Source organism: Photobacterium sp. GB-1 (assembly GCF_003026165.1).
Classification (GTDB): domain Bacteria; phylum Pseudomonadota; class Gammaproteobacteria; order Enterobacterales; family Vibrionaceae; genus Photobacterium.
Genome location: NZ_PYOB01000001.1, coordinates 1 through 57671, shown reverse-complemented (window position 1 = coordinate 57671; position 57671 = coordinate 1). Strand labels below are relative to the sequence as shown.

Genomic DNA, 57671 nt, shown 5'->3' with positions numbered 1-57671 from the left:
AAATGTGCCGTAACAGAAAGTAATCATTGAGCAATCATTTTCGATATCGGCAACCTATTCCAAGTTGGAATAGGTTGTCGTCTTGTTTTTCTCTATTGTATTTTTATTCATAACGTTAATATCACGATATTAAAGAATAACTTACAATGTGAGTTGCAATGGAATTAACGTTAGAGATCTTCGTACTACTGTTTTTTGTCGCAGGATTAGCCGGCTTTATTGATGCTATTGCTGGTGGCGGTGGGTTATTAACCGTTCCTGCCTTATTGTCGGTGGGTATTCCGCCAGCACAAGTACTTGCTACCAATAAATTACAAAGCTCATTTGGTAGCTTTTCAGCCTCACTGTATTTTGTCCGTAATGGATTAGTGAAACTTAAAGACATGCGCCTAGCTATAGCCTGTACCTTTACAGGCTCAGCGATTGGCGCGTTGTTGGTTCAACATATTGATGCAGGTACATTAACCAGTCTTATTCCTCTTTTATTAATATTTGTATCACTGTATTTTCTTTTTAGCCCTAATATCGGTCAACCGCAGGGCGATCCAAAACTATCAGAAGCGATGTTTGCTTTTGCTGTGGGTACATCCATAGGTTTTTATGATGGTTTCTTTGGCCCAGGAACCGGCTCTTTATTTACCATTTGTTTCGTTGCGATTGCCAAGTTTGGCTTAGTTGAGGCAACTGCAAGAACCAAAATATTAAACTTCACTTCTAATATCGCTGCGCTTATCTTTTTTATTATCGCGGGGCTACCTCTTTGGAAACTGGGTTTAATTATGGCAGCTGGTGGTTTTATTGGTGCGCGATTAGGAGCGCACATTGTGATTAATAAAGGACAAAAGTTTATTCGTCCAATGGTTATTATCATGTCGATGATTATGGCGATTAAGTTGCTTTGGGATCAACACCCACAATGGTTTCAATTTATTGGTTTCTAAAATTAGTAAATAAAATGCATGCCACACTATACATATATTTAGCGTGGCATATGTGCTACATAAAAGAAGAGATAAGAAGAATGATAGGAATAACAAATAAAAAAAGGCTAAATCATAATAATTAAATATTTTACTCTTTAAGATTCTAAATAAATCCTAGCGTTGTAAGAAATTGTTTTGTTTTTTGCACATAAGATATTAATTTCATTCGAAATGAAGTATATTTGTGCAATTAAGCGATTGATATTTCAACTCTAATGCTGGCAGCGATTCATTATGGATAACAAATTTAAAGTGAGAATAACGCATTCTAGCTTTGCTATATTATTTTCTTTATTATTACTGTTAATTGTTATCGAGTTGTTCTTTTTTAATAACAAAAAGAAACATGATTTATTAATCAACAAAGATACTGCAAATATCAGTCAGACCATTACAACAAAAATTAATGAACAAATTAATAGTATGGTTGTTAGCCTTAAAGCATTAAGTTATTCATTAAATATTCAAAATAGTAAAAATACGAAAGCATTTGATGTAATAGCTAAAAAAGTAATGGCTGATAACGATGTTATTTCAGAACTTCAATATGCGCCTTTAGGTATTATTACCGATATTTATCCTAACCAGACAAAAAATACCGCGATAGGGCACGATCTTAACCATATTAAAGAGCGCAAAAAAGGCGTATTACTTTCCATTGAAAATCGAAGTGTGAGCCTAATTGGCCCCGTTAAGCTTATTCAAAACGGTAAACTGGCGTTTATTCTACGCTTACCCTTATTTAATGAAAAAAAAGAGTTTACAGGGTTTGTAAATGCGATCAGTTACCTTGATACATTTCGAGAAAAACTCGCGCTAAATAAGAGCTATTATAAAATCCTTGGCTTTAACCCAGATGGCCATCGATTAACTATTTTTAATAACATAGAAAAGAGTTGCGAAAAAACCGATAGCTCATTTACCGTCAAAGTGCCGAATGGTGAGTGGTTGTTCGTTATTCAAAACCAACAAAAAAACTACCAAGACAACAGTCTCTATTTAAGGTGCTTGCTTTACTTTCTCTCTTGCTTGATCTGCATTTATGTCTATAAGCGCGAGATGTACCTGAAACGGAGCCAGAACTCTATCCTTGATATGAATATGATGCTGCAAAAAGCGTCATATACCGATGAGTTAACACATCTACCCAACAGGCGCTTGTTAAATGAAAAACTAGACGCTATTGCAACATTAACCAACAACCAAACCTACAGTATTGCGATATTCGATATCGATAACTTTAAACAGGTTAATGATACTTATGGGCATGATGTTGGTGATGATGTACTGGTTGCGTTTGCCAACATTTGTTTATCGAACTTACGTTCCACCGATATCATTGCGCGTTGGGGCGGTGAAGAGTTTGTGTTGTTAATGGAAAATACCGACAGTCATCATGGCCAAGAAATTTGTACACGTATTCTTCACACCTTGTCACAGCATCGTATTACCTCTGGTGATACTCACTTTTCAGTGACATCGTCTGTCGGGTTATGTGAATTCACCTCCCCAGATTTCACAATAACCAGCGTGATGAAGTGTATTGATGAAGCGCTATATGCATCTAAAAAAACGGGTAAAAACAAAGTCACGCTAGGGCAGTTAAGCGCGAATAAATAGCGTTTTTACTCGCGAGATAGCGATCAGTTATATTGTTTTTGGGATCACAACATCAGTGATAGTCTTAACCAGTTTTTTGACCCTAGGTAGCTTGTAACTATTTTGACGATAAATCAGATTAATAGGGCGGGTTAAGCCAGATAACGCTTCAAAATCAAAACAGAACCTATCTTCAATCTGTAGTGTGTTAACAATCGACAGGGGCACAAGTGCTGGCGCCATACCTGCCAAGGCTAACTGTGCTGCGGCAGTGTAAGAATCCATCTCCATTAATGGTGCAATCCCGACTTTTTGCAATATTGCTGCTTGAGAATAATTGGCTGGGTTTTTTAAATCATTCACCACTAACGCTTTCGGTAATGCCGTTAAGGGTTGGTTAAATACCACCTTAAAAGGCTCATCGATTAAATGCTCGGCAATAAAACTATAGTTTGCAGGTAGATGTCCCGCACAAAAGCCAATTGAAGCCTTACCAGATTGCACGTTTTCGACAATCACAGGGGTATGGTGAGTGGTAATGGAAATGTATTTATCGTGCTGGAAATATTGCCCCATCGCCTGTGATAAATAACCCGCGACTAAGGTTTCAGAGCAATCAATCGTAATAATGCTTTGATCGTCTAAATTCTGATGTTCAAAAATCAGCCCTCGAATTTCATTAAAACTCGGCCCTACATTGTTAATCAGCGCATGGGCGTCAGGGGTTAGCTTAATTAATCGCCCCGCAGGAATGATCAGCTTAGTTCCTAATGTTGCCTCTAACTTGGCTATCCGTTTGCTCACTGCGGATTGGCTGATATACAAACGGCTACCCGTACGGCTCATGGTGCCTTCTTCCGCTAACACTAATAAGGTTTCAATACCTTCGAGTAACATAGTTCATTCCATTGATGAAAGAGAGGAATTAATCATACGTGATTATAGGAAAGGAGGCGAGGTGCTAACTTGTTGCTGCTAATTTACATCGCTAGCTCATAATTGCCCCATTATTTGGTAGTTCTTTTACTCATTCTCTACTATTAACAGGCTTTGCTCTATTAGCAGTAGTCCATTCATCTAATGATTTTCTGTTCGTTGTAAATCCACTTATTGCATCATTGAGGAAAGTTCCACTATGTCTCAATGGCTTGTTTAATTTTCAATTGATCCAAGTAAGCAATTAAACACTTATAAAGGTTGTTTATCTTATTGAAAATATGAAGCTTTTCTATTGAAATAAATGTAATGAAACGGCAGAATGCATAAAATAGCTTTTAATCTGCAAACTTTATCCTGAACATAGTTTGCAGCTTCAAATCAACGATAAGAATTAATAAGCTATTTAAAAACAAGCTTTACTTAATAGTTGGTATATCACAAAGGTATTAAAATGGATTCAAAAAATAATGAGCGTATATTTGAATATTTTAAAATATATGGCTTACATAATGAAAGAAATATCACTTTAGAGATGGATAGTAATGCCAAAATTCTTGTAAGCGATAATGGTTCTGGTAAGACTACACTTTTAAGCTGCATGTACTTCATCCTCGACAAATCTTTTGAGAAATTAGATGAAATTTGTTTCTCAAAAATTGAGATGAAGTTCTCTACAGGTGTGTTACTTACCATTAACAAATCTGAGTTGGTTGATCATATTGAATATTCTCCTAGCTTTTCTGACAGTATTTCGGAACGAATTTTATCAGCCTTCCCAAGAAAACGCTTGTTGCACCTAATAAAAATGGCATCAACGAGATCCTACTTTCAATTTATTGAGTATTTTCGCGATAGATTTTCCTCGTCTAGATTACAATGCTCGCCTCGTGAGTTATACGAAGCCTTAAACCGATTCGAAAGGGATGCCTTGTTTGAAAATACTGGCGTCTATAAAGAATGGTCAGATATTGTTGACCAAAACGTTAAGTTAAAGGTTCTTTACTTGCCAACGTATCGTAGGATTGAGCAAGATATTGAAGATTTTGATTATGTCTCAGAAAGTGGTCTTATCAACTTCGGTATGAGAGATGTTCAAAAGCGCTTCGATAAAATATCTTCTGATTTGAAAAATTCTGCTGTTCGCCTGTACAACAGCCTTAATGCTAAAGTACTAACTCATTTAACTTCTGATTATGAAGCGGATGAGAGTCAGTATCGATCTATTTTAAATATCGATGTCCTTCGAATTGTACTAGGTCGAGTTGGGGATAGTTTATCAAATGAGACCAAAGAAAGTATTATCCGCCTAGTTGATAATGGCTTAATTACTGAAGAGCGTTATCAACCTCTAGTTTTCGTATTAAGTAATCTTGTGGATGTTTATTATGCTCAAAAAGAACAAGATGATTCTATAAAAGAATTTGTAGAGACTGTAAATAAATATCTTGTTTCTAAAAGATTTGTTTATGACGAAAGTAAAGTTGAAATTAAAATCGTAAACTTAAAGAACGAAATTACATTAGACAAATTATCTTCGGGTGAAAAGCAATTAGTTTCAATTTTTTCTAAGCTTTACCTCGAAGATAATGAAACTATTTATGCCGTTTTGTTTGATGAACCAGAGCTGTCGTTGTCTATGGAATGGCAAATGACTCTCTTACCAGACATCATAAATTCAAATAGATGTGGTTTTCTACTAGCAGCGACACACTCGCCATTTATCTTCAATAATGAGTTGGACTCTATGACTGACAACCTTTGTGTAGATTACATCGAGGGTAATGATGAGCAGAGTTGAAGCCATGCGTAAAGCACGCGACTTTGAGGTTGTTAAAATACAAAACATTCTAAAAGAACATAGCTCTGATCCAGATGTTCTTATCTGCATATTTGAAGGTGAAGATGCTAAGTATTATGGCTCAAGGATTGATAGTGTTTTCAGAGGACGTAATAGGAAAAATATTAAGTGCAAAGGTCGTAATAATTTACTTAAATTGAAATCAAAAGTTGAAAGTAATAAATACCTTTCTAAGATAAAAATACTATATTTTGCTGATAGAGATTTTGATTTTAATTACACGACACATGGTAATATTTATTTTACTCCTTGCTATTCAATCGAAAACTTATACGTAGGTTCTGATGTTTTAGATAGAATATTGTGTGACGAGGTGGGTATTTGCTCCATTGAGGAAAAAGAAATATACGATTTACTTCATGCAAATTTCGAAATTTACTTAAAGCAAGCAGACTCAGAGTTATTGACATTGCACTCTTGGCTTATGTGTCAGGTTAAAATGTCAGAGACTAATACATCTATTGAGCTTAATTTAAAAAATACTAAGGTCGAGGAGTTCATTAATATTACGTGTCAGAAAATAGAAAGCAAATATGACATCCAAAGCCTTTATGACAAATTTTCACTTAGCCATATGATAGAGGAGAAGGAATTAGAATATTCCTCTGATCTCCTGTTAAAAAATGCTGGACATTTAAGCTATAGAGGCAAATATATGCTTGAATTCTTTGGTTCAATTGTAAATAAAATGCTTCAGGAATGTAATGTGAAAGGTGGTCAGGGGCATTTTGGTGTCACTAGAAAGTGCCAATTATCAATCTCTCAAGATAGTGTGTTGAGTACATTGTCGCAATATGCGCGAACACCGAGTTGCTTAACAGATTTTCTTAAACATCATGCAAAATAATAAAATAGCTCCTTATTAGGAGCTTTTTTAGATTATATTTTTCAAAACACTGGGACATTTAAGTATTTGGTGAGTAATATTTATATCACTCGATACCTCAACCCTAGTAACGCAACGCTAATCACCTCAGATGCTTTCATGCGCATTAAACTTCTACACTCCAGTAGAGTTGTTTTTCCCTTTTGAAAACTCGACACTCATCACGCTTTTTAAACAAAGTTCAGCTGCTTCTTCAACGATTAAATCATATTCAACTTCATTAAGTTACCCCTCAAAAGTGGGATATTTTATAAATAAGTAAAATGTAATTATGTTAAACATAAAAGCCCAAAGTTCGCATTATACGAAGCCGTATTCGTGAATATGCCTATAGAAAGTTATTCATGAATTGCTAATGTTCGATTTTCCGATACTGATAATTGTCCAAAAACAAGCTAACACTACCTTCAATAAAAAACCGATCATTCGATCGGTTTTTTTATTAATCAGAGTCGACTAAACAGCGTAGCAATAAGTTTATTAGCTTATTTACTGTATCTCTCGCAGGTGATTTTGATAATCTCTGTTACAACAGAGCTGGCTGCTTGCAGCGATTTAACCGGCAGATATTCATAAATAGAGTGAAAGTTATGTGCTCCTGTGAAAAGGTTAGGGCAAGGTAAGCCTTTTTGTGACAACACCGCGCCATCATAGCCGCCTCGCATTTGGATCGCGTTCATCGTTATGTTATTGCGTGTGTAGGCTTCTTTGGCAATATCGATAGGGAATCTCGCTTCACCTTCTAAGCTATTTGCGACATTCTCGTAGCGGTTATCTAATTGAATCGAGATAGTTGATTCCCCCACAATGTGGCACAGCTATCGGCGAGGTTTTGTAAAAATGCCATGCGATCGCGATAGCCCTGTTGGCTGAAATCACGAATATCAAGCTTCAGTACTGTTTTAGCACTGTTGCCTGTCATTTCTTTTACCCAGTAATAACCTTCGCGCCCTTCGGTATATTGTGGTGCTTCACCTGCTGGCAACATGCTGATGAATTGATGGGCCATTAATAATGAATTTAGATATTCATCGAATAACATTGTGTATCTCGTTTCATAGCAAGGCATTACGTTGCGAGTAAAAAAAGACTTATATAGTATTTTTATCATTATTTGATCGGACGAATAACTGACAACGTTAGGAGTATTACATGTCAGAGATGCAAGAAGAAGTGGTGGTTAATCCAACCATGACAGAAAAAGATAAAGCTGCAAAAACAAACGCATTAATTGCCTATGGCTTGATGCTAGTTGGTTTGTTTACAGGTTTTTTGACTATTATTGGTATAATTTGGGCGATGGTAAAAAAAGGTGATGCGCAAGGGACTATCTTTGCTGATCACTATAGCAATATCATTACAACATTTTGGTGGTTTTTTGGCTTATCCATTCTTGGTGTTTTGTTAATTGCTTTCTTTGTCGGTTATTTATTGCTTTTTGCTGTGTGGATTTGGTTTATCTTCCGCATGGTGAAAGGCTTAGCGAAACTGACTTCAAACAAAGGCTATAACGGCTAACGTTCATGCTTCGTTGCGTGATAAACACATAAAAACCGATCTGATGATCGGTTTTTTATGGTCTTTTTTTACCTTCATAGATAACAAATGTCTATTTACTCATATTTTAACTAGCGTTTTATTGCTCGGTATCAGATACAAAAATAGATAATGCCAAATGTAAAAATTTGCTATTAAGTTCATGTTAATTAAGCACTAGCTTGAGTAACATTTAATCAGTAACAAGGCTGTTTATTTATTTTTGTCATGGATTTGTTGGTGATAGGTTTTATGAAATATAAATTATTAGTTAGTGCGGCACTATTAGGTTTATCTGGCTGTGCATCTGTTCCGACTGTTGATACAGCGGTGTCTAATGAAGCGAAAAAGTTTACTGCGCCACAAGAAGGTAAAGCGGGTATCTATATTTATCGTGAGGACTCTATTGTCGGCGGAGCATTAAAAAAATATGTTTATGTAGATAAAGAATGTGTCGGTGAAACGGCACCTGGTGTCTTTTTCTACCATGAAGTAAAAGCGGGTGAAGAACACGTAGTCAGTACTGAATCTGAATTTTCTGAAAACCATATAACGTTATTTACTGAAGCGGGTAGAAACTATTTCATTAATCAATTTATTAAAATTGGCGCGTTTGTTGGCGGTGCTGGTATTGAATTAGTCGATGAAGAAGCGGGTAAAGCGGAAGTAATGAAAGTGAAAATGGCGAAAACTGCGGATTGTCCTGATCTCACTTAAAGTACGATCTAATATTTTAGATACAAAAAACCGATCTGATGATCGGTTTTTATCTTCAGTGCAAAAAAAATGCCCTGTACTTGAATAATCAAGAAACAGGGCATTGATATTGATTATGACTGTAGTTAGTTACTAATCACTTGTCGTGTTGTTACTAAGCAAAAGTTTGAGAATTGCTCGGTAAGAAACGCTTGTTTGCCTTTGATTTTTTTGCTCTTTAGCACATAGGTATGTTCATTCAGTTTCCCTTCGAAATCCCATTTGCTAAAAGCTTCATGGCGGGCATCAGCACAAGAAGTTTGCAAAATATAGCTTTCAGTAACTGAAGTATCACATCCACCTTCGATATTTTTCACACCATGAAAAGTCACATGGCTTTGACGATCACGATAGGTGGTTACCGCCAGTGCATTGAAAAGGTGCACATCATCAGACTTACTCACGTAAGGCAGCATTCGATGAGGATTATCTTTTAACGAGACTGTTGCCAAATCCCTTAGCTCAGAAGAGCAGGGGATAGCTTGGCTCTCAAGAATACTGTCCATTGATGTTTTCGCTTGAGCGATATTAAACAAGCTGGGTAACGCGAGTAGCGAACCTAGCACACAAGCAAATAACTTCATATTTATACTCCGAATCAATACTTGGTCATCGGCATAACAGTGAGTTGCACGTCAAACTTTTCACCGTTGTCAGCAACTAAAGTCACTTTGATTTCTTGGCCTGGCTTTAAAGCTTCTTTAACACCCATAAACATTAGGTGGTAACCTTTTGGCTTTAGCTCAACAGAACCATTTGCAGGGACCTCAAGAGCATCAACTTTACGCATCGCCATCTGACTATCACGCATAAACATACGATGGAACTCTGTGTGTTTTGCGATAGATGAGTTTGCCTCTACAAGGCGGATAGGCTCATCGGTATCGTTGGTGATCTTCATATAACCTGCGCTAACCTTTACCCCTGGAATAGTGGCTTTAGCACGAGCATTTTCAATCGTTAGGACGTCATTAACGGTTTGTACTTGATGGTATGTTTTCGTGTCAGCCACTGCAGTGTCATGAGCACTGTGGTCGTGTGCAGAAGCTTGGAATGCAACCAGTGCCAACGCGATCGATAATACGGTCTTTTTCATTATTTTCCCTATAAATTTTAGTTTTTAGCAAGCGCGTTGCTATGTGCACGGTCAATACCAGCAGCTAGTTCAATAGGTGTCGTTGTATGGCTCATTGCATCAACCAGCTTTCCTTCTGGGTTTATAATATAGAAACGAGAAGCGTGGTCTACGGTGTAGCTAAGTTCAGAAGACGCCATATCAACTAAATCAAAGTAAACACCATACTGTTCTGTTAAAGCGTCTATTTCTTCTTTTGTTCCTGTTAGCCCTTTAATGCGTTTATCAAAATACTTAGCAAACTTGTCAAGAGAATCAAGATCATCACGACCTGGATCGACACTGATAAAGATACCTTGTACGTTGGCATATTCTTCAGGTGGCAACATAGAAAAAGCTGTCGACATCACGCCCATAGAAGAAGGGCAGACTTCAGCACAGTTTAGGAATCCAAAGTAGAGAACGACAGTTTGTCCTTTAAATTGACCAAGGCTGACGGTGCCATCACGGCTATTTAGTTGAAATTCACCGCCAAGATCTTTCAGTGCTTTCTGTCTATCTCCAATCGGGGTTGTACTGTTAGTTATGTAAAGCGCGAAAATGCCAGCGAGGGCAAGTGCTCCAAGAAGGAGCACAATTTTTACAGGGTTTTTCGTCATTAACTTCGCTCCAGCAGAGTAGAAACTACTGTATTACTAGCTTGATAATTTTCTGATAGGTCTCCCGCTGAAAAGTCGAGAGAAATAAGTAAACAAAACACCATGATGTTAGCGATTGAGCAAAGTAACATCTGTTTGCCCCATTGCGCATCTGGCACTTTTTGGTAGCCCACTTTGGCAATATATAACCAGTGAAGACTGACTAAACCGACACCCAGTGCATACCAGCTACCCGCATAACCTAGGTAGTTAAGTGCTAAAGCAGCAACAGCAAAGGCAATAATGTAAGCGATGATGTGTAAACGAGCACGTGCGATACCCACTTCTACAGGTAGAACGGGAATAGATGCTGCTTTGTAATCATCAAATCGGTAAATGGCAATGGCATAAGAATGCGGAAGTTGCCAGATACAGAAAGTAATGAATAAGATTGCAGCGCCTGCATCAAAGTGACCTGTTACTGCGCAATAACCGATAACCGGAGGACATGCGCCTGAAAGTCCGCCTATCAATGTGCCGTAAACGGATTTACGCTTGTAATAAAGGCTATATAAACCGACATAAACAACGAACCCGAGCACACCAAATTGCAATGCAACCGTTGTTGTAAATTGACTTAGTATATAAAAGCCAGATAAACCTAATACCGTAGCCCAAATAAGCGCGTGAGATACAGGTATAACATTTTTAACGAGCTCTCTTTCACAGGTGCGTTTCATTAAGCGATCGATATCTTTATCGATCACGTTGTTGAAAACACAGCCAGACGCAACGATTAGGCTAGTACCCATACAAACAGCAAGCAGTAATAGCCAATCGATATTGCCTTGAGAAGCGAGAAGCACACCACCGATGGCGGCAACTAAGTTGCCGCCGATAATACCGGGTTTGGTGATTTTTAGATAAGGTCTATACATCCTGTAACCCTATTAGTGACCCATCAGCATGTTGTGATTTAGGTGTTCCATAATCCACAACGAACCGATGAGGATAATTGCGACAATTACCACAACAAAAACAGCGGAGGAGGTATTCCACATCTGCTTTGATGAGGTGTTCATATGTAAAAAGTAAACAAGTTGAACAAAAATTTGCGCGACGGCGAAAACCATGATTACGCCGATAATTAGCGGCTTAGAACCGATTCCAGCCATCACCATAACAAAAGGTACTACAGTTAGAATGATGGATAGAATCAAGCCATTTAAATACTCTTTTACACTACCGTGAGCCTGTCCACCTTGGCCGTGCTCAGATGAATTAGCCATTACAATACCCCCATCAAGTAAACAACGCTGAATACACAGATCCAAATAACATCTAGGAAGTGCCAGAATAAGCTCAGGCAAGCTAGACGCGTCTTATTATCTTCAGAAAAACCATCACGCTTGAAGTGGACGAATAGAACAATCATCCAAATCAGGCCAGCAAATACGTGAAGGCCGTGCGTTGCAACAAGTGCATAAAAAGATGACCAGTATGCACTGCTGTGGAAAGTGGCACCTTCATTACTGAAATGCCAGAACTCATAAAGTTCCATTACTAAGAAAGACAGACCAAGCGCAAAGGTAATGCCCAACCACTTGAGCATACCTTTCATGTCTTCTTTGTTCGCCTTAAGCATTGCCATGCCAAAAGTGAAACTACTTAGAAGAAGTAGGGCAGTTTCACCAGCAACGAAAGTTAAGTTGAACAGTTCAGTTGGCTCAATTTGTCCAGCAAAGCTGTTTGAGAAAACGGCAAACACTGCGAAAAGCGTACCGAATAATAAACAGTCACTAAGGATATAAATCCAGAAACCAAAGACTGTATCGCCTGCGTAATCATGATGGTCATGATCGTCGTGATCATGACCGCCATGTGACTGAGCAGCGACGTTTGGTTCAAATGTATGTTTAACTTCTGTAGTCATAATTGCTGTCAGTCCCTATGCCGTAACAGGTTTTAGGTCAGACGAATCATCTTCATCCTGATCTTCGTCTTTGTTTTCTTCGCTTGTCGAACCTTGTTCGCCATAAACACGTGCTAGATGTGCACGCTCAATTGCTTCAACTTCAGCAACTTCAACGTAGTAGTCTTTGTTGCGCTCAAAGCTATATGCAATCCATGACGCCAAAATACCAACACCGCTAGCGATTACCATCCACCAGATGTGCCATACAAAAGCAAAACCGAGTGTTAATGCGAATGCGCTGATCACAACACCTGCCCAAGTATTCTTTGGCATATGAATGCGCTTGTAACGTTCAGGCGCTTTGTACGCTAAACCGTTCTCTTTTGCATAGTGGTGCTCATCACGGTCGTGAATCTTAGGGAGAACTGCGAAGTTGTAGAACGCTGGTGGCGAAGAGGTTGCCCACTCAAGCGTACGTCCATCCCATGGGTCACCAGTAAGATCAAGGTTTTGCTTACGGTCACGAATACTTACGTAAACTTGGTAGAACTGAGTCGCAATAGCCGATGCAATGATGAATACACCAAATGCAGAGATCCAAAGTAGTGGTGCCCATTCAGGATTATCAGCAACATTTAGACGACGTGTCATACCGCTGAAACCTAGAACGTAAATTGGCATGAAGGTTACAAAGAAACCGATAGTCCAAAGAAGACAAGAAAGCTTGCCTAGTTTTTCGTCTAGCTTGAAACCCGTTGCTTTCGGGAACCAGTAAGTGAAACCTGCAAAGTAACCGAATAGCGCACCACCGATAATTACGTTATGGAAGTGAGCGATAACGAACAAGCTGTTGTGCAGTACGAAGTTCGCTGCTGGAACTGCAAGCATTACACCTGTCATACCACCAATTGTGAAGGTAATTAGGAATGCAATTGTCCACCACATGCTCGCTGAAAACTCAACGCGACCTTTGTACATAGTAAACAGCCAGTTGAATATCTTAACCCCGGTTGGAATAGAGATAATCATCGTAGCAATACCAAAGAAGGCGTTAACACTTGCCCCTGCACCCATGGTGAAGAAGTGGTGTAGCCATACCACGAATGACAGAATCATGATAACGGCTGTTGCCCACACAAGTGATACATAGCCAAATAGACGCTTACGTGAGAATGTCGCTGTGATTTCTGAGAAGATACCAAAAGCAGGTAAAATCAGAATGTATACTTCAGGGTGACCCCATGCCCAGATAAGGTTAACGTACATCATTACGTTACCGCCCATATCTGTAGTGAAGAAATGGGTGCCAATGTAACGGTCAAGTGTTAATAGCGTTAACGTTACTGTCAGAATTGGGAAAGCCAAAACAATCAGTGCGTTCGCACATAGCGATGTCCATGTAAACACAGGCATTTGCATCAGTTTCATACCTGGTGCACGCATGCGAATAATGGTTACAACGAAGTTAACACCGGTCAGTAGGGTACCGATACCAGAGATCTGTAGCGCCCAAAGCCAGTAGTCGACACCTACCCAAGGACTGTATTCCATACCAGATAATGGTGGGTAAGCAAGCCAACCTGTTGCAGCGAATTCACCGATAAACAGAGACATGTTAATCAGAATTGCACCAACAACAAATAGCCAGAAGCTCAAAGAGTTCAAGAATGGGAAGGCTACGTCACGTGCACCAATTTGAAGTGGAACGATGATGTTCATCAAGCCAACCACGAATGGCATGGCAACGAAGAAAATCATGATTACACCATGGGCACTAAAGACTTGGTCGTAGTGCTCTGGAGGTAAATAACCCGTTCCATTGATGGTTGCTGCTGCTTGCTGGGTTCGCATCATGAAGGCGTCAGCAAAACCACGGAAAAGCATCACTGCTGCAACAATGATGTACATGATACCGATTTTCTTATGGTCGACGGAAGTAAACCACTGTTCCCATAAATACTTCCACTTACCGTAGTAAGTGATTGCAGCCACAAGTGCTAGTCCACCCAAAAGAGCGCCTAGCATAACAGGTAATATGACTGGGTCTGTAAATGGAATTACATCCCAATTTAGTTTGCCGAAGATAGGATCCGGATCGGCGTAGACATCGCCTTTATAAGCCATTTTGGACTCCCGCGTGTTTTTCAATGATATCTTTGAATCGAAGAGGATCGACAGAAGCAAAATAAGTCACAGGGTGAGCTGTTTTAATTTGCTCTTTAGCATTGGCTGTCAGTACGTCGTAACTACTGTCGTTCAATACTTTGTCGGATGTTTTTACTTTTTGAACCCATTGGTCAAAGTCGGCATTGTCTACAGCGTGTGCTTTGAACTTCATGTTGGTAAAACCAAAGCCGCTATAGTTCGCAGAAATGCCACGATAAACGCCTTCTTCTTCTGCCATTAGGTGAAGTCTATTTTCCATCCCAGCCATCGCGTACACCTGGCTACCAAGTTGTGGGATGAAGAATGAATTCATCGTGGTATCAGATGTAACTAAGAATCTCACTGGGCGGTTTACAGGAAGCGCGATTTCATTAACCGTTGCTATTTGCTGTTCAGGGTAGATAAACAGCCATTTCCAGTTCATTGCAACAACTTGGATAGTCAACGGTTTTTCTTCAGACGCAATCTCTTTACGCGGGTCGAGAGAATATGAGGTTTGATAAGTGATCCAACCTAGCGCAAGAATGATTAAACAAGGAACGGCCCACACAATCACTTCGATTTTTGTGGAGTGCTCCCAATTTGGTTTGTATTCCGCATCTTTATTACTGTGACGGTATTTATAAGGGAAATACACGGACATCAGCAAAACAGGGACTATAATTATCGCCATCAAAAGTACTGATGTAATGATCAGTGTAGACTGGGCTTGGCCAATCGAACCTTTTGAATCGAATAGAACCATGTTACTGCTAGTAAATAGAAACGTTAAAAGTGCTACTGATAATATTGCAAGGATCGTTATCCCAACTTTCCTGCTACGTGTTATCTTCATTTTTCCTCCCTGACCTTGTACTACTTTCATTTAATCCAGTAATGAAAATCAGAAGACTGCTTTAAAAGAATTGTCAAATATTTATTATTGATTTGTAATTATTTAACGTGTAAACAAAATTTAGAAATTTGTTATGCGTTATAGATATTAACCGTGTCTGATTTCCTTCTTTTGTTCATAAGGTTTATGACTGCAATTTAATGGCAAAAGAAAGCAATGTAAAACACATGTTGTATTTTGTTGCAAAATGATGATGTTCGTTGCAAATTTTCACTGATTTCGTACAAAAAAACAATGGTGTTGTGTTCAAATTTTAATGAATGTGTACATACATAGCTTAATGATTCGAGTGACTAATATAGGGACTTTTATGTAACTTAAGAATTTTGCTTGCATTCTCTTTGGTTATGATTTTCTTAATATTTTATGTTTTAAAGTACGATATGGATCATTTTTGTGAGTCACTTTGTTCCTGATGTTTTTATGATTTTCTAACCCAAAATGCTTGGGTGATTAAGATCTCATTTTTTTGTTGCTAATTTAAGTTTTGTTACCAAATCGAAACATTAAAGATGGGGGTTAGTTTGTTTTAACTTTCTATGTTTTTTTCTTGATTATTGGCTGATTGCACTCTTTAGCTTTAGATAGGTTAGGACTGTCAATGACGATAGAATTGAGAACGAATGTTGAATCCAGCAAAATTTATCGATATTCAGAAATGAGTAAAAGGCGTGAATCATGGGTATCAGTTAAGACACACCAACATCGATTGAACCGCAATCAATGATTAGAATGAATCAAGAGACACTTTATATGGCGGGTGTTCTGATGTTGTTGCTGGAGTACAGATACCCTCCTAGAAATGAAGGATCGGTATGTTTCGCTAGTGGTGGTTTATGAGCTAAACAGAGAAAATTTAGCGAGTGATTATGCCGCTTTCATGGTTCGGATCTATCAAGCTAACCAGATAGTATAGATGGACGGTGGACGTTTCCAAACACTGTAAAAACATCCAAGTAAGAGAAAGTAAAAAACCGATCAGTTGATCGGTTTTTATATTTTAAATCAATATGATATCTGCGAGTTATTCTTCTAATTCGCTTTTGGTTTTTTCTTGCTGAGTAATGCTACCTACTTCAAGTAGAGGAGCGACATCAAGGTGCTCGGCATTCATCATGGTTGAAATACGCTGTACTGATGACAGTAACAGTGATTGTTCCCAATCGTCCAATTCTTGGTATTGAGAAATAAAGCTATCTTGTAACGGCAATGGCGCTTTTTCAAGTAGCGCTAAGCCATCTTCGGTAAGGTGAGCATGCACTTTTCGTTTGTCTAATTGGCTACGCTGACGTACCACTAAACCGCGTTTTTCTAGTCGATCAAGGATGGTCGTAGCCGTTGCTTGGCTCATATTAGTATTATTAGAAAGCTGACGAATAGTTACTTCTTCACCTGATGCTTTAATCGCTCGCATCAAAACTAATTGAGGCCCTGTCAATCCTGCGTTTTTGTTCAATTTTCTTGAATGCAGATCGATAGCGCGAATAATTTGTCGAAGAGCAATCAGTACTTCTTCGTGCTTGTCCATGTAAATCTCCAAATCTTACAGCGGCATATTACGTGTTGAGATTTATCACTGTGGTAATAAATCTCAATGTTGCAATATGTATGATTACGCTAGCTATAGCAAAGATTATACGTGAAAAACATCGAGATAATCGTTATATCTGTTCGAGTTATGGTTTTTTTAAAAAATTAAATGCAAATTATTATCATTAAATGCGGCTGATGTGTTTCAAAATGTTACCAATCTGATATTATTGTAAATAATAACAATTATCAATTAGATTTCTATTCTTGATTTTATTAAGAAACGCTCTAACAAGGAAGGCGCTTTAATGAACAAAACATTGACTCACACTCTGATTGCAGCAGCGATTTTTACGTTGCCTACCGTGACACTAGCGGCAACCAAGCAAGAGGTGGTGACGCATTATGCTGATCTTGCACACAGTGTTTATAGTGATGCATTAACGACCGCAAAAGATTTAGATAAAGCGATTGCTGCTCTTGTTGCTAATCCTTCTGAAAAAACACTTTCAGCAGCACGTACCGCATGGAAAGCTTCTCGCGTTCCTTACCAACAATCTGAAGTATTCCGTTTTGGCAACGGTATTGTTGATGATTGGGAAGGACAATTAAATGCATGGCCGTTAGATGAAGGTTTAATTGACTACGTAGCGAATGATTACCAACACGAGCTTGGTAATGAAGGTGCAAAAGCGAATATCGTAGCAAGCAAAACCCTGAATGTGGGTAATAAAGAGATTGATGTTACTAAGATCACGCCTGAATTGATTGCTGGGTTAAATGAATTAGGCGGTTCTGAAGCAAATGTGGCTTCTGGTTATCACGCGATTGAGTTCTTATTATGGGGACAAGATCTTAACGGTACTAAGAGTGGCGCTGGCGATCGTAAATTTACAGATTTTGTAAAAGGCGAAGCGTGTACTAACGGTAACTGTGATCGCCGTGCTGATTATTTAACGGCTTCTTCTCAACTGTTGATTAACGATCTGCAATGGATGGAAAAGCAGTGGTCAGCAACAGATGCGAAGAACTACCGTAGTGAACTACTAGCAGAATCAGCAGATAACGGTTTGCGTAAAATGCTATTTGGTATGGGCTCTCTTTCATTAGGTGAGCTTGCTGGTGAGCGTATGAAGGTGGCATTAGAAGCCAATTCAACGGAAGACGAGCACGATTGTTTTTCAGATAACACCCATAACTCGCATTACTACAATGAGCAAGGTATCTATAACGTTTACACGGGTACTTACACCCGTACTAATGGTGAAGTGTTAACAGGTCCAAGTATTAATGACCTAGTGGCAGCGAAAGATAAGAAAGCCGCGGCTGAAATTAAAGCTGAATTTGATAAAACTCGCGCTCAACTCCAAACACTGGTTGATTCAGCTGAAAAAGATAACCAACACTTTGATCAACTTATTGCTACAGATAATAAAGCCGGCCATGCGTTGGTGAATAAATCTATTATGGCGTTAGTGCAGCAAACGGCTGAAATTGAAAAAGCGGCAAGTATTATTGGGGTAAGTAACCTAAATCCTGATACAGCAGATCATCAGTTCTAAACGACTTACTGCTCAACAAAAATATAAAGAATAAGTCGCCAGCAGTTAGGGCGACTTTATTCGTATTTTAATAATAAGAATCTATGAGTGTGAGTATGAAGTTTTTAGCAACGATATTGATGTCGTTAGGGTTACTGCCTGTTATCGCGTCGGCAGAATCATCTCTTCCTGATACAAAACCAAAGTATACCCAAGAGCAACTGGCAAAAATTAAATCTGGCGGTGATACCACCACGCCAAAAACAGGTGCCAATGCCTTTTCTTTGCCTTCAAGTAATTTGCCAATGTCTAAGCGATTAGATTTCAGTGTTGGTAACAGTTTTTTTCGTAATCCTTGGGTACAAGCCCCTGCAACAACCGATGCCCGTGATGGTTTAGGGCCGTTATTTAATACCAACGGTTGTCAGAATTGCCACATTAAGGATGGGCGCGGTCATCCACCTGAAAAAGGCGATATTAATGCTGTCTCTATGCTGGTGCGTTTAAGTATTCCAGCACTAACAGATGCCCAGAAAAAACAGTTGATTAAAACTGGCACAATTCCAGAGCCGACTTATGGCGGCCAATTACAAGATTTTGCCTTGCCTGAAGCTAAACCAGAAGGGCAAATAGCATTAACCTACACTGATGTACCTGTGACGTTTGCTGACGGTGAGGTGATAACCCTACGTAAGCCTAATTTAACTATTACGGATCTCAATTATGGCCCAATGGCAGACGATGTAATGCTGTCTGCACGTATTGCGCCACCAATGATTGGATTAGGTTTGTTAGAGCATATTCCAGAACAAACGTTAAAAAGTTTTGTTGCAGAGCAAGTGGCAGAAAATACAGGCGTAAGTGGAAAGTTAAACCAAGTGTGGGATGTGCAAGAAAATAAAACGGTGATTGGACGTTTTGGTTGGAAAGCCGGACAACCCACTTTAATGCAACAAAATGCTGCCGCGTTTAATGGTGATTTAGGCTTAACCAGTGCGTTATTTGAACAAGAAAACTGTAGTGATGCGCAATCAATTTGCCAAGAGTTACCGAATGGCGGAAAACATGAAGTCACAGACAAAGTGCTCAAGTTTGTTGAATTTTATTCGCAGCATTTAGCGGTACCTGCGCGTCGAAATATTACTGATCCTCAAGTTATGAAAGGCGAAAAGTTGTTTTCTGATATTGGCTGTGAAAGTTGTCACCGCACGAATATTAAAACGGCTACTGTCCCTGATCTTCCAGCGTTATCTGAACAAACTATCAACCCTTACACCGATTTATTGCTACACGATATGGGTGAAGGGTTAGCAGATAATCGTCCGGAGTTTTTAGCGAATGGGCAAGAATGGCGAACACCGCCGTTATGGGGTTTAGGTTATACCGAGGAAGTGAACGGACACACTAACTTTTTACATGATGGGCGTGCTCGAACAGTTATGGAAGCGGTGTTATGGCATGGCGGTGAAGCGCAAATGAGCCGCGATAAAGTGTTGCAACTGCCGTTATCTGATCGCCAAGCATTAGTCGCGTTTTTAAATTCACTGTAAAAGGAGCGGTATTGTAATGAAGAAGTATGCAAGCCAATCTCAGATTATTCTTACCGTTTGTACAGTGGCGTTAAGTATTATGACCACAGGTTGTAGTGAAGATAGCACTGACGATAGTACTGACGTTTCACAATCAGAGCCCAAACCAACACCACTGATTGGAAATGTAAAACCTACGGAGACGTTAGGTTTTAATCTTACGGCTGTTTATGAACTGTCATTGGATGCCGCAACAAAGTATCAGCAATCGACCCGTTTACTGCATGATAGCGTGAATCATATTTGTACTCAGTACAGTGATGCATCTATAAAAGCAGCGCAAGAGGCATGGTTAACAACCATGCAAAGCTGGATGGCATTACAAGGCCGAGAAAAAGGCAGTGAAGAAGCTTTAGCGTTAAGCTGGCAAGTGCAATTTTGGCCTGACAAAAAGAACACCACAGGTAGAAAGCTTAAACAGTTATTACAGTCTGAGAAAACATTTAGTAGCCAAGACATTGCTGATCAAAGTGTGGTTGTGCAAGGTTTAGGTGCTGCTGAGTGGTTTTTATTTCAAGAGCAAAAGCAGTTATCTCAGGCTAATTATTGTCAGTTAGCCGATGCAATAACAGGGCATATGGTACAAACCGCTTCAGCTTTAGTCTCAGAGTGGAAACATAACCCATGGCAAACATTACCACCGCCATTAGCCTTGGGTGAATATTTAGGCGCACTCAATAACCAGCTTGATTACACCCTTAAAAAACTGACGCGTCCAATGGGTAAACCGGGTAAGCCAAAACCCTATCAAGCGGAAGCGTGGCGTTCACAAACATCAATGGTGAGTTTAAAAGCGAGTGTTGAAGCATTACACCAGTTATATTTAGCCAATGGTAAAGGTCTACATGCTTTATTGATTAATGAAGGACATGAGATCACCGCAAATCGTATTAATCAGCGCTTTGAACTGTTGTTAGCCGATTGGCCTCAAGAAAAGAGCATGGGAGCATTACTAAAAACAAAAGCTGGATACCGTGAATTAATTAATGTGTTTAATGGGCTGGAATATATTCAGTTAGCGTTACACGATGATGTTGCGGCAGAGCTAGGTATTGTGATGGGGTTTAATGCAACCGATGGCGACTAATTTATCGAGGCGTAAATTATTACGTTATGCGCTTTCATCTGCTAGTGCTTTACCGTTTATGTCGTTAACAGGCTGTGATGCCAGCGCGAGACATGGTGTTTCAGCACAATCACACAGTCAGCCCAAACTGATTGGTTGTAGTCGAACCGCAGCGGGGAAATTTGCTGCTGTTGTGGCTGATTTATCAGGAAATCCGCTGTTGAAAATTATGCTACCTGCACGAGGTCATGGTATTGCGTTGCAACGTAATGGCTCATTAACCGCAGTGTTTTCACGCCGTCCTGGGCAATATGTTCAAGTGTTTGATCATAAATCAGGTACAGAGTGGGGCTTACGAGCAGCAGATCCTAATCGTTACTTTTACGGCCACGGTGTTTTTTCTGATGATGGCCAGTATTTGTATACAACGGAAGGAGAATCCGCAACCAGTCGCGGTATTATTGGGGTCTATGAGGTTAGGCAAGGTTTACCTAAAGTGGCTGAGTTTAGCGATTTTGGTATTGGTCCTCATGAGGTGATTTGGGCTGATAATAATACCTTAGCGGTGGGGGTTGGTGGGGTGCATACCCAAGGAAGAACACCGTTAAACCTTGATTCAATGCAGCCTGCATTAGTGTATGTAGATAAGCGCCGAGGTGAGATTGTTGATCAAGCCGAACTTGCAGATAAGCGTCTTAGTATTCGCCACCTTAGCTTAATGGATAATGGTGGTATAGCTTGCGGTCAACAGTATCGTGGTGAGCCTGAACAGGCCGCACCGCTGGTGGCAACGCATCAACGGGGGCAAGCATTACACGCTTTATTGGCGGAGGATGAACAATGGTTGAGGTTTAATCATTACATTGCCAGTATTGGTTCGATTGATGGCTATTTATTAGCAACCTCACCAAGAGGGAATTGTTACGGTATTTGGGATCAATCAACGCGAGAGTTAGTTGAGGTGAAGCCTTTGGTTGATGCTTCTGGCGTTGCAATGCTAGATAACCATTGGGTTGTTGGCTCAGGCGCAGGGAAAATACTCAGTATTGATACCCATTTTAAAAAGACGTCAAAACAAAGTGTGATTATGTGGGATAACCATTGGGCACTGTCTGCTGTCTAATCACGGTATTTTCTACGGTTAAATTATAAATGCTGTTTCTTCTTATTATTAAGAAACAGCATTGTTTTTTGCAATATGCAAACATTATTGCTATTAATTCCCCGTTTCCTTTCTATTCTTGTAGATATATTTAACTTTAACTAAATTGCGTCTACATTTAATTCTCTAAATACTATTATTAGTAATAGCGAAGTAGTGCTTGGGGACTTCTATGACTATTTGTAAGTATTGGTATTTCACCTCTGTATTATGCTTATTTTCTATTAATCTTGCAGCTTCATCTGATTTATCATCTCACTCTACAACAGAAAATAAAACGATTGAAATAAAAGATAAGCAAATTATTACGTCTGAATTAATACATTCATCAGGTGAAGAAATATTTAGCAATAATCATACCGTTAGTCAGCAATATCAAATAGCGAAAGGCTGGGTAACAGATATTGCTAATAATGTACAAGGTATTCAGTATCTTGATAAATTGGCTGAGTTGTATTTTACGGTTGGATATAGTCAAGTGTGGCAAGATCAAATTGCTATGGCTGAATTTGAAGATCAACTTTATTTATTGTCATTAACAAAAGTTTCTCCTGATTTAACCCGTCGTTATCATAATTTAAAACGTTATCGAAAGAGTGATGATTGGCGCTATTACGATGTGTTGGCAACTGATACATTATTTGCATATATGGGTTTTATTGAAGCGGTACAGAAAAAAGGAAACTTATGGTTATTTGGTGATATACCTCCCACAATACTGCCATTACCTTCTGATGGGTTTATAGACAAATTATTAACAAGCCATGAACAACAACGTTTACGTAACTTTATTGCTAAGTTAAAACCATTCGATAATGAATATACAGAGCTTGTTACTGCGTTAAATAAACTTAACGAGATAAAAGATACTCGATGGCCTGTCTTTTTATTTAAAGGCAATATTCACCCAGGACAGTATGTTAACAATATTGAGGGTGTTGTCACTGTGCTGGAAACATTAGGCGATATGACGGCATTAGAAGCGAAGAAAGTACGTACTCAAAAAAGAAAATATTTAACAGGCCCTGTTTTGCTCGCAGTAAAGCGTTTTCAACAGCGACACGGTTTAAAGAGTGATGGCGTAATAGGCGCCCACACCCAGCAATGGTTAGCATTAAATATCAAAGAGCGTATTCGGCTATTGGCACTAAATGCACAACGTATGCGATTATGGTCGGTCAAGCCAGACACTGGCATTGTGGTGAATATTCCCAGTTATCATATGGACTTATGGCTTGGCGGTGAAAGGGTACTGGGAAGTAAAGTCATTGTTGGACGCCCATCAAGACAAACGCCTATGATTGATTCTGATATTCAATCGGTTGTCTTTAATCCCTATTGGAATGTCCCACATTCTATTATGAAAAAAGATATTATGCCGAAGGTGAGAATAAATCGAAATTACTTGTCTAGCAATAATTATGAAGTGCTAAAAGGATGGGAGAATGCACAAAAAATAGCTATTAATTCAATTCCATATTATTTGTTATCACCGAATCGTTTTCCCTATCGTTTAAGACAAAAGCCAGGAAAGAAAAACGCATTAGGAGTATTTAAATTTAATTTCCCGAATAGCCAAGCTATTTATTTACATGATACCGCTTCGCGATTTTTATTTGAAAAGCATGACCGTGCATTAAGTTCTGGTTGTATTCGAGTTGAACAGGCAAAAAATTTAGCAAAGATACTATTAGAATATTCAGGAAGTAGTGAAGAACGTTTTAATCATTTATCTGAAAGTAAAAAAACGCGCACGATAGTGTTAGGTAATAGTAAAAATGTACCTGTAGATTTAATTTATCAGACTGCGTGGGTCGATGAGTTAGGCTTAGTGAATTATCGTAGTGACATATATCAGTATGACCGCGATCAAGGAAATAATAGTTCGTTAATTTCTGCTTACAATTACTGAACTAGATAACCCCATGAAAATAAATAGTAGTTCTTTCGCCATTAAAAATATGTGACATGGCTCTTTGACTACTTTATTAATGATGGATATCGTGCTGGAAAAAGCGGGTGGTATACGCCTTGCATTATTCCAATAAATAGCACGTTTTTTATCATGAGTTGGTATGTCAGAAATTAATATTAATCGCCGTAAATTCCTTGCTCTCGGCGGAGCGGTTGTCGGTTCTTGTTTATTACCTAATATAGCAATTGCCAGCCCATTTAAAGCTTCCGATCCTCGTGATCTATTGATTCGTAATCTTCATACAGGTGAAGAGTTAGAAACAAAGTATTTTAATGGAAAAACGTATGTCGGCTCTGCGGTAAGACAAATTGATCATCTGTGTCGTGATTTTAGGCAAAATGAAGTGGCTCGCATTGATCGTCGTTTATATGATGCAATCTCACAAATTCAGACATATTTAGGCCATGAAGGCTATGCTCAACTTATTTCGGGCTATCGTTCGCCAAAAACCAACAAAATGTTGGCAAAACGCAGCGGTGGCGTGGCGAAAAAGAGTTATCACATGAAGGCACAAGCTATCGATTTTAACCTTGAAGGTGTTCCATTATCAAAAGTTCGCCAAGCGGCAATGGATCTGAAAATTGGTGGTGTGGGTTATTACCCTGGAAGCCAGTTTGTGCATATTGACACAGGTCCGGTACGTAACTGGCGCGGTTAATTAGATGCTATAAATCGTCGCTATATTTTTATAAATAATCGTGGCATTCTTTCGGCTTATGTTTATGGCTAGGATGTTAAGCGAGTATGAGTCTTAAGTATCAAATTGTTCCTGTTACACCGTTTCAGCAAAATTGCTCAATTATTTGGTGTGATGAAACAAACCAAGCGGCGATTGTTGATCCTGGTGGTGACATTGAACAATTAACCAAGGTGGTTGACGAACTAGGGTTAACGGTTACTCAACTTATTTTAACCCATGGTCACCTTGATCATGTTGGAGGTACAGCGCCTTTAGCTCAGTCTTTAAATGTGCCGGTTATTGGCCCACATAAAGATGATGAGTTTTGGCTACAAGGCCTACCGCGTCAAAGTGAAATGTTTGGCTTTCCGATGACGGAAGCATTTGAGCCAACGCAATGGTTAAACGATGGTGATGAAATTCATGTCGGTAATCAAACTTTGCAAGTTCTCCATACCCCAGGACATACACCTGGACATGTGATTTTATTTAGCAATGACGCTAATGTTGCATTTGTTGGCGATGTGCTATTTAAAGGGGGAATTGGTCGAACTGATTTTCCTCGTGGTGATCATCCAACATTGATCAACGCGATTAAAACTAAGCTGTGGCCATTAGGTGATGATGTGACTTTTGTACCGGGTCATGGTCCATTATCGACATTTGGTCATGAGCGAGCAACAAACCCATTTGTTGCTGATGAAATGCCATTATATTAATGCGATTTTCTATTCTATAAAGTGAGGCGATAGCCTCACTTTCTTCTATTTGCGACCTCTCTTCAGTTTGCGCTCCGTCACATTTTTACGTCAATTTCACCTGAATTAGGAATTATTCCTAGTTATTTTAGGTCGCCTTCTCATGCCTCAACGGTTAGGCATCGATAAAATCCTCGGCAATGATCATCTATCCATTTTTATTGGTATATCCCAATTTAATCACACGTTTTTGAATGATGGTGATCCCTGCACTGTGAATGTTAATGGTAATAACAGTACTCCGATTGGGCGTATTGATCATAAAAACATCCATAGCATCGATTTTTCAGTGACTATCTGAGGATTTCACATGTTAAAACTGCTTACACAGGTAAGAAAACCAACGCTTGATTTACCTTTAGCTGTTCGTAAGAAAATGTGGCTTGCGCCATTCTTACGTTCATACCTCGTAGTATTTGTTAGCTACATGGTAATGTATTTCATCCGTAAGAATTTCAATATTGCGCAAAACGACCTGATCTCTGATTACGGTATGAGTATGACGCAACTAGGTACCATTGGTCTTGGTTTCTCTATTACTTATGGCATCGGTAAAACAGCATTAAACTACTGGTGTGATGGTAAAAACTCGAAAAATATTTTGCCATTGGGCTTATTATTGTCTGGTTTATGTATGCTGGGCTTTGGTTTAGTCATGGGGCCATCAATGGGCTCGTTTTACATGATGATTGGCCTGTATGCATTATCGGGTTTATTCCAAAGTGTGGGTGGCTCTAACTCGTACTCCACTATTTCAAAATGGACCAGTAAAAAGAACCGCGGTACGTTCCTTGGTATGTGGAATATTTCGCACAACATCGGTGGTGCGGGTGCCGCAGGTGTTGCACTATTTGGTGCAAACTACTTCTTTAATGGTAATGTTGCGGGTATGTTTATCGTACCGTCAATTATTGCAATTGTTGTTGCGTTAATTGGTTTTAGCATGGGTAACGACAGCCCTGAATCTTATGGTTTAGGTACCGCTGAGGAGCTATTTGAAGAGCCAATTTCTGAAGAAGATAAAGCGGTTAACGAAAACCAGATGAGCAAGCTGGAAATCTTCAAAACCTATGTGCTGTACAACAAGGTTATTTGGCTACTATGTTTTGCTAATGTATTTCTTTACGTGGTACGCATTGGTATCGACCAGTGGTCAACGGTATACGGTTACGAAATACTAGGTTTTGATAAAGAAACCGCTATTTCTGGTTTCACCATGTTCGAAACGGGCGCATTGATCGGCACATGTTTATGGGGTTTCTTCTCTGACTTAATCAATGGTCGTCGTGGCTTAGTTGCGTGTATTGCTCTTATTGGTGTGATTGCAACATTAGGTTTCTACCAACATGCGGATACAATTTTTGCTTACAGAGCATCATTATTTGCACTTGGTTTCTTAGTCTTTGGTCCACAGCTTCTTATTGGTGTTGCGGCAGTTGGCTTTGTTCCTAAGCAAGGTATCGCGGTTGCCGATGGTATTAAAGGTACGTTTGCTTACCTAATCGGTGATAGCTTTGCGAAATTAGGTTTAGGTATGATCGCTGATGGTACGCCTATTTTCGGTCAAACAGGTTGGGCGGGTACATTCGTTGCGCTAGATACGGCTGCAGTCATTTGTTGTGTGATCATGGCAATTGTTGCTGTCCTTGAAGAGCGTAAGATTTACCGTGAAAAGAAAGAAAACCAGCAATTAGCAACTAACTAATTAGCAGCTAATGTTTTAGAAAAGCGCTTTGATCACCAAAGCGCTTTTTTGTATCCATGTATTTATGAATGCCAATAGGGAATAAATCTCAAGTAAAGCACTTGCTCACAGTAATATGAAAGGGTAGTTTATGGCGTTTTTCTCTATAGGTATTCAGGTAATGATCAAAATTGCTTTGGTTGATGACCACGTTATTGTGCGTTCTGGCTTTGCTCAGCTATTAGCTTTAGAGCCTGATATGGAGGTTGTTGGGCAGTTCAGCTCTGCTGCAGAAGCGCGAGTAGGTTTACCTGGTTTAGATGCTACGGTATGTATTTTAGATATTTCTATGCCTAACGAAAGTGGTTTAACGTTACTTGAAGATCTTCCATCAGGTATTGCCAGTATTATGCTGAGTGTTCATGACTCTGCAACGGTAGTAGAAAAAGCATTAAGTTTCGGCGCTAAAGGTTTTTTAAGTAAACGTTGTAGCCCTGATGAATTAGTTCAAGCAGTGAGAACAGCAGCGCAAGGCGGTTGTTATTTAACTCCTGATATCGCGATTAATTTAGTCTCACCTAATTGTAATAAACAAGCATTAGGAACATTGACGAAACGTGAGCATCAAATTAGTGAATTACTCGCAACAGGGCTTGATGTTAAAGCCGTCGCGGTAAAATTGGGTTTAAGCCATAAAACGGTACATGTTCACCGTGCGAATGCGATGGATAAATTGGACGTAAAAAATAACGTTGAGCTTGCTAAGTTCTTTAGCGGGGATGTTATCTAGTGCGTAGCTTTAGCCTAACATCACTTTGTGTTTGGTTATTTGTTTGCTGTAGTTGGTTCTGCTTATGGGGTATTTCATATTACTTCATTATGGATCCTATTCTCGCAACGGTGTTTTTTCCTTTTGCACTTAGGCTTGGTTTAACTCTTCATAGCTCTAAAAAGTATTGGCTTGCTATCTATAGTGCAGAATGGAGCGGATTACTATTACTGGCATTATCTTTGCCGCAATATAGTTGGCTGGCTTTATTTATTGCCAGTATGTTATCGATACCTGTCACCTTACTTGCGCGGCGTTACTATAAAGGTGTGCAGTGGCGTTTACTTACTGTTATGGCGATTGCGATAACAACGTTAGCACTGATCAATATGCTGGTATTGAATGGGGTGCACTTGTTTGACCTTTTCAATACTCGCCGACTCGGTTTTATTTTCCTTATTAGTATGACGAGCGGCTTAATGTTGGTACCGAGCTGTTATTTGATTTGGAATTATTTGTTTCAAAAGGAGTGGATACCATTAACAGTCGATGTGGTTTCTCGTCCGGTTGAATTTCGTAGCCAGCATCTGTTCTTTTTCTGCCTATTATTCATTGCCAACATCTTATTGCAGGTGCATTTACCTGAGCAATTGAGTTTGTTTGCGCCATTTTGTTTGGCAATTCCGATTATAGTATTAGCTTTTCGTTATGGTTGGGAAGGGGCATTACTGGGCACCTTACTTAATAGTATTGCTTTAATTGCCGTTCGTAGTGAAGTGAGTTCAATTGAAACCGTTGATTTGTTGTTGTCGTTATCAGCACAAAGTATCACCGGGATCTTGCTGGGGATTGGGATCCAACATCAGCGAGATTTAAATAAAAAACTGTCGAAACAATTAAAACGCAATTATTCCTTATCACGTCAGTTGGTTACGGCTGAAGAGTCTGTAAGACAAAATATCGCGCGAGAATTACATGACGAAATTGGACAAAATATTACCGCAATACGCACTCAAGCCAGTATTTTAAAACGTGTCGAAACATCACAGGCTGGTGAATCTTGTGCCTCTTCGATAGAGCAATTATCGCTAAATATTTATGACACAACAAAAGGCTTATTGTCGCAATTACGGCCAAAAACACTGGATGATTTAGGCTTAAAAGCAGCGATTGAACAAGTGATCAGAGATTTACACTTTGAAGCACAAGAGATTGATGTCGCAATGTCTTATCCAAAAGGTATTGATGATGTGATGTCAGATATGCTGCAAATCACGCTGTTTCGTGTCGCACAAGAAGCACTTAATAATATTGCAAAATATGCAAAGGCAACGGAAGTGCTGATCACATTGTCGGTTGATGACAATATCACGATGGAAATAGAAGATAACGGCGTGGGTTTTAAAACCAGTGATACATTGAAAGGCTTTGGTTTACGTGGGATGAAAGAGCGTATTGAAGCATTAGGCGGTCAGTGTGTTATTACCAGTCATACTCAGCCAAAAGCTGAATTACAGATGTACTATGACCATCCGCCTTTAGCTGGGACTAACATTCGTGTTGTACTGCCACAACTTAGCTCTCTCTCATAGGTTTAGAACCTTTAGACGATAATAGAATTATGAATATAGACGCGACTCAAGACACGGCTCAACGTTATCGTTATTGGCGTATTCACATTATGGTGAGTATGTATATTGGTTATGCTGCCTTTTATTTAACCCGTAAAAACTTCAGTTATGCCATGCCTGCAATTATTACTGATTTGGGGTGGGATAAAGCCGATATTGGCCTAATGGGCACATTATTTTATATCACTTACGGCTGCTCGAAATTCATCTCTGGGATTGTTAGTGATCGTTCTAATCCTCGTTACTTTATGGGTATTGGGCTGATTGCGACCGGTGTAATTAATATTCTATTTGGCTTATCTAGTTCGATTGTCGCGCTCAGCATATTATGGATATTAAATGCATGGTTTCAGGGCTGGGGATGGCCTGCCTGTTCCAAGTTATTAACAACGTGGTATTCACGCTCTGAGCGTGGCAGGTGGTGGTCTATCTGGAATACTGCACATAATATGGGGGGCGCAATGATCCCCATTATTGTTGGTTTCACTGTGCTCCATTTTGGCTGGCGTTACAGTTTCTATATTCCTGGCATCATTGCTGTGGTTATCGGTTTATTTCTTTGTTGGCGTTTACGCGATAAACCGACGTCAATGGGATTACCCAGTATTGGACACTGGCGCAAAGATCACTTAGAAATTGCCCATGAAAATACAGGCAAGGGGTTATCACAAAAGCAGATCCTGTTTCGTTATGTACTCAATAATAAATATATTTGGCTATTAAGCCTTAGCTATATTCTGGTCTATATCGTTCGGACAGCGATTAACGACTGGGGTAATTTATACCTTACCGAACAATATGGTTATAGCTTGATCACGGCTAATAGCGCGTTATCATTATTTGAAATTGGTGGTTTTTTAGGCTCGCTGGTGGCTGGGTGGGGATCGGATAAAATATTCTCAGGCAATCGCGGGCCGATGATCTTATTGTTTTCAATCGGTATCTTTTTGTCTGTCGCCGCGCTGTGGTTAATTCCAATATCGAGCTTTGTTTTACAGGCGGTGTGTTTATTTACGATTGGCTTTTTTGTATTTGGCCCTCAAATGCTTATTGGGATGGCGGCGGCTGAGTGTTCACATAAAGACTCTGTCGGTGCTGCAACCGGATTTGTAGGACTATTTGCCTATATGGGCGCAGCACTTGCGGGTTACCCATTAGCGATAATTATGCAGCATTACCATTGGATGGGATTCTTTGTCGTTATTTCTGTAGCGGCTGCTGCGATAGGGTTATTGTTATTACCATTTTTAAGAGCGCAACATGGCGACGCTATTGGCGTATAGCGGCCGCTTTATAACGCCTTAATAGGCCAATAAAATCATTAATTGGCCTATCTAATGTGTCTTCAGAGATGAAGAAATCAAAGCCTAAGAACTCACGATTATATTTCATACGGTGTGCTAGCATCGCTCTTAAGCCTTTAAAGACATGACCATTAGGCGTTTGGTAAGGTTCATCATCAAATAACACATCTTCTATTGTGTTATTCGCAACGTCACTATTTTTAATGGCCATAACTAATAAAATACGCTGCTCAATAATAATGCGTGCGGCCAATCGAGGACTGATGCTGTTAATAAAATCATCATAATCGTTGAGTTTAATACCGATCCAAGGAACAGGCTGTTGCCAGCCTTGGTGGTTTATTTCAGCTTTACCTAATTGAGATATATTATTCCAAGTGGTTGACCAACCACCGTAACGACTATGATATTGGCAATGCATGAATGTAAGTGTGAACAGATATTTTGAGTCACAGATGTAACGAATAACGATAACGGCACTAACCCCAATAATAATAGTGGTAAAAATGGTTGTTTGCAGTGTCATATTAGGAATAAAAAAGGTAAGGCAGCTAGCACTAATCGACGCTGTAAAACAAAAAACAAACAGCATTACATTAGGGGTAATAGGGGCTGACTTTACATGATAGGTTTCCATTGTTTTACTCCAAATCAAATCATCAATTTATCTTACGTTATGGAAATGCGTAGCGATCGTTTTGATTACTCAAAATATTGCACATCAACGGCATGTTCATGATAGATGCCTACATGTTTTGTACTTATTAAGTATATATGAAGAATATAGAAGGAATTTTTTGCTTAAAATCATATTTATCGGTTGATATGTCGTCGTTTGCTGGCATTTCTCTGACATACTTGATATAAAACGCGCTTACTTTTTCCCGCTGGCATAGTGGTGACTGAAAGTAGTGCAACGGAGTAGGAAATTTAATGAGAATCTCTCACAAACGTAAAGTACAGCTAAAACTTCAAAAACAGACGCCTGTTTTTGCTGAATTAGCGACCAAAGCAGCGCCTAAAAAAGCAGCTAAACAAGCACCAAGTGTTGAAACAGTGAAAGCTGCACCAGCGGCAAAAGCTGTAGAAGCAAAAAAAGAAGTTAAACCGACACCTGCTAAAGCAACAACGGCAGTATCATTAACTCCTAAGCAGCAACAAGTGTTAGATATTGTTGTGAAAAATGCTGAAGGTTTAAACCCTAAAGGCATTGGCTTAGAAGCTGGCCAGGAAGATGCGAAAGCGGCTTCTTGGGCTACAGGTGCGTTAAAAAAATTGACCGAAGAAGGGTTAGTTGAGCGCATCCAATTGGCTGGCAACAAAGTTTTATACAAAGCACTTTAATCAGCCAATCCCGCTTCTTTTTAAGAAGCGGGGGTTTTTATTCTTATTTATATCCCTTCTAAAATATTTTCTTCTGCTAATATTAAGTTCTACTTTATTATTTATGCATCGTTCCGATTATTTATAATAATAATTATTTTAATGCTATAAATATAATAATGAATTAATATCCATAATTTATTAGATTACGTTTAATATTTATTAGCTTACGTTTTATATAGCGTTTATTTGGATGTTAATTTCAAGGAGCTCGAAGCATTTGGAGTTAATGATCTATGACAATGATAAGTGCGAGAGAATTTTCAGATTGGTTGATTGATCGTTTTGCTGAAGATAATCAAGGCGTTTCTTTAACGCGGGAAGATATAAATATATTAACGGGTAGACAAAGTTTCTCGTTAGGGTTTGTTCATGATATTCACTATGAAGTGATGCGCCATAATATGGCTTTTGTAACTGATACTACACGTGAAATGTTCTATCTTGTTCCTATTGCAAAAAGGCCTTGGAAGGAACAACTAAATAGAAATTACGAGCGAGATTTATATTGTAATGTATTACCATTAAATAAATCTGGCTAATTTTATGTTGTTTAAATTAGTCAAACTTGCATAAAAAAGACATATAGCTGTTACGGTAGGAAATAAAAAAGAGGACATAATGTCCTCTTTTATTGCTCATCTTTTATATTATAAGACGGCAGCAATACCTTTACATAAAGGCATCATATTATCTTTTGTCATACCCGCAACACTAATACGGCCTGAACCAACAATATAAATAGCAAAATCATTTTTAAGTTGTGTAACTTGGTCTTTTGATAAACCAGAGAACGAGAACATACCGTTTTGGCGTTCAATGAAGCTAAAGTCGTTAGTGACACCTAACTCTTTTAATGTTGCTACAAATAGCGTACGCATTTCTTGGATACGATCACGCATATCAGCAACTTCTTGTTCCCATTCTGCACGCAGCTCAGCGTTGTTTAGGATGGTTGTTACAATCGCAGCACCGTGAGCTGGTGGGTTAGAATAAATAACACGTGCGATAGATTTCACTTGGCTAAATGCTGTGGCTGCTTGCTCTGCAGTTTTACCAACAAGTGTAAATGCACCTACACGTTCATTGTATAAACCAAAGTTCTTAGAGAATGAACTTGCTACCAGTAATTCTGGCAGTTGATCTGCAAAGATGCGTAAACCTTGCGCATCCTCTTCTACACCGCGTGCAAAGCCTTGATAAGCAAAATCAAACATTGGTAGTAGTTTTTTCTCAATGCAGAGTTTTGCTAACACTTGCCATTGTTCTGTTGTTGGATCAATACCCGTTGGGTTATGGCAGCAACCATGCAGAAGAACAATATCGCCTTCGCTAGCCTGGCTTAAATCAGCAATAGCCGCGTCAAAGTCAATATCACTTGTTTCAGCGTTATAGTAAGAGTATTGCTGTGTTTCAAGACCAGCAGCGCCAAAGACACCATGGTGGTTAGCCCAAGTAGGATTACTGATCCATACTTTTACATCACCCAATTGACGCTTAATAAATTCAGCGGCAACACGTAATGCACCAGTACCACCAGGTGCTTGAGCGGTTTGTGCGCGTTTTTCAGTGATGATTGTTGCATCGTTACCAAAAAGTAGCTCTTGAACCGCTAGGCCGTATTCAGGCGTACCAGGAATGCTTAGATATGACTTTGTTGTTTCTTTTTCAAGTAAAATAGCTTCTGCTTTTTTTACTGTGGCAAGGACAGGCGTATTACCTGTTTCATCTTTATAAATACCAACGCCTAGATTAATTTTTGTTGCGCGTGTATCTGCTTTGAATTCTTCTGTTAAACCTAAAATTGGGTCAGCAGGAGCTGCTGTAATTTTCTCAAACATATTTGGTCATCCGTGGCGTTAATAAATGGTAATGTCTATTTATACCCTTTGTCATAGAACCTTTACAAGAAAATGCAACAAATTAGTCATAATTTTTATTCATGAATTAAGTCTGACTTTTTTTTTCCTTAAATCGAGACAATGCACTGGTTGCTTCTGAGCGTTTAATCAGCTTAAAAATAAGGTCATTCTCTTTGTCAATACAATCAATTAGCTGTTGGCGTGAATGGTCAGATAGGAGTTTTTTAGTGTGCTGCAATGCTTCTTTAGGTAAAGCGATAAGTGCATTAGCACAGTGCACAGCGTGTTGTTCAGGTTGAATGGTTATTTGATTGATAAAACCAAGAGATAGCGCTTCTTCTACTGTCATTTCCTCGCCAAGCAGTAACATTGCTTTGGCTTTTCGTTCGCCGAGTAATTGCGGTAATAATAAGCTTGAACCAAATTCAGGGCATAATCCGAGCTTTACAAAGGGAAGAGTGAAGATTGTATTAGGAGTGGCAAAAATAAAGTCACAGTGTTGTAACAGTGTCATACCTATTCCAATAGCAGCACCAGAAACCGCGGCAATAATAGGCACAGGACAGTCAATCATAGCGAACATAAAGCGTTCAATAATCGCTCTATTTTTTTGTGTTTGAGTGCTATCTGCCTGTGCTAACTGAATAAAATCTTCAATATCATTACCACTGCAAAAAATATTAGCATTGCCTGTAATAATAACGACGGATATATCATCATTTTTTGCTCGTTCTAACTGTTGAGCAAGATCTTGATACATAGCAAGGCTAAGTGCATTTTTTGCGGAAGGGCGGTCAATAGAGAGCGTAAGAATATGATTTGATAAAGATGAAGTGATCATGTTGCCATCCTTGAACAATGAGTGATCTATCAAGGATGGCATATTACAGTCATTATTTGCTAATTTAGTATCAAAAGTAAGCAGTCGTCAGCAATAACGTCATTAAATAATCGTTGATTGATTACGGCCGTTATGTTTTGACTGATATAACGCATCATCACTGACTTTATATGCTTCAGTAAATGATAATGTGTCCGACACCGTACCCCCAATTGAAATTGTGACATCAATCCCATGGATTGGGTATACCTGAATAATATGTCGTATTTCTTCTGCCTTCAGCTCTAATTGCTCTTTTGTCATAACCGGGAAGCTTAAAATAAATTCTTCCCCGCCCCAACGTATAGCGATATCACTTTGGCGGATACATTGATTAACTCTTTCCGCGACAGTACGTATTACTTCATCGCCCATTTCATGACCATAGGTATCATTTATAGACTTAAAGTTATCAATATCAATAATTAACAAATAGAAGCTTTTTTGAGAAAGAAGCTTTTTCTCATAGTAATCACGTCGATAGAAATGCGTCATAAGATCGCGTTGTAACGAAAATTTTCTTCTTTTCAATCTTGAACGTAATAGCTGAATCATGAAGGTTAAAAATAATGCAGGCGTAAGCGATACTTTTAAAATAGCCAATAAGTTTACACCTACATAAAAGGGATCTTGGCTAGCACAAGGTAATAGTTCTTTTATGTTATAGCCATGCTTTGCTGGGTTTTCATAAAGCACCGTTTTGAATTCGTTATTGTAACTTTTAAGTGCTTCATGAAGTAAGTTACTTTTGATATCAATAGCCAGCAATGCATCTAACTTACGATTATTGTAGATAGGGTAATATAATGATCTGATATTTTGGTTAGATCCTTCTTCTACATACCTTTCAGTCAATTTTAAATTACAGCCATAAAAATAGCGGTAAGTTTCACCAAGACCCTCTCGTTTAATAATTCGCTTTATTATATCGTTGTCATGATTATTTTTATAAAGTTCTAAATAAAGAGGTCTAGCGGGATCAAAATGGACATAGTCAGCAGGATTTTCAAAAACAGCAATCGTCCAGATGTTATTATCTGTAAGCTCATCGAGTTGAGAGCGTAGACGGTTTATTCCTGTTGATAATAATTTCACATCTGAAGGTTTTTTTACCCAAACGTCAACGTCATTGTAATCGTGCAACCCTTTTGGGATAAAGGTGGTGCTTGTATTGTTGTAGTATGAACTAAAACGTCGACTTACAGAGTAAATAGAATTAATTTTTTCAAAATATTGCTCATGAAATTCGTCTAAATGATAGGCGTTGTAAGCGAAATATCCACCTGATATTCCTATGAATAAAAGAGAGAAAAGTTTAAGGCTACTGATTAAACTTTTGTTTTTATTTGTCAACTTACCGAACATTTGCAATATCAATACAAGAAATTAAGGATGGGATTTTATATCTTAAAAGTATAAATTCAATCATATTTGCCATCTCTTTGATGAGGATATTTTATTGTATCAAGAAGTAAAATCTATCGAATTTTTTTTATTCATATTAGATACAATTAAAGCACATTTATGGGTTTTGAGTAAGGTCATAGCGGTGTTTTTAATCCTATTGTAAAAATATCAAGACAGCTGACTGCTATTCTTATTTTCATGAGTTATGGATTCGAAAAGATAACTGCATCTTGGTTATCTTACCTTATTACCTATTCGACTATTGCTTCTGATATAAAAGATTATGGCAAAAAATTAGATACAGATTATGGGTTAGAAAGACAATAAATCGAAAAATATCAACGTGTAGTAAAGCCGCTCAAATACAATTAAGAGTGTTAGAATATGATAGTCATGATATCCGCTATATTGGTGTAAAAATAGGAGCTGATAAACTAAGCACTTCGAACGGACTCATTGACTTTCCAATCATTTTTGTAATAAGTGTTTATCTTTTCATTCTGAATATGATGATAGTTTTACACCCACAAGTTGGTTCATAATGTGTTCTGATTTAGGTCATTTGAATGGACTGGTTGTCGTTAATCGTTATTTAAAAGATAAATTAAACCAGAGAAATATTTATTATTACTGGTTAATATATTTCTTATTATTGTGCTTGATCGCAGCGGGTATTATTGACTATTTCATTCTCAGCTGGGATTAAAAAGTTATTAGGAGTAGGGTGAAAAAATAATGAATTTATTTCGTATTATCAACCTATTATATCTCTTGATAAGAAGATTTAAGAGTATTATTACTCAAAACCTGTGCCGTTTAACAACCTAGACTTTAATGATTAACGTCGTTTAATGTCATTGTTAATCAGATTTCTTCAAAATGGATGATAAAAGAAAGGCTGCCAATAGGGCAGCCTTTTTGCGTTTTGCAATTCTAAACTAAATACGATTAGAAGTTTGCAGAGCGTGGAGTACGTGGGAATGGGATCACGTCACGTACGTTACCCATACCAGTTACGTAAGAGACTAGACGCTCAAAGCCTAGACCGAAACCAGCGTGTGGAACACTACCGTAACGACGTAGATCGCGGTACCAACCCATGTGCTCAGGATCTAGACCCATCTCAATCATACGTGCATCTAGAATGTCTAGGCGCTCTTCACGTTGAGAACCACCGATGATTTCACCAATGCCAGGTGCCAATACGTCCATCGCTGCTACTGTCTTACCGTCGTCATTCAAACGCATGTAGAATGCTTTGATGTCTTTCGGGTAGTTCTTAACAATTACAGGTGCTTGGAAGTGTTCTTCTGCAAGGTAACGCTCGTGCTCAGAAGACATATCAATGCCCCACTCAACATCGAACTCGAACTTACGGCCAGAGTCTTGAAGGATCTTAATTGCATCAGTGTAATCAACTTGTGCAAAGTCAGATGTTACGAACTTCTCTAGGCGAGAAATTGCGTCTTTGTCGATACGTTGAGCAAAGAACTCAAGGTCGTCACGACGCTCTTCAAGTACCGCTTTGAATACGTACTTCAGCATGTCTTCAGCAAGTTTAGCTACATCGTCAAGTTCTGCGAATGCAACTTCAGGCTCAACCATCCAGAACTCAGCTAGGTGGCGGCTTGTGTTTGAGTTTTCAGCACGGAATGTTGGGCCGAAAGTGTAAACCTTGCTTAGTGCACACGCATATGCTTCAGCATTTAGCTGACCAGAGACTGTTAGGAAAGTTTCTTTACCAAAGAAATCTTTGTCAAAGTCTACTTCGCCTTTATCAGTCATTGGAATGTTAGCCATGTCTAGCGTAGATACACGGAACATTTCACCGGCACCTTCACAGTCAGATGCTGTGATAAGTGGTGCAGACATCCAGAAGAAGCCTTGCTCGTGGTAGAAACGGTGGATCGCTTGAGATAGACAGTTACGAACACGTGCAACAGCGCCGATCACGTTAGTACGTGGACGAAGATGTGCAACTTCACGTAAGTACTCAATTGAGTGACGAGTTTTAGCCATTGGGTAAGAATCTGCATCTTCAACCCAACCAACGACTTTCACGTTGGTTGCTGCTAGTTCAAAATCTTGACCTTTAGCAGGAGATGCTACGATTGTACCGGTAACCTCAACAGAGCAACCAGTTGTAAGCTTAAGTACTTCATCCTGGTAATTATTTAACTCATTAGGGACCACGGCCTGAATCGGGTCGAAACAAGAGCCGTCATAAATGGCAAGGAAAGAGATCCCAGCTTTGGAATCACGACGTGAGCGAACCCAACCGCGAACAGTAACTTCACTGTCTACCGCTAGTTTGCCGCTTAATACGTCTGTTACAGGCGCGTAAGTCATGTTTAAATCATTCTCCGTTTAGGCACTGACTTTGGAATTAAAGTATCTCGTGCTTAAAGATATTTATGTATTAGCAATATTACCTTTCTTACGACAAGCATCAAGTATTGATATCAATCAAATGATAAATTGATGAAAGAAATAGGCAATTTGAGGTGATAGTTGGTTAATTATCGGTCATTTGCAAGAAACCGCTTCGCTTTAGCGTTGTAAAACATTAAAGCGAAGCGGTTTTTTGATAAATGTTTTATAAATCAAGCAAAGTACAGAGCGATTAAGCGATGGCTAGATATTTGTGTGTTTGGATCGATAAACGCCAGTTACGTTGAATACATGTTTCAATACATAGTTCTGTTGCACGTGGCTTTTGACTGATAGGTTGAAGCGCAATCGTGACATCAGGTTTTAGCGTCACGCCATCAATGAGCGCATCAAGTTGTTCAATGTCTTTGCTAGTGCCGACAGGGTGCTTGATCTCGTTAGCACGCGCGAGGGAAGAAGCTAAGACGGGCAACTTTGCTTTCATGTTAATTTTTGGCGATACCGTTACCCAAGTATTATCACTGGTTTGAATTTCAGATGTGCCACTGGTTTCGATCTGACAATTAAAGCCAGCTTCTTCTAGTGCATGAGTTAAAGGACGAAGATCGTAAATACAAGGTTCACCGCCTGTAATAACAATATGTTTAGCCGTATATTTTTGATCTTGTAATAATTGCACTACACCATTAGCGTCAAGATTAGTCCAAAGTGGTGAGTCCCCAGTTTTAGCCATGATCTGCTCTAAGCTAACTAAATCTTGTGGCTCTGCTGTCCAAGTTTGTTTGGTGTCACACCATGAGCAGCCAACAGGGCAGACTTGTAATCGAACAAAAATTGCAGGCACGCCAGTAAATACACCTTCACCCTGAATTGTTTCGAATACTTCGTTAATTTTGTACACGTTGAACCTCTTATTTTCACGTCTATAACCATTCTAGTGTCAATGAAACATGATCATTATTAGAAAAGTTACTGCGTGAAATAAATCCGCTAATTAAAAAAAAGAGTAGGCAAAAAAGCCTTTTTTTCATTATCGCAGAAGCGAAACTCAATGTCTTTAGTCGTTGATAGTGATACTTGTCACGTACTGACGATAAGAGGCTTCACAATTACTTCGCAAAGTAAAAAAATTAGTTTCCGAAGGTTTTTAAGCTGATTTTTCTCAGGAGTATCGACATGTACGTCGCTCAGCCAGGCCATATCGATCATATAAAAAGAAATAATGCCGGCAGCGTATATAAACTAATTGATTTGTATGGGCCGATCTCGCGCATTGAATTGTCTAAACGCAGTCAACTTGCCCCCGCAAGTATTACTAAGATCACCCGTGAATTAATTGATGCGCATTTAATTAAAGAAACGCAATTTCAAGAACCGAGCAGCCGTGGACGACCTGCTATTGGGCTAGTTCCTGCCAATGAAGGGTGGCAATTTTTATCTATTCGTTTAGGTCGTGGTTATCTTACTATTGCTTTACATGCACTTGGCGGCGAAATTCTAGTAGAAGAACGTCAAGATATTGAGCAACTGCATCAAGAAGATGTGGTTAAAAAGTTATTAGATGAAATAAACATTTTCTTTGCCAATCATGTTAGCGAACTAGACAGAATGACAGCGATTGCAGTGTCATTACCAGGGTTAGTTAATTCCAGTGAAGGTATGGTATTACAGATGCCACATTATAATGTGTCTAATTTACCCTTGGGTGAAATTATTCACAATGAAACTGGACTGCCTGTTTTTATCGGTAATGACACACGTTCATGGGCTTTAGCAGAAAAATTGTTCGGTAATTCTCGTGGTATTGCAAACTCCATTTTGATTTCTATTCATCATGGTGTGGGGGCGGGGATTGTCCTTGATGATAATGTGCTGCAAGGGAAAACCGGTAACGTGGGTGAGCTTGGGCATATTCAAATTAAGCCGTTTGGCAAACGTTGTTTTTGTGGTAATCATGGCTGCTTAGAAACCGTTGCGAGTTTACAGGCCATTTTAGAACAAGTGAAAACGCAGCTTAAAGCAGGGCATGAATCGATGCTGAATCATATGCCTTTAACGATTGAATCAGTATGTGATGCGGCAGTAGAAGGTGACAGTTTAGCGCGACAAATTATTGTGGAGTTAGGTCATAATTTAGGGCAAGCCATTGCGATAATGGTTAACCTATTTAACCCTCAGCGCATTTTGATTGGTGGGGAGTTTAATCGTGCTAAATCGGTACTTTATCCTGCGATTATGGATCGTATTAGCTCGCAAACCTTACCTGTTTATTTCGATGGCTTAGAAATAGAAGAAAGCTGTTTTTACACTCAAGCGACGATGCCGGGAGCGGCTTTGGTTAAACAAGCGTTGTACGATGGACATTTATTGATGAAACTCGTCGACGGTTAATTATATTTGATTTAAGTGATTGCTATAACTAATTGATACTACATGGAGATTAGAATTTTTCTTTAATTTCCATGTAGCTTTCTCGAATATGTTCAATCAGTGCTTGAATCCGTTTAGCAGGTTTTCTGGTATACGGATAGACAGCATAAATCCCCACCACTTTCCCCGCATGTGCCGAGAGCAATTCAACTAACTCACCGCGCTCTAATTCATCATGAACTAAGCAATTGGGTAGATAAGCGATACCATTACCTGCGAGGACATTTTTTTTCAACGCTATCGCATTGTCGGATGAAAAGTTTCCGCTGACTTTTTGAGTGTAAATTTTATTTTGTTTAATAAATTGCCAGTCAAAAGGGCCAGTACTTTGAGGGTTATAACCTAGACAATTATGGCTATTGAGATCTTTAGGTTTTTCTGGCTTGCCATAATGTTCAATGTAAGCGGGTGAGGCACATATTACCCAGCGAGAATTAAAAATATGACGAGCGATTAAGCTTGAATCTTCGAGATAACCGGTACGGATCACCAAATCGTAGTTATCAGCAACGAGATCGACAAAGTGATTGCTTAGCGACATATCAACCGAAAGACCGGGGTGTTTCTGACAAAAATCAGACACGGCTTTTGCTAATACTAATTCGCCTGAAATTGTCGGTACTGACATCCGAATTTTACCAGAAAGTGCTTCGCTGTAGCCCTTCACAGAGTCAAAAGCAGCTTGAGCAACATGGTTGATACTTTTAGCACGATGGTAAAGCACTTCACCGGGTTCTGTGAGTGTTAGCTTTCGTGTGGTGCGATATATAAGTTGTAAGCCTAATTCGGTTTCAAGTTTACTAATACGCTTGCTAACAACGGATTTAGTCACATTATTGAGTTCAGCAACCTTACTGAATGAGCCATGTTCAATAACTTGAGTGAATAAAACGAGATCATCGATAGCTGGCATTATTTATCCCACTTAAAGCCTAATAGGCGAAGGATTATATACTTAAAAAGATTAAATTCTAGATAAAAAAACGCAGCCCGAAGACTGCGTTATTCGTATTCCCGTAATGTGCTTAACCACTAGTATCCTACTAGTTTGCTATCACTATTGGTGATAAGTAAGCTTACATATCATCAATAATGATGTAGGTGGCAAAGACGGGCCCATGCACACCAACAACTTTGATCAGCTCGATATCTGCTGTCGAGCTCGGACCTGAAATAAAGTTAACACATGAAGGTACACGTTCACCGTTCATGGCTTTTTGATGCAGAATCTCAGTTGCTTGTGTTAAACGAGCAACGATTGAGCTTTTAGGTACAACGAATACAGAAGCTTCTGGTAATAGGCTTACTGCGCGACCCTGTGCTGGGTTGCTGTAAAGTACCATTGTGCCTGATTCTGCTAACGCTTGTTCAGCGAATACAACACCAACTTTTGCACGTTCAGCTACTGTGATGTTTGCTTCGTAACCCGCCGAGTGATCCCAAATGTAAACACCATGCTTATCGGCGCTCAAATCTTTCGGGTCAATAATGTTAAGTAGACGAGTATCTGCGGTAAAGATGGTTTCACCAACAGGATCAATGTTTGTTTCGTCTTCGCTGCAATATTTGAAACAAACATTACGCAGTGCTTCTGCTAACTGTGCTTTGGTTGTCACAATAGCTTGTGCGCCTAAAGAAGACTGCGTGTATTCGACCAAGATATCTTTTAATTCATCTTGTGATTTATCAGCAAATACGTCTTTGTGACAGTTATATTTTAGGTTCGGACGCTCTACTGGGGTAGTAATACGCTCACGACCAAGTTGTTTAGCGATGTTGTTAAGGAAACTATCGCGATTATAAATGCGTTGCTCATTTTGAGATGACATACGGAAAGCTCCTTAATTATTTATTTTTGTTTTTAAACCAACTGCGGAATGACTCACCCGATGGGTTTGGTAAATCACGCGTCTGAGTCCATGCGTTTAGTAGACCAACTTTAAATGGTAATTGACCATTTTTAATCAGTTTACCTGCAACGATAGCACCGATCTTAACGGTTTTATCCCATAGTGCAGGGTGAGCATTCACAAAGCTAAATCCACTGACGGAAGCTCGCTCCATGGAATCTGTGATTTTCTCTTCACCCATGATTTGACGGTGTTTAAGCAGCAAATCAGACAATGGTATTTTCACCGGACATACGTCATGACAAGCACGACATAAGCTACAAGCATTGGGTAGATCTTTAAAATCTTCATAGCCGCCAAGTAGTGGCGAAAGTACCGCACCAATAGGGCCTGAATAGATTGAACCGTAAGATTGACCACCGATATGGCGGTATGCAGGGCACGTGTTAACACACGCTGCACAACGGATACAACGTAGGATAGAGCGGAATTGAGAACCAAGAATTTTAGAACGACCGTTATCTACAATCACCAAGTGGAACTCTTCAGGACCATCACAGTTACCGTCTTCACGAGGACCTGTAAGTGCTGTCACATAACCTGTTAGAGGTAGACCTACTGCACTTCGACATAGCAAACTCGCAACAATATCGAATTCTTCAAACGTAGGAACGATACGCTCCATACCCATTACCGCGATATGCGTTTTCGGTAGGCTGGTTGCAAGACGTGCGTTACCTTCATTGGTCACAAGGGTGACGGTGCCTGATTCTGCGATAGCAAAGTTACAGCCAGTAATACCGATCTCTGCTTCAAGGAAATCATGACGAATATGTTTACGAACAAAACGTGTCATTTCTTCTGGATCAGAAGAGCCTTCGTAACCGAGTTTCTTGTTGAAAACATCACGAATTTGAGTACGGTTTTTATGTAGTGCTGGTACAACGATGTGTGATGGCGCATCACAATCATCGACTTGAAGAATGTATTCGCCAAGATCGGTTTCAATCACTTCACAGTTATTACGCTGAATCACTTGGTTCATACCGATTTCTTCGGTCACCATGGATTTAGACTTAACCACTTTTTTCGCATTCTTTTGCTGGATAATTTTTTCGATGTAGTTAGTTGCATCTTCAGCTGTTGCTGCAAAGAATACATGACCACCGTTCTTTTCAACGTTATCGCTAAGTTGTTGTAGGTAGTAGTCTAGGTTTTCAAGCACATGGTTACGGATATCCATACCCATTTCGCGCCACTCTTCCCAGTTACCGAGTTTCTCCGCAGCAACAGCGCGATTTTTGAACATACGTTCTTGTGCATTAGCAACAGCGGCACGCATAGACTCGTCTTTCATTTTTACATGAATACGATCTTTAAATTTTTGGTTGCTTGTTTTCATTGACATAATAATGACCTCTTAACGACTCATCAGCACATCAACAATGTGCATCACTTTGATTGGTTGACCTTCACGGCTAATACGACCACCAATATTTAATAAGCAGCTAATATCAGCGCCGATTAAGAAATCAGGCTCTGCTGCTTTAATGTGACGCACTTTTTCTGTCACCATCTCACCGGAGATTTCAGACATTTTCACAGAGAATGTACCGCCAAAACCACAACATGTTTCTTGGTTTTCGATAGGTAAAAGCTCAAGTCCTTCAACGTTGCTTAGAAGAAGTAGAGGTTCTTCACGTACGCCAAGTTTACGGATCAAGCTACAAGAAGGATGGTAAACACCTTTACCTTCAAGACGAGCACCGACGTTTTCAACACCTAGCTGACGTACAACAAATTGTGTTAGTTCGAACAGACGATCAGCGACTTTTTTCGCGCGCTCTGCCCATTCTGGTTCATCTGCTAAATACTCAGGGTACTTTTTAACCGCAGCCGCACAAGAACCGGCAGGGGTTACGATAGGGAAGTCATTGATCTCAAAAGCTTGGATCATACTTTTCATTGCCGGCTTACTTTTTTCAATGTAGCCACTATTTAATGCAGGCTGACCACAACAACCTTGACGTTCTGGGAAGATCACATCGCAGCCAAGTTGTTCTAGTAAACCTACTGTTTTTTTGGCAACTTCAGCTTTTACTGTATCGCCTAGGCAGGTGACAAAAAAGTTTACCTTCATTTTATTGCTCCAGTGGCGGGTTACCGCCTGATTGTTCATATTTGAGATTGGCTTACCCGAAAGCAAGCCAATCATTTATCTAATGTTATGTAGGGACAATTAGATAAAAATGCTGACACATGCTGCAATCACACCGTACAAAATCATAGGGATCACTGTACGCTTAATGATGTAGCCTTCTTTATTTGCAATACCAAGAATGGTCGATACCGCAATAATATTGTTAATACACACCATATTACCCATCGCACCACCAACAGATTGCATGGCTAAAATAGTGGTTTCAGGCAACCCAACATTGTGCGCGATACTCTGCTGAATTGCGCCAAAGGTTAGGTTTGAAACGGTTGCTGATCCTGAGAAAAAAGCACCAAGCGCACCTAAATAAGCGGCGCAGTATTGCCAGTTTTTACCCATTAGATCAGCAAAGGCATTACCCGTTGTCATAATGGGTGAGTGCTCTCCACCAATCATCATAAACTTCACCATAATTAACGCGCCTACTAGGGCGATAAACGGTGTTTTAATGCGTGATGCGGTATCACTAAATACTTGTTTTGTTTGCTGCATATTCATTTTTAGGAAAGGAATTGAAATAAGCACTACCACAAAAAACGGAATTAATGCTGGCACATAGAGTGTTTTATATGCCCAAGATGTATCTGTACCTAAAATATGACTAAGCTGAATGATTAACGCTTGGCTAAGATGTAAATCAGCAAAACCTACATTTAGATGTAACATCGGCGTTGCATCATTTAATAGGCCTTTGAGACCAAGTTGCTTAATACGGGTTACGATTAAAATAACAATCAGTAATAGTGTTGGCGCCATTGCTTTAAAAACAGTACCAAATGGTAATCTTGCTAATTTTTCATTGTTATGAGCATCTGTCTGCTTTTCTAAACCAATATTGTAACGAGCAAAAATAATCGACAGCGTTAAGCCAATTGCGCCACCGATCAATGCTGGGAACTCGTAGTTCCACTGGGCTAGACATACATAAGGTATAGTACATGACCAAATGCTTAGTTGGATAAACACAAAGTTGCGTTTTATTTGTTGCCAGTTAACAACAAACTTAAGCGCAATGACGGGAATAACCACCGCTGCCGCTGTATGCATAATTGCTGATAGGCGACCGACATCAAGCAATTCTGCATCGGGAAGTCCTAAGTTGCCTAAACCAAACCATGTAGGTGTACCCACTGCACCAAAAGAGACTGGAACAGAATTCATAACCAGTGCTAGCATGGCTACACGTAATGGATTAAAACCAAGACCGACTAATATCGGCGCTGCAATTGCTGCCGGGGTACCAAACCCTGATGCGCCTTCAATCATAAAAGCGAATGCCCATCCAATAATCATCAACTGACCGACTTGGTTTTTACTGATGCCTTCTAACCATTGGCGAATCACATCTTCAGCACCAGATACGTTTAACGTACGATTTAATAAAATAGCACCTGCAATAATTGATATTGGCGTTATCGCGGATAATGCACCAGAAATGACGTTTGCGGCTAAAAGTTGGCTGTCTGTACCAAAATAGACAAGTTGTAAAAAACCAACGATGAGTGCCGTCACTGGTAATGCGATATGTGATGGTAACGCATTCTTTTTTGTCATCATCCAAATTAAAAGCAAAATAGGGATAACCGATATTGCAAGATTTAACATATTTCCCACCTAGGTTATTTCGTTGTTTCACGAAATTGTTTTGTTGTTATTTTTAATTATTTACTGAGTGACACGTAATAACTGAACGCATAACCGCAGTGGGGAGAGTATTTTAGGTTGGAAATAGATGATGACTATCTATTTTTTAATCCCAAAGGTGATGAAAAATAAAAGAAATGTGATGCTAGTTGACAGTTATGTATCAGCGGTTATTTTTATATTTATTTATAATCAATGGGTTGTGTGTTTCTGGAGAGAGTGTTTAATAATTGATTAGGTGAGTATTGGAAACAAACATTTTGCGATTCCAACCTAATAAAGATGCTAATTTTTTGAATAATAGATAAGTTTAGTAAAAAATAAAATAAGACTTATTTTCAAATGAAATCGTATTTGTTGTAATTAAACTACAAGTGCGATTTTATTTTTGTATAAGAATGGAAATATAAAACGACGTTATTTTGTTTATATTATAAATAAGGTTGTTTTTATATTTGAAATTGTAAATGAATGGTCAGGTTAAATATATATTGTCGAGGTGAAGTGAAAAATTATAAATGCAATGAGTCAATAAATGAATAGGGTTATAGAGCCTCTCAACGGTATTTCTAGCTATAAGGAATTTAGCGAGAGGCTGTAAGTAAGTCTTAGTATATGGCTTTACCTATACTGTTAAACAGTTGGCTCACACCTTGAGTAAAATGAAGTGGGGCATTTGACACGGTGTAGCAAAGGCACCCTTCAGAAGTTTTTGGGCTGTGTCCTGAATGTGACTCATCAAGTAAGATAAAATCACCAGCAACATAGTGCCCGTTTTCATCTTCGAAATCCCCAGCAAGCAACAGCGTAAGTTCGTAGCCTTTATGAGTATGAGTCGGGATAGTACCGCCTTTGCCTATGTGCAATAAGCTGGATCTGACTTCACCTTCTTCAAAGGGTAATCGAGCACGACTAATTTTCCCTAAATTGCGCCAATTTAACTGATGAAATTTAGTGAATGCTCTCGGTAATGCATAGGTTATACCTTTACATTCAATAGTAAGGGACTCTGGCTCATGGTATGGCGTATTGTCATCACTACTCTCTGTAATGTCACTCAGCATGGCAGAAAAACATGCATCTACTTTAAGATCATGCTGTAAATCACGTTGTGCATCTTTTGCTTGCGCCCAAGAAGCATTGGCAATTTGAGGTGTTAATTGTGATTCTAACTGTTGGCAATGAGGGCAAAGTTCAATATGTGCTGCCACAGCCAGCGACATAGAAAGGGGTAATCTACCTTCTATGTGTTGCTCGAGTAATTGTTTATTGGGGTGATGTTTGATTAACGATATATTATTAGTAGGCATCGTCACTCTCCAAATGCGAACGCAGCTTTTGCAAGCCTAAGCGTAACCTTGATTTTACGGTCCCCACTGGGAGTCCTAACTGATCGGCAAGTTCTTGATGTGAACGCTGATTGAGATAAATTTCCTTCACTACAACTTGTTGATTTTTTGGTAATGTTGCTATTAATGTAACGAGCTCATCACTGAGCTGTTCGTTACTTGGATCATCAGATGTTGTGACGAGTCTCTGTTCAAAAATAGGCCAGATATCATCACTGTAATTATCTTCTTTTGTTGCTTGACGCTTACGTAGAATATCAAAGCATTGGTTACGCATTATTGTATAAACCCATGTTGATACTGCCCCTTTCTCAGGATGAAAAAGGTGTGCTTTACGCCAAACAGTAAGCATTGTTTCTTGAACAAGCTCCATCGCATTCGCATCATGCTTGAGGTGTTTTAAACCATAAGAGCGGATTTTTGGCGCAAAATGAGAAAATATAGCGGAAAAGGCCGTTTTATCACGGTCTGTTGCTACACTAACGAGTAATTGTTTTTGTTGCTCAATACTGATCTCATTCATTGTGGGTGTTCTCAACCTATAATGATGACTAGATTGAGAATTAGGGTATGTAATAATAGACATAATCTCAATGTGTATTGATATAAATAGTGAATAGTTACATAGTGATACGTCATTAATTTAGTTATGGATCATTTTTCTGCAAATTATCATCAATTACCGTGTGTAGAAAAGATAAGGCGGCAGTATGGTCGTTTCGACTCATGAACCACTGCTTTTGGTTAACTTCTAAGGGTAAAATTTCAAGCCAGCGCTGACATACCCATGTCATGTCTTCAAAATTAGGGGTAGGGTAATAGCTTGCATGATCTGGATGTTCTTGGAAAAGTACTTTAAGGCTGTTTGCTATCTCAACATCGGTATAGTTAATATCAGTACTTTGCCAATTAGGGACGGAAGATATCCTGCCAAAGAAAAGATCGTCTTCATCACGCCAATGATCGTCAATAAGAAATAACTCAACGGCTTGAATTGTGATACTCAATACACCGTCTGGTAAGGAATCAAAATCAGTGATAACTACGCGTGTGCCAAAGTGGCAGATCGTATTATCGATTGACATGCACAAACCGAATCCATTTTTGTTTGTAGCTGCAATTTTTACCAGTTTGATATAACGAGGTTCAAAGATCCTTAATTTGCTGATCCCGCCTGGTAATAGATAAACATCTAGTGGAAACAGAGGTATTTGCATAATCTTAGCCCTAGCTGACGTACTCTCATCGATACTGTACTTAAATTATTATTATTTTTAGTACTGGCATCATGACCTAAAGTATAAGCAGACATAAATAAGATTTTTGTCTGCTTTATGATAAATCATGCGATATTTTCGCTAGAATTAATGACCGTTATATTGAACTTATAACTTTTTTAATTGCAGTCGTCAGTAGGGTTAGCTGTGAAGAGCTAATAATGAATGGCGGCATAATATAGACAAGTTTGCCAAAGGGGCGAACCCAAACGCCTTGTTGAACAAACTTCTCTTGAATACTTTTCATTTCAACAGGGTGATGCAGTTCAACCACACCGATGGCACCTAACCAACGGACAGATTTTACATTTTCAAGTTCTGCAATTACTGGCAGTTCCTGCGCTAATTGCTGCTCTATATTTTTGACTTGTTGTTGCCATTTATTTTCTGCTAATAAATCTAAACTGGCGTTTGCAACGGCACAAGCAAGGGGATTCCCCATAAATGTTGGTCCATGCATAAAGCATTGCGCTTCACCGCTGCATACGGTATCGGCGACATGCTTGGTGGTCAGCGTGGCTGACAAGGTCATATATCCACCCGTCAACGCTTTACCTAAGCACATAATATCAGGGCTTATTTCTGCGTGTTCACAGGCGAATAATTTACCTGTTCGACCAAATCCGACAGCAATCTCATCAGCAATAAGTAAAACATTGTATTGATCACAGAGCTCACGAATACGTTTTAAATACGTTGGATGATAAAAACGCATGCCACCTGCACCTTGAACAATGGGTTCAATAATCACCGCAGCAAGATCATGATGATGAAGACGTATTTTTTCTTCAAAGTCAGCAATGTCAGTTTCATCCCAATTATCCCCAAATCCACATTCTGGCGATTTGGCAAAAATATGCTCAGGTAAAAAACCTTTATAAATGCTATGCATGGAATTGGTGGGATCAGTCACAGACATCGCGGCAAAAGTATCACCGTGATAGCCATGGCTAACCGTTAAAAATTTTGCGCGAGATTCATTTTGTGCGTGCCAATATTGCAATGCCATTTTAAGAGCAACTTCAACGGCAACAGAGCCAGAATCGGCAAGAAACACTTTGTCTAAAGGATCTGGGGTGATGGAAATGAGTTTTTTACACAAATCAACGGCTGGCTGGTGGGTGATACCACCAAACATCACATGTGACATTTTATCAAGCTGCGCTTTTGCCGCTTCAGTTAAAACTGGGTGATTATAACCATGAATAGTCGACCACCATGATGACATACCATCGATTAACTGCGTACCATCTTCAAGGGTGAGATAAACGCCTTGGGCTGATGTAACAGGGTAGCAAGGTAGGGGAGTAACTGTTGATGTATAGGGATGCCAAACGTGTTCTTTATCAAAATTAATATCTACATTGTTCGTTTTTTGCACAGATGTAAACCTCTGTTATTATCCATAGTTGACAGTCTACGTGCTGTTAGTAGACTAGCCAAGTAGTAATAGTTCATAGCGTTATCATTTAATAGCTTTTTACTTAGTAAAAGTGAAACAAGACGTTAACAACTAGAACTGTGAAACATAAGGTAAACATGAAGGATCGAGCAAGTCCTTGTGAGTCGTAAGATAACTATAATTGAGGTCAGACTGTGGAAGTACGTAATAATTGGACAGTAGAGGAAGTCCAAGCTTTATTCGATAAACCCTTTATGGATTTAGTCTTTGAAGCACAGCAAGTACATCGTCAATATCATCAGCCTAATCAAGTACAAGTCAGTACTTTGCTTTCGATTAAAACAGGCGCATGTCCTGAAGATTGTAAGTATTGCCCACAGAGTGCTCATTATCGTACCGATGTAGATAAGGAACGCTTATTGGAAGTTGAGCGTGTCCTAGACGCTGCAAATAAAGCAAAGCAATCAGGCGCAACCCGTTTCTGTATGGGAGCGGCTTGGAAGAACCCGAAAGAGCGCGACATGCCGTATCTACTCGATATGGTTAAAGGCGTAAAAGAAATGGGTTTAGAAACGTGTATGACGCTGGGTATGATCACCAGTGATCAAGCCGATACGCTTGCCGATGCTGGTTTAGATTATTACAACCATAACCTTGATACTTCCCCTGAATACTACGGCAATATTATCACCACACGTACTTATCAAGATCGACTTGATACGTTATCTCATGTTCGTGATGCTGGGATGAAAATTTGTTCAGGTGGGATCATTGGAATGGGTGAAAGCTCGCGTGATCGCGCCGGATTATTGGTTGAGCTAGCGAACCTGCCTGTTCACCCTGAAAGTGTACCGATTAATATGTTGGTAAAAGTGAAAGGGACACCGTTAGAAAGTGTTGATGATGTCGATCCTTTTGACTTTATACGTATTATTGCGGTTGCCCGTATTATTATGCCAATGTCAGCGGTACGTTTATCAGCTGGTCGTGAAGACATGAATGAGCAGATGCAAGCGCTTTGTTTCATGGCGGGTGCTAATTCTGTGTTCTATGGTTGCAAATTACTGACAACACCAAACCCAGGTGAAGATAAAGACATGCAGTTGTTTGCTAAGTTAGGGATTAACAGTGAGCAACAAGCAGCGAAACCTGATGAAGTTCAAGAACATGAATTATTAGGCAAAGTGGCACAACGTGTGGCATCTCGCCCGACTAAAGATGACATCTTTTACGATGCCTCTGTTTAGTCAACGCTTTCGCCATGCGTTAGCAGAACGAGATAAACAAAGGCTTTATCGTAGCCGTACTTGTTTATCTCGTAAGCTGGGTAATGAATCAGGACACATTTCTGCGGATCAACAATCATTTGTTAACTTTTCAAGTAATGATTATTTGGGATTAGCACAGTCATCTGAAATCATCGAAGCATGGCAGCAAGGGTTGAGCCTATATGGTGCTGGCAGTGGCGCATCACCCTTAGTGACAGGTTATCACTCTCCCCATGCAAATCTAGAAGCGCAATTATCGGAATGGCTCGGTTATGACAGGGCGTTACTTTTCAGTAGCGGATTTAGCGCAAATCAAGCTTTGCTTTTTACGCTATTACAAAAGCACGACAGTGTGTACCAAGATAAGTTGAATCATGCTTCATTGATGGAAGCGGGCATGTTATCACCAGCAATGATGAAGCGTTTTCCACACAATGATATTGATGCCCTAGATAGATTACTTGATAAACAAGTCCTCGAGCCTAACCAAGCACGAATGGTGATTACAGAAGGCGTATTTAGCATGGATGGTGATTGTTCACCGCTTAAAGCATTACGTCATGTTTGTGATAAACAAAAAAGTTGGTTAGTGGTTGATGATGCACATGGGTGTGGTGTACTTGGCGATGAAGGAAGAGGGAGTTGTGCAGCGAGCGGAATAAAAGCAGATATTTTAGTGATCACATTCGGTAAAGCGTTTGGGCTTCAAGGCGCTGCAATATTATGTGATAACGACACTGCTGAATATTTGATTCAGTTTGCACGACACTTTATTTACTCAACAGCAATGCCGCCAGCTCAAGCCTATGCATTAAGTAAAGCATGTGAAGTGATACAGCAACAACCTTGGCGACGAGAAAAATTAACAGCGTTAAGTGATTTGTTCACCCAGCACCTCGATGCTTCTATACCTTTGCAGTACACCATTACCCCTATAAAACCGATAGTTATTGGTAGTAGTGAACAAACTATCGCGATATCTGAGCAGTTAAAACAGCGTGGATTATGGGTAGGTGCAATTCGTCCTCCGACGGTTCCTCAAAATACAGCTCGTCTTCGCGTCACATTAACAGCGACACATAATGATAAAGATATTCGTCTGCTTGCTGCATCATTAAATGAGGTAATTAATGAGCAATATAATGGATAAATTTAATACGGCGTTAAATACCGAGCCAGCGATGCCAATAAATAAACAAGCGGTTGCATCGGCTTTTGGTAAAGCGGCAAAAAATTACGATAACGCCGCGGCATTTCAACGTAAAGTTGGGCATTTATTATTAGAGGAATTACCTCATCTTCATGCCGTAGGAAGCCATAAAAAAGCGATCGATGTAGGTTGTGGTACGGGCTATTTTAGTGCGGAATTGGTAAAGCTTGGCTTTAATGTGACGGCAGTTGATCTGTCTTTAGAAATGTTAGCGCAAGCCAAGCAACGCTGTAATAGTGATTGTGATTATCTATTGGCTGATGCTGAAAATTTGCCATTGGCAGACAATAGCTATGATATTGCTTTTAGTAGCTTGGCGTTACAGTGGTGTGATGACTTAGCTGTACCACTTCAAGAATTAAAGCGTATTGTTCGGCCGGGCGGTATGATCTTTTTCACAACGTTGGTTGATGGTTCGTTAAATGAGTTAAAAGATGCGTGGGCACAAGTTGATCAATATCAACATGTTAATGATTTTAAAACAGAAAATGAAATAAAAGTTGCGCTGGCGCAAACAGGAACACAGATAGATAAATTAGTATTCTCACCCATAGTCGTTCATTACCCATCAGCATTGGGGTTAATGAAAGATCTAAAAGGCATTGGCGCTACACATTTGCAACAAAAAAGGAAAAATGTGTTATTAGGTCGTAAAACATTGAACGCGTTAGAGCATGCCTATGATGCCTATCGTGATGAAAGCTATTTATTACCCGCCACGTATCAAGTTTGTTTTGGAGTTTTAATTAATGACTAATGCTTTTTTCCTTACTGGGACGGATACCGAAGTCGGTAAAACAGTCAGTAGTCGCGCTATTTTACAAGCGGCCAGTCAGCACAATATTCAAATGGCAGGTTACAAGCCTATCGCTTCAGGCAGTGAAGAAACAGCCGAAGGACTTCGCAATTCAGATGCTTTATTTATACAACAAGCATCGCCGGTTGAGCTTACTTATCAAGAAGTGAACCCTTATACGTTTAAAGATCCGGTCTCGCCGCATTTGGCTGCAGAAAGAGAAGGTAAAACCATTGATTTTGATGTGCTTTCACAGGGCTTAGCACACCTTAAAGCGAAATCTGATGTGGTATTAGTGGAAGGAGCGGGGGGGTGGCGTGTGCCCGTTACACGTACCGATTTCTTGTCTACATGGGTTAAACAAGAAAAGTTACCTGTCATTTTAGTGGTAGGCATTAAATTAGGGTGTTTAAGCCACGCCATGCTTACGGCTGAAGCTATTGAAGCTGATGGTTTAGAGCTGGTTGGCTGGGTTGCTAATCGGGTTAACCCTGGAGTTGAAAATTACGCAGAAATGATAAAAATGCTAGAGCTTAATTTACCGGGTGTGAAATTAGGGGAAATTCCTTATATGCCAGGTATTAATAGGCGTGATTTATCATCGTATATTCAATTAGAAAAGCTTGGGTTATAGCGTTTAATCATCGTTTTTTATACACAGAATAAGATAAAGGCACTCATTGAGTGCCTTTATCTTTATAACTGACCGCGGTATTACACAATTAATTATCTTGGTTAAGGCCAATGAGTAATTCTTGTGTTTCTGTTTCTGTTGCTGATGATTTTGATACCTGATCAATACCCAGCTCTTTATGTGCTTCTTCTAAAGACATGCCAAGGTGACAACGTAAAATATCAACGGCAACTTGGTAATTCTCTTTACTAGCCATGAATCCTCCCTGGTTCAACATTTTGTCTAATATAAACACAGCCACAATAGTAGAGAATGTTTTCTGAGGCAATAAGACTAAAGTCTAACAAGTAAGATAGTGCACATTTATTGTTCATAACTTATTGATATTATGTAGTTAATGATCATGGTGAATATGATATTAATTTTATATTAATGAGGGATAAGAGGATTAAAGAACGTCATAGATTGAGGATATTAAAAAAATAAAGCAAAACCTTTGTCTGTGTTCGCTATTGATAAATTGCCACTTTGAACATATATAAAGAATTAGTAACAATTAAACTCTTTAAATCATACGTATATTCATTGAATATAGTGTTAAGTTACAGACTTTGTTTACTATAGAGTCAGTATTAAGAGATAGCATCGATTCTACTGATAACGGTAGGAATTGAAATAATTTCTAAGTGGAGAATATTAGAAATATGAAGCGTATTGCATTGTTTTTATTAACAAACTTAGCAGTAATGCTGGTGTTCAGTGTTGTATTGAACATTGTTTATGCTGTAACAGGGATGCAACCCGGTAGCCTTTCTGGTTTGCTAGTTATGGCTGCACTATTTGGTTTTGGTGGTTCATTGGTTTCTTTGATGATGTCAAAGTCAATGGCCCTTCGTTCTGTTGGTGGTGTGGTTATCGAAAGCCCACGTAACGAAACAGAACACTGGTTGATGGAAACAGTATCTCGCCAAGCACAACAGGCGGGTATTGGTATGCCAACAGTCGCGATTTATGATTCGCCAGATATTAACGCATTTGCAACAGGTGCGAAACGTGATGATTCACTTGTCGCTGTTTCTACAGGTTTATTACACAGTATGACACGTGATGAAGCTGAAGCTGTACTTGCTCACGAAGTGAGTCACGTGGCGAATGGTGACATGGTAACAATGACGTTAATGCAAGGTGTTGTGAATACCTTTGTTATTTTCGTTTCACGTTTAGTGGCTGGCGCAATCAGTGGTGTGAACAATAACGATGAAGAAGGTGAAAGTGGCGGTAGCTACATGACATACTTTATCGTATCGACCATCATGGAAATTCTATTTGGTTTCTTAGCAAGTATTCTAACAATGTGGTACAGCCGCCATCGTGAATTCTACGCTGATGCGGGTTCTGCAAAGCTTGTTGGTCGTGAGAAGATGATCGCAGCACTTGAGCGTCTAAAAGTGAGCCACGAGCCACAATTAGAAGGTTCAATGATGGCGTTTGGTATTAATGGTAAGAAGTCATTATCTGAATTATTCATGACTCACCCACCACTAGAAAAACGTATTGAAGCACTTCGTCAAGGCGAGTACTTAAACAAGTAATCGACAAAGACACTTTCTCAACTAGAAAGCGTTAAATAAAGCCCTATTAATGAAAATTAGTAGGGTTTTTTTTGCGTTTAACTTGCGTAGTGAGCAAGTAAAACGAGAAAGAGGCTTGTCGAACTACGCCAGAAGTTAATGGCACAGTCCCCAGCCAGCAAAAAACGATAGTCCCATCAGAAATAACCGCAGTATTTTCAGTTACAGGCAGTATAAAAACGCAGTAATGACGCCTGTTCTTGCAGGTAGAGTGATGCTATTTCGTCGCTTTTGTTGAATCGGTCACCCCAAATGCCCCAAAAATAAGATCCTGGATATTAAAGATACCGACATAGGTCTGCGCAATAGCAGCGGTTGGTGCAGGTAAGTCTTTATCTGCGAAATAGTTTGGTAAGTGCGTCGCGATAAACATAACCTGAAAACCGCAGACAAGAAACCTAAGTGAATAAATCAAAGCTTTTGTTTTGAAATACTCCTTTAAGGCTTCTGGTTGTGTTTGGCTCTATAATTAATATTATTTTAACTGATGCCAAGGGCTTAAATTAAAACGCTTTGCGCTGTAGTAATAATACGTAGCCATTGAAATACCTGCGGTTATGCCTGCAAATAGAGAGGTAAAAATAGCAGAAAAAAGAGCAATAGGCGTATCGCTGATTATCTCTGCAAGAATGAAAATAATCGCAAAAATAAGACTATACCATGCAGTAAAAATGGAAAAGTTGGTTTTGAAATGGCCATAATGAGGGAGAGGTGCTTGTAATCCTGACCAGTGCAATAATTGAAAGCTGATAGGATGACTATTCGATGGCTGAATGCCATAGCGCGTTAATTCTTGATGTGCTAAGGCTAATTGCTGTTCGAAATGCATTATTTTATCCCTAAACATAGTGTATGTGAAAAAGACAGCGTTATTATTTTGTAGTAAAAAATGAGTTTAAACAATCAAATTAAAATGAAAAGCTAATAAATTAATAAAGAAATTTTTATGGTTGTGATTTGTATTTTTTATCGATAAATGTCTTTATTGTTTTGCATTAATTATTGCTGTAAGGTTGCCGACCGAGATATAAAATATCATTTAATTAATGTTTCTCACCGAAGCATTATTTCTTATTGAGTAGCTATAAGTGTATAAGTTATTGTA

At 39.2% G+C, this 57671-nt stretch carries 53 protein-coding genes and 2 pseudogenes (1 of these 55 running past the window's edge); 26 read left to right on the top strand and 29 right to left on the bottom strand.

The features are described 5' to 3' along the window. The 3 genes from C9J45_RS00265 to C9J45_RS00255 form a co-directional block, all read left to right on the top strand. Window positions 1-23, top strand: the end of a protein-coding gene (locus C9J45_RS00265) for a group II truncated hemoglobin (protein WP_107205767.1). 430 nt of this gene lie to the left of the window's left edge; only the last 23 of its 453 coding nucleotides appear in the window; its start codon lies off the left edge, out of view; it ends in the stop codon at window positions 21-23. 135 nt (window positions 24-158) lie between these two features. Further along, a complete protein-coding gene (locus tag C9J45_RS00260) occupies window positions 159-941 on the top strand; it encodes a TSUP family transporter (protein ID WP_107292011.1) in 783 nt (260 codons plus the stop codon). A gap of 276 nt (window positions 942-1217) precedes the next feature. Beyond that, window positions 1218-2603 carry a sensor domain-containing diguanylate cyclase gene (locus tag C9J45_RS00255; protein ID WP_107292010.1) on the top strand — a complete coding sequence of 462 codons (1386 nt, stop codon included), beginning with the start codon at window positions 1218-1220 and terminating at the stop codon, window positions 2601-2603. 27 nt (window positions 2604-2630) lie between these two features. Here C9J45_RS00255 and C9J45_RS00250 read toward each other — a convergent pair whose 3' ends face one another. Continuing rightward, window positions 2631-3479, bottom strand: a complete 849-nt coding sequence (locus tag C9J45_RS00250; protein WP_107205770.1) for a LysR family transcriptional regulator — start codon at window positions 3477-3479, stop codon at window positions 2631-2633. 493 nt (window positions 3480-3972) lie between these two features. Here C9J45_RS00250 and C9J45_RS00245 point away from each other — a divergent pair, with 493 nt between their 5' ends. Both C9J45_RS00245 and C9J45_RS00240 read left to right on the top strand, forming a co-directional pair. Continuing rightward, window positions 3973-5319, top strand: coding sequence for an AAA family ATPase (locus C9J45_RS00245; RefSeq protein ID WP_107292009.1), 1347 nt, complete (start codon window positions 3973-3975; stop codon window positions 5317-5319). Continuing rightward, entirely contained in the window at window positions 5306-6226 is a 921-nt protein-coding gene (locus C9J45_RS00240; RefSeq protein ID WP_233217594.1) for a DUF4435 domain-containing protein, read from the top strand. Before C9J45_RS00245 ends, C9J45_RS00240 begins: the two co-directional genes overlap by 14 nt. Window positions 6227-6750: 524 nt before the next feature. On the opposite strand, the pseudogene C9J45_RS00235 reads toward C9J45_RS00240, so the two are convergent. Beyond that, window positions 6751-7286, bottom strand: a pseudogene (locus C9J45_RS00235) (peptidase T); the annotation flags it as partial. 131 nt (window positions 7287-7417) lie between these two features. Here C9J45_RS00235 and C9J45_RS00230 point away from each other — a divergent pair. Both C9J45_RS00230 and C9J45_RS00225 read left to right on the top strand, forming a co-directional pair. Next, complete coding sequence (locus C9J45_RS00230) at window positions 7418-7783, top strand: hypothetical protein (protein WP_107292007.1); 366 nt, start codon at window positions 7418-7420, stop codon at window positions 7781-7783. A 270-nt stretch (window positions 7784-8053) separates the two neighbouring features. Then, complete coding sequence (locus C9J45_RS00225; protein WP_107245697.1) at window positions 8054-8518, top strand: DUF2846 domain-containing protein; 465 nt, start codon at window positions 8054-8056, stop codon at window positions 8516-8518. A gap of 125 nt (window positions 8519-8643) precedes the next feature. Here C9J45_RS00225 and C9J45_RS00220 read toward each other — a convergent pair whose 3' ends face one another. From C9J45_RS00220 to C9J45_RS00180, 9 genes are all read right to left on the bottom strand, one after another. After that, the gene (locus tag C9J45_RS00220; RefSeq protein WP_107205774.1) at window positions 8644-9141 is read right to left on the bottom strand and encodes a hypothetical protein; all 498 of its coding nucleotides are present in this window, start codon (window positions 9139-9141) and stop codon (window positions 8644-8646) included. Window positions 9142-9155: 14 nt separating this feature from the next. After that, the gene (locus C9J45_RS00215; RefSeq protein WP_107292006.1) at window positions 9156-9653 is read right to left on the bottom strand and encodes a copper chaperone PCu(A)C; all 498 of its coding nucleotides are present in this window, start codon (window positions 9651-9653) and stop codon (window positions 9156-9158) included. 17 nt (window positions 9654-9670) lie between these two features. Beyond that, window positions 9671-10291: an SCO family protein gene (locus C9J45_RS00210; RefSeq protein WP_107205776.1), complete on the bottom strand. Its 621-nt coding sequence runs from the start codon at window positions 10289-10291 to the stop codon at window positions 9671-9673. After that, window positions 10291-11208 carry a heme o synthase gene (gene cyoE / locus C9J45_RS00205; RefSeq protein ID WP_045082985.1) on the bottom strand — a complete coding sequence of 306 codons (918 nt, stop codon included), beginning with the start codon at window positions 11206-11208 and terminating at the stop codon, window positions 10291-10293. The genes C9J45_RS00210 and cyoE overlap by 1 nt, the downstream gene beginning before the upstream one ends. A gap of 12 nt (window positions 11209-11220) precedes the next feature. Continuing rightward, a complete protein-coding gene (gene cyoD, locus C9J45_RS00200; RefSeq protein WP_005367198.1) occupies window positions 11221-11559 on the bottom strand; it encodes a cytochrome o ubiquinol oxidase subunit IV in 339 nt (112 codons plus the stop codon). Then, on the bottom strand, window positions 11559-12203 hold the full coding sequence (gene cyoC / locus C9J45_RS00195) for a cytochrome o ubiquinol oxidase subunit III (RefSeq protein WP_107205777.1): 645 nt from the start codon (window positions 12201-12203) through the stop codon (window positions 11559-11561). The genes cyoD and cyoC overlap by 1 nt, the downstream gene beginning before the upstream one ends. Before the next feature lie 15 nt (window positions 12204-12218). Beyond that, window positions 12219-14270 carry a cytochrome o ubiquinol oxidase subunit I gene (cyoB, locus tag C9J45_RS00190; protein WP_199187009.1) on the bottom strand — a complete coding sequence of 684 codons (2052 nt, stop codon included), beginning with the start codon at window positions 14268-14270 and terminating at the stop codon, window positions 12219-12221. A 28-nt stretch (window positions 14271-14298) separates the two neighbouring features. Beyond that, window positions 14299-15186, bottom strand: coding sequence for a ubiquinol oxidase subunit II (gene cyoA, locus C9J45_RS00185; RefSeq protein ID WP_107205779.1), 888 nt, complete (start codon window positions 15184-15186; stop codon window positions 14299-14301). A 1084-nt stretch (window positions 15187-16270) separates the two neighbouring features. After that, window positions 16271-16774: a MarR family winged helix-turn-helix transcriptional regulator gene (locus C9J45_RS00180; RefSeq protein ID WP_005367205.1), complete on the bottom strand. Its 504-nt coding sequence runs from the start codon at window positions 16772-16774 to the stop codon at window positions 16271-16273. Window positions 16775-17084: 310 nt separating this feature from the next. On the opposite strand from C9J45_RS00180, the gene C9J45_RS00175 reads away from it, so the two are divergent. The 11 genes from C9J45_RS00175 (at window position 17085) to C9J45_RS00125 (ending at window position 30913) form a co-directional block, all read left to right on the top strand. Further along, on the top strand, window positions 17085-18338 hold the full coding sequence (locus C9J45_RS00175) for an imelysin family protein (RefSeq protein ID WP_107205780.1): 1254 nt from the start codon (window positions 17085-17087) through the stop codon (window positions 18336-18338). A gap of 95 nt (window positions 18339-18433) precedes the next feature. Beyond that, complete coding sequence (locus tag C9J45_RS00170) at window positions 18434-19867, top strand: di-heme oxidoredictase family protein (RefSeq protein ID WP_107292005.1); 1434 nt, start codon at window positions 18434-18436, stop codon at window positions 19865-19867. Window positions 19868-19883: 16 nt separating this feature from the next. Next, window positions 19884-20993: an imelysin family protein gene (locus tag C9J45_RS00165; RefSeq protein WP_107292004.1), complete on the top strand. Its 1110-nt coding sequence runs from the start codon at window positions 19884-19886 to the stop codon at window positions 20991-20993. Continuing rightward, complete coding sequence (locus C9J45_RS00160) at window positions 20974-22095, top strand: DUF1513 domain-containing protein (RefSeq protein WP_199189192.1); 1122 nt, start codon at window positions 20974-20976, stop codon at window positions 22093-22095. The genes C9J45_RS00165 and C9J45_RS00160 overlap by 20 nt, the downstream gene beginning before the upstream one ends. A 211-nt stretch (window positions 22096-22306) precedes the next feature. Further along, window positions 22307-24046 carry a murein L,D-transpeptidase gene (locus C9J45_RS00155; protein ID WP_107292003.1) on the top strand — a complete coding sequence of 580 codons (1740 nt, stop codon included), beginning with the start codon at window positions 22307-22309 and terminating at the stop codon, window positions 24044-24046. 172 nt (window positions 24047-24218) lie between these two features. Beyond that, the gene (locus tag C9J45_RS00150) at window positions 24219-24767 is read left to right on the top strand and encodes a YcbK family protein (protein ID WP_199188045.1); all 549 of its coding nucleotides are present in this window, start codon (window positions 24219-24221) and stop codon (window positions 24765-24767) included. Window positions 24768-24853: 86 nt separating this feature from the next. Beyond that, a complete protein-coding gene (locus tag C9J45_RS00145; protein WP_005367216.1) occupies window positions 24854-25507 on the top strand; it encodes an MBL fold metallo-hydrolase in 654 nt (217 codons plus the stop codon). A 349-nt stretch (window positions 25508-25856) separates the two neighbouring features. After that, the gene (gene uhpT, locus C9J45_RS00140; protein ID WP_107205787.1) at window positions 25857-27251 is read left to right on the top strand and encodes a hexose-6-phosphate:phosphate antiporter; all 1395 of its coding nucleotides are present in this window, start codon (window positions 25857-25859) and stop codon (window positions 27249-27251) included. A gap of 160 nt (window positions 27252-27411) precedes the next feature. Next, on the top strand, window positions 27412-28020 hold the full coding sequence (gene uhpA, locus C9J45_RS00135) for a transcriptional regulator UhpA (RefSeq protein ID WP_107205932.1): 609 nt from the start codon (window positions 27412-27414) through the stop codon (window positions 28018-28020). Next, complete coding sequence (uhpB, locus tag C9J45_RS00130) at window positions 28020-29591, top strand: signal transduction histidine-protein kinase/phosphatase UhpB (RefSeq protein ID WP_107292002.1); 1572 nt, start codon at window positions 28020-28022, stop codon at window positions 29589-29591. Before uhpA ends, uhpB begins: the two co-directional genes overlap by 1 nt. A gap of 29 nt (window positions 29592-29620) precedes the next feature. Beyond that, complete coding sequence (locus C9J45_RS00125) at window positions 29621-30913, top strand: MFS transporter (protein WP_107245407.1); 1293 nt, start codon at window positions 29621-29623, stop codon at window positions 30911-30913. Here C9J45_RS00125 and C9J45_RS00120 read toward each other — a convergent pair. Then, on the bottom strand, window positions 30900-31571 hold the full coding sequence (locus C9J45_RS00120) for a DUF2982 domain-containing protein (RefSeq protein ID WP_107205790.1): 672 nt from the start codon (window positions 31569-31571) through the stop codon (window positions 30900-30902). The genes C9J45_RS00125 and C9J45_RS00120 overlap by 14 nt on opposite strands. A 296-nt stretch (window positions 31572-31867) precedes the next feature. On the opposite strand from C9J45_RS00120, the gene C9J45_RS00115 reads away from it, so the two are divergent. Then, window positions 31868-32278, top strand: coding sequence for a MarR family transcriptional regulator (locus C9J45_RS00115; protein WP_107205791.1), 411 nt, complete (start codon window positions 31868-31870; stop codon window positions 32276-32278). 275 nt (window positions 32279-32553) lie between these two features. Beyond that, a complete protein-coding gene (locus C9J45_RS00110; protein WP_107205792.1) occupies window positions 32554-32859 on the top strand; it encodes a hypothetical protein in 306 nt (101 codons plus the stop codon). A 108-nt stretch (window positions 32860-32967) separates the two neighbouring features. Here C9J45_RS00110 and C9J45_RS00105 read toward each other — a convergent pair whose 3' ends face one another. The 5 genes from C9J45_RS00105 to queE form a co-directional block, all read right to left on the bottom strand. Then, the gene (locus C9J45_RS00105; protein WP_107205793.1) at window positions 32968-34158 is read right to left on the bottom strand and encodes an amino acid aminotransferase; all 1191 of its coding nucleotides are present in this window, start codon (window positions 34156-34158) and stop codon (window positions 32968-32970) included. Between the two features lie 106 nt (window positions 34159-34264). Then, window positions 34265-35020, bottom strand: coding sequence for an enoyl-CoA hydratase-related protein (locus C9J45_RS00100; protein ID WP_107205794.1), 756 nt, complete (start codon window positions 35018-35020; stop codon window positions 34265-34267). Window positions 35021-35122: 102 nt separating this feature from the next. After that, window positions 35123-36424, bottom strand: a complete 1302-nt coding sequence (locus C9J45_RS00095) for a GGDEF domain-containing protein (protein ID WP_107205795.1) — start codon at window positions 36422-36424, stop codon at window positions 35123-35125. Between the two features lie 990 nt (window positions 36425-37414). Beyond that, window positions 37415-38815: an asparagine--tRNA ligase gene (gene asnS / locus C9J45_RS00090; RefSeq protein ID WP_107205796.1), complete on the bottom strand. Its 1401-nt coding sequence runs from the start codon at window positions 38813-38815 to the stop codon at window positions 37415-37417. A gap of 274 nt (window positions 38816-39089) precedes the next feature. Beyond that, entirely contained in the window at window positions 39090-39758 is a 669-nt protein-coding gene (gene queE / locus C9J45_RS00085) for a 7-carboxy-7-deazaguanine synthase QueE (protein ID WP_107290393.1), read from the bottom strand. A gap of 275 nt (window positions 39759-40033) precedes the next feature. On the opposite strand from queE, the gene C9J45_RS00080 reads away from it, so the two are divergent. Continuing rightward, window positions 40034-41248, top strand: coding sequence for an ROK family protein (locus C9J45_RS00080; RefSeq protein ID WP_107292001.1), 1215 nt, complete (start codon window positions 40034-40036; stop codon window positions 41246-41248). Between the two features lie 49 nt (window positions 41249-41297). Here the strand turns inward: C9J45_RS00080 and C9J45_RS00075 are convergent, their stop codons facing one another. The 9 genes from C9J45_RS00075 to bioA all read right to left on the bottom strand — a co-directional run bounded on the left by C9J45_RS00075 (window position 41298) and on the right by bioA (window position 51006). Next, window positions 41298-42200, bottom strand: coding sequence for a LysR family transcriptional regulator (locus C9J45_RS00075; protein ID WP_107292000.1), 903 nt, complete (start codon window positions 42198-42200; stop codon window positions 41298-41300). Window positions 42201-42363: 163 nt separating this feature from the next. After that, the gene (locus C9J45_RS00070; RefSeq protein ID WP_107291999.1) at window positions 42364-43116 is read right to left on the bottom strand and encodes a lactate utilization protein C; all 753 of its coding nucleotides are present in this window, start codon (window positions 43114-43116) and stop codon (window positions 42364-42366) included. A 16-nt stretch (window positions 43117-43132) separates the two neighbouring features. Further along, window positions 43133-44545 carry a LutB/LldF family L-lactate oxidation iron-sulfur protein gene (locus C9J45_RS00065; protein WP_107260751.1) on the bottom strand — a complete coding sequence of 471 codons (1413 nt, stop codon included), beginning with the start codon at window positions 44543-44545 and terminating at the stop codon, window positions 43133-43135. A 12-nt stretch (window positions 44546-44557) separates the two neighbouring features. After that, window positions 44558-45277 carry a (Fe-S)-binding protein gene (locus C9J45_RS00060; RefSeq protein ID WP_107205802.1) on the bottom strand — a complete coding sequence of 240 codons (720 nt, stop codon included), beginning with the start codon at window positions 45275-45277 and terminating at the stop codon, window positions 44558-44560. A 99-nt stretch (window positions 45278-45376) separates the two neighbouring features. Continuing rightward, window positions 45377-46960, bottom strand: a complete 1584-nt coding sequence (locus C9J45_RS00055) for an L-lactate permease (RefSeq protein ID WP_107291998.1) — start codon at window positions 46958-46960, stop codon at window positions 45377-45379. Window positions 46961-47607: 647 nt separating this feature from the next. Then, the gene (locus C9J45_RS00050; protein ID WP_107205804.1) at window positions 47608-48309 is read right to left on the bottom strand and encodes a ChrR family anti-sigma-E factor; all 702 of its coding nucleotides are present in this window, start codon (window positions 48307-48309) and stop codon (window positions 47608-47610) included. Then, window positions 48299-48871: a sigma-70 family RNA polymerase sigma factor gene (locus C9J45_RS00045; protein ID WP_107205805.1), complete on the bottom strand. Its 573-nt coding sequence runs from the start codon at window positions 48869-48871 to the stop codon at window positions 48299-48301. The genes C9J45_RS00050 and C9J45_RS00045 overlap by 11 nt, the downstream gene beginning before the upstream one ends. 124 nt (window positions 48872-48995) lie before the next feature. Next, on the bottom strand, window positions 48996-49565 hold the full coding sequence (locus C9J45_RS00040; RefSeq protein WP_107260747.1) for an LON peptidase substrate-binding domain-containing protein: 570 nt from the start codon (window positions 49563-49565) through the stop codon (window positions 48996-48998). Between the two features lie 157 nt (window positions 49566-49722). After that, window positions 49723-51006 carry an adenosylmethionine--8-amino-7-oxononanoate transaminase gene (bioA, locus tag C9J45_RS00035; protein ID WP_107291997.1) on the bottom strand — a complete coding sequence of 428 codons (1284 nt, stop codon included), beginning with the start codon at window positions 51004-51006 and terminating at the stop codon, window positions 49723-49725. A 215-nt stretch (window positions 51007-51221) separates the two neighbouring features. Between bioA and bioB the strand changes: the two genes are divergently transcribed. Genes bioB through bioD form a run of 4 tightly spaced genes read left to right on the top strand, consistent with a single transcriptional unit; the run spans window position 51222 to window position 54935 of the window. After that, the gene (gene bioB, locus C9J45_RS00030) at window positions 51222-52274 is read left to right on the top strand and encodes a biotin synthase BioB (RefSeq protein ID WP_107205808.1); all 1053 of its coding nucleotides are present in this window, start codon (window positions 51222-51224) and stop codon (window positions 52272-52274) included. Continuing rightward, window positions 52261-53445: an 8-amino-7-oxononanoate synthase gene (bioF, locus tag C9J45_RS00025; RefSeq protein ID WP_107205809.1), complete on the top strand. Its 1185-nt coding sequence runs from the start codon at window positions 52261-52263 to the stop codon at window positions 53443-53445. The genes bioB and bioF overlap by 14 nt, the downstream gene beginning before the upstream one ends. Beyond that, window positions 53438-54262: a malonyl-ACP O-methyltransferase BioC gene (gene bioC / locus C9J45_RS00020; protein WP_107205810.1), complete on the top strand. Its 825-nt coding sequence runs from the start codon at window positions 53438-53440 to the stop codon at window positions 54260-54262. The genes bioF and bioC overlap by 8 nt, the downstream gene beginning before the upstream one ends. Continuing rightward, window positions 54255-54935 carry a dethiobiotin synthase gene (gene bioD / locus C9J45_RS00015; RefSeq protein WP_107205811.1) on the top strand — a complete coding sequence of 227 codons (681 nt, stop codon included), beginning with the start codon at window positions 54255-54257 and terminating at the stop codon, window positions 54933-54935. Before bioC ends, bioD begins: the two co-directional genes overlap by 8 nt. A gap of 88 nt (window positions 54936-55023) precedes the next feature. On the opposite strand, the gene C9J45_RS21595 is transcribed toward bioD, so the two are convergent. Continuing rightward, window positions 55024-55191, bottom strand: coding sequence for a hypothetical protein (locus C9J45_RS21595; RefSeq protein WP_199190683.1), 168 nt, complete (start codon window positions 55189-55191; stop codon window positions 55024-55026). Window positions 55192-55639: 448 nt separating this feature from the next. Here C9J45_RS21595 and htpX point away from each other — a divergent pair, with 448 nt between their 5' ends. Next, window positions 55640-56527: a protease HtpX gene (gene htpX, locus C9J45_RS00010; protein ID WP_107205812.1), complete on the top strand. Its 888-nt coding sequence runs from the start codon at window positions 55640-55642 to the stop codon at window positions 56525-56527. Between the two features lie 88 nt (window positions 56528-56615). Here the strand turns inward: htpX and C9J45_RS21705 are convergent. Both C9J45_RS21705 and C9J45_RS00005 read right to left on the bottom strand, forming a co-directional pair. Further along, window positions 56616-57029: pseudogene (locus C9J45_RS21705) on the bottom strand (MFS transporter); the annotation flags it as partial. Window positions 57030-57041: 12 nt separating this feature from the next. Next, a complete protein-coding gene (locus C9J45_RS00005) occupies window positions 57042-57395 on the bottom strand; it encodes a DUF6404 family protein (protein ID WP_107205813.1) in 354 nt (117 codons plus the stop codon). Window positions 57396-57671: the final 276 nt, after the last annotated feature.

Coding starts and splice junctions, on each gene's coding strand:
- C9J45_RS00115 (WP_107205791.1), top strand. CDS start 31,868: ATGAGAATCTCTCACAAACGTAAAGTACAGCTAAAACTTCAAAAACAG.
- cyoA (WP_107205779.1), bottom strand. CDS start 15,186: ATGAAGATAACACGTAGCAGGAAAGTTGGGATAACGATCCTTGCAATA.
- bioC (WP_107205810.1), top strand. CDS start 53,438: ATGGATAAATTTAATACGGCGTTAAATACCGAGCCAGCGATGCCAATA.
- C9J45_RS00100 (WP_107205794.1), bottom strand. CDS start 35,020: ATGATCACTTCATCTTTATCAAATCATATTCTTACGCTCTCTATTGAC.
- C9J45_RS00155 (WP_107292003.1), top strand. CDS start 22,307: ATGACTATTTGTAAGTATTGGTATTTCACCTCTGTATTATGCTTATTT.
- C9J45_RS00260 (WP_107292011.1), top strand. CDS start 159: ATGGAATTAACGTTAGAGATCTTCGTACTACTGTTTTTTGTCGCAGGA.
- bioF (WP_107205809.1), top strand. CDS start 52,261: ATGCCTCTGTTTAGTCAACGCTTTCGCCATGCGTTAGCAGAACGAGAT.
- C9J45_RS00255 (WP_107292010.1), top strand. CDS start 1,218: ATGGATAACAAATTTAAAGTGAGAATAACGCATTCTAGCTTTGCTATA.
- C9J45_RS00050 (WP_107205804.1), bottom strand. CDS start 48,309: ATGCCTACTAATAATATATCGTTAATCAAACATCACCCCAATAAACAA.
- C9J45_RS00170 (WP_107292005.1), top strand. CDS start 18,434: ATGAAGTTTTTAGCAACGATATTGATGTCGTTAGGGTTACTGCCTGTT.
- uhpA (WP_107205932.1), top strand. CDS start 27,412: ATGATCAAAATTGCTTTGGTTGATGACCACGTTATTGTGCGTTCTGGC.
- C9J45_RS00095 (WP_107205795.1), bottom strand. CDS start 36,424: ATGTTCGGTAAGTTGACAAATAAAAACAAAAGTTTAATCAGTAGCCTT.
- C9J45_RS00040 (WP_107260747.1), bottom strand. CDS start 49,565: ATGCAAATACCTCTGTTTCCACTAGATGTTTATCTATTACCAGGCGGG.
- C9J45_RS00075 (WP_107292000.1), bottom strand. CDS start 42,200: ATGCCAGCTATCGATGATCTCGTTTTATTCACTCAAGTTATTGAACAT.
- C9J45_RS00220 (WP_107205774.1), bottom strand. CDS start 9,141: ATGAAGTTATTTGCTTGTGTGCTAGGTTCGCTACTCGCGTTACCCAGC.
- C9J45_RS00065 (WP_107260751.1), bottom strand. CDS start 44,545: ATGTCAATGAAAACAAGCAACCAAAAATTTAAAGATCGTATTCATGTA.
- C9J45_RS00045 (WP_107205805.1), bottom strand. CDS start 48,871: ATGAATGAGATCAGTATTGAGCAACAAAAACAATTACTCGTTAGTGTA.
- C9J45_RS00145 (WP_005367216.1), top strand. CDS start 24,854: ATGAGTCTTAAGTATCAAATTGTTCCTGTTACACCGTTTCAGCAAAAT.
- htpX (WP_107205812.1), top strand. CDS start 55,640: ATGAAGCGTATTGCATTGTTTTTATTAACAAACTTAGCAGTAATGCTG.
- C9J45_RS00005 (WP_107205813.1), bottom strand. CDS start 57,395: ATGCATTTCGAACAGCAATTAGCCTTAGCACATCAAGAATTAACGCGC.
- C9J45_RS00175 (WP_107205780.1), top strand. CDS start 17,085: ATGAACAAAACATTGACTCACACTCTGATTGCAGCAGCGATTTTTACG.
- C9J45_RS00125 (WP_107245407.1), top strand. CDS start 29,621: ATGAATATAGACGCGACTCAAGACACGGCTCAACGTTATCGTTATTGG.
- C9J45_RS00110 (WP_107205792.1), top strand. CDS start 32,554: ATGACAATGATAAGTGCGAGAGAATTTTCAGATTGGTTGATTGATCGT.
- C9J45_RS00225 (WP_107245697.1), top strand. CDS start 8,054: ATGAAATATAAATTATTAGTTAGTGCGGCACTATTAGGTTTATCTGGC.
- C9J45_RS00070 (WP_107291999.1), bottom strand. CDS start 43,116: ATGTCATCTCAAAATGAGCAACGCATTTATAATCGCGATAGTTTCCTT.
- cyoD (WP_005367198.1), bottom strand. CDS start 11,559: ATGGCTAATTCATCTGAGCACGGCCAAGGTGGACAGGCTCACGGTAGT.
- C9J45_RS00180 (WP_005367205.1), bottom strand. CDS start 16,774: ATGGACAAGCACGAAGAAGTACTGATTGCTCTTCGACAAATTATTCGC.
- cyoE (WP_045082985.1), bottom strand. CDS start 11,208: ATGTATAGACCTTATCTAAAAATCACCAAACCCGGTATTATCGGCGGC.
- bioD (WP_107205811.1), top strand. CDS start 54,255: ATGACTAATGCTTTTTTCCTTACTGGGACGGATACCGAAGTCGGTAAA.
- C9J45_RS00120 (WP_107205790.1), bottom strand. CDS start 31,571: ATGGAAACCTATCATGTAAAGTCAGCCCCTATTACCCCTAATGTAATG.
- C9J45_RS21595 (WP_199190683.1), bottom strand. CDS start 55,191: ATGGCTAGTAAAGAGAATTACCAAGTTGCCGTTGATATTTTACGTTGT.
- C9J45_RS00165 (WP_107292004.1), top strand. CDS start 19,884: ATGAAGAAGTATGCAAGCCAATCTCAGATTATTCTTACCGTTTGTACA.
- C9J45_RS00160 (WP_199189192.1), top strand. CDS start 20,974: ATGCAACCGATGGCGACTAATTTATCGAGGCGTAAATTATTACGTTAT.
- cyoC (WP_107205777.1), bottom strand. CDS start 12,203: ATGACTACAGAAGTTAAACATACATTTGAACCAAACGTCGCTGCTCAG.
- uhpT (WP_107205787.1), top strand. CDS start 25,857: ATGTTAAAACTGCTTACACAGGTAAGAAAACCAACGCTTGATTTACCT.
- C9J45_RS00080 (WP_107292001.1), top strand. CDS start 40,034: ATGTACGTCGCTCAGCCAGGCCATATCGATCATATAAAAAGAAATAAT.
- C9J45_RS00105 (WP_107205793.1), bottom strand. CDS start 34,158: ATGTTTGAGAAAATTACAGCAGCTCCTGCTGACCCAATTTTAGGTTTA.
- C9J45_RS00210 (WP_107205776.1), bottom strand. CDS start 10,291: ATGACGAAAAACCCTGTAAAAATTGTGCTCCTTCTTGGAGCACTTGCC.
- C9J45_RS00250 (WP_107205770.1), bottom strand. CDS start 3,479: ATGTTACTCGAAGGTATTGAAACCTTATTAGTGTTAGCGGAAGAAGGC.
- C9J45_RS00240 (WP_233217594.1), top strand. CDS start 5,306: ATGAGCAGAGTTGAAGCCATGCGTAAAGCACGCGACTTTGAGGTTGTT.
- C9J45_RS00245 (WP_107292009.1), top strand. CDS start 3,973: ATGGATTCAAAAAATAATGAGCGTATATTTGAATATTTTAAAATATAT.
- C9J45_RS00215 (WP_107292006.1), bottom strand. CDS start 9,653: ATGAAAAAGACCGTATTATCGATCGCGTTGGCACTGGTTGCATTCCAA.
- asnS (WP_107205796.1), bottom strand. CDS start 38,815: ATGACTTACGCGCCTGTAACAGACGTATTAAGCGGCAAACTAGCGGTA.
- C9J45_RS00055 (WP_107291998.1), bottom strand. CDS start 46,960: ATGTTAAATCTTGCAATATCGGTTATCCCTATTTTGCTTTTAATTTGG.
- C9J45_RS00230 (WP_107292007.1), top strand. CDS start 7,418: ATGTCAGAGATGCAAGAAGAAGTGGTGGTTAATCCAACCATGACAGAA.
- C9J45_RS00060 (WP_107205802.1), bottom strand. CDS start 45,277: ATGAAGGTAAACTTTTTTGTCACCTGCCTAGGCGATACAGTAAAAGCT.